The organism is Streptomyces mutomycini (assembly GCF_001700505.1).
Classification (GTDB): Bacteria; Actinomycetota; Actinomycetes; order Streptomycetales; family Streptomycetaceae; genus Streptomyces; species Streptomyces mutomycini.
On record NZ_MAPV01000031.1, the window covers coordinates 1 to 56,784 of the forward strand.

Sequence of the window (56,784 nt, forward strand, 5' to 3'; positions counted from 1 at the left end):
GCAGGGCGTCGACGCCCTGCCCGCCGCCTCCGCCCCGCTGCTCGACATCTCGGCCGAGGCCCACGCGGCCTGGCCGGTCCGCCTGTTCGCGTCCTGAACCCGCGCCCCTCACCCCGCCCGTCACCACCAGGAGCCGCACCCATGCATCTCGACCACGGAAACCACGGCCCCGCCGCCGTCAGCGCCGACGCCGCACGCCCCGACGGCACCCGGCGCGCGCTGCGCATCGGCCTCGGCGGCCCGGTCGGCTCCGGTAAGACGGCCACCGTCGCCGCCCTCTGCCGCGCCCTGCGCGACCGCGTCTCCATCGCCGTCGTCACCAACGACATCTACACCCGCGAGGACGCCGCCTTCCTGCTCCGCAACGCGGTCCTGCCGCCCGAGCGCATCCAGGCCGTCGAGACCGGCGCCTGCCCGCACACCGCCATCCGCGACGACATCTCCGCCAACCTCGAAGCGGTCGAGGACCTTGAGGACTCGGTCGGCCCCCTGGACCTGATCCTCGTCGAATCGGGGGGCGACAACCTGACCGCGACCTTCTCCAAGGGGCTCGTCGACGCCCAGGTCTTCGTGATCGACGTCGCGGGCGGCGACGACATCCCCCGCAAGGGCGGTCCGGGTGTCACCACTGCCGACCTGCTCGTCATCAACAAGACCGACCTCGCCCCGTACGTCGGCTCCGACCTGGACCGGATGGCCCGCGACGCCGCCGAACAGCGCGGCGGGCTCCCCGTGGTGTTCACCTCACTCACCGGTGCCGACGGTGTCGCACCCGTCGCCGACTGGGTGCGGGAGCGGCTCGCGGACTGGGCGGCATGAGCGTCTCGGCCACCGCCCGGATCACGGCGGTCGCCGACGGACGGGGCGGCACGGCACTGCCGGTGCTGGAGAGCGACGGGCCGCTCGCCGTGCGCCGGACCAGATCACCGGATCCCGCGTACGCGCGTGCCACCGTGGTCGGCGCGATGAGCGCGCCCCTCGGCGGCGACCGGCTAGCCATCGAGGTCCGGGCCGAGGACTGCGCGCGGGTGACGGTGGACTCCGTCGCCGCCACCGTGGCGCTGCCGGGGGCGGGCCCGGACGCCGGCCCCGCCTCGTACGACGTGCGGCTGCGCGTGGGGGAGGGGGCGGAGCTCCGCTGGCTCCCCGAACAGCTCGTCTCCGCCTGCGGCAGCGAGCTCGACATGACCACACGGGCCGAACTCGCGGGCACCGCACGCCTGGTGCTGCGCGAGGAACAGATCCTCGGCCGTCACGGAGAACGCACCGGGCGGCTCTCGACCCACCTCACGGTGCGAAGAGCCGGACGGCCACTGCTCGACCAGCAGTTGGCCTACGGGCCCGGGGCCCCCGGAGGCTGGGACGGCGCGGCCGTCCTGGGCGGTCACCGGGCCGTCGGGCAACTGCTCGTCGTCGACCCCGCGTACGACGACGGGCTTCCCGCGCCGCGGCTGATCGGCCCCACCGCCGTGCTCACCCCGCTCGCGGGCCCCGCTGTCCTGGTCACCGCGATCGCCGCCGACGCCCGCCTGCTGCGCACGGTGCTGGACGAAGCGCTGGAGACTCTGCAAAACGGGTCAAAGGGTGTGTGCTGAGACTGAGTTCGCTCAGCGGGACATGAAGCACCGGTTATTGGTTCGGTAAAGAAACATGTCTACGCCCTGTCTCAGCAACCTCACAGACGAAAGGATCCTCCCGCACACGTAGAACGAACGCGCCGCCACCCGCGGCGCATCACGCAGGGGGAGGTTCCACTTGAGACGCACAGCGATGCTCGGTCCGGCCGGCACTCTGATCGCGGGCACGCTCATAGCGGGGGCGATAGCCGCACCGGCCGCGGGTGCCGACAGCCGGCACCACGGCGACCGGGAGACCCGCGGTGTCCAGATCGCCGCGGCCCGGGCCGCGAAGGCCGGTATCGACTGGACGGACTGTCCGGCCGACTGGGCGATCGCCGCACCCATCCAGTGCGGCTGGGTGAGCGTTCCGCTCGACTATGCCAAGCCGAACGGCAAGCAGATCGAGCTCGCGGTCGACCGGCACGTCAGCACGGGTACGAAGGAAGAGCGCCAGGGCGCACTCGTCTACAACCCCGGAGGCCCCGGCGGCTCCGGTATGGCGTTCCCGAAGCGCATCGTCACGAAGAACCCGCTCTGGACGAAGACGGCGAAGGCTTACGACTTCGTCGGCTTCGACCCGCGCGGCGTCGGCCACTCGGCGCCGATCTCCTGCATCGATCCGCAGGAGTTCGTGAAGGCCCCGAAGGCGGATCCGGTCCCGGACAGCGAGGCCGACAAGTCGGCCCAGCGCAAGCTCGCGGCCGAGTACGCCGACGGATGCGCCGAGCGCAGCGGCGACATGCTGCCGCACATGACCACGCCCAACACCGCGCGCGACCTGGACGTCATCCGCGCCGCGCTCGGTGAGAAGAAGCTCAACTTCCTGGGCGTCTCCTACGGCACCTACCTGGGCGCGGTCTACGGAACGCTCTTCCCGGCGCACGTACGCCGCATGGTCGTCGACAGCGTGATCAGTCCGGCGAAGGACAACATCTGGTACGAGGCAAACCTCAACCAGGACATCGCCTTCCAGACGCGCTGGAACGACTGGAAGGCGTGGGTCGCCCAGAACGACGCGGCCTACCACATCGGTGACACGCCCGAGAAGGTCGAGCAGGCGTGGCTGACGCTGCGGGCCGCGGCCAAGAAGAGCCCGATCGGCGGCGTCGTGGGCCCCGCCGAGCTCATCGGGTTCTTCCAGAGCGCGCCGTACTACGACTCCGCCTGGGCTCCCACCGCCCGGGTCTGGAGCGACTATCTGGGCGGCGACACCCAGGCGCTGATCGACGCCGCGGCACCCGACCTGTCGGACACCGCGGGCAACATCCGTGCGGAGAACAGCAACGCCGTGTACTCGGCGGTCGAGTGCGCGGACGCCAAGTGGCCCACCAGCTGGAGTAAGTGGGACCGCGACAACACCCGGCTGCACCAGGACTACCCGTTCATGACCTGGGCCAACGCCTGGATGAACCTGCCCTGTGCGACCTGGTCGTCCAGGCAGCAGACGCCGCTGGAGGTCCGTACCGGCAAGGGTCTGCCCCCGGTGCTGATCGTGCAGTCCACGCGCGATGCCGCCACTCCGTACGAAGGCGCCGTCGAACTGCACAAGCGCTTCAAGGGCTCCCGTCTCATCACCGAGAAGGGCGCCGGCTCCCACGGTGTCACCGGCCTGGTCAACCCCTGCGTCAACGAGCGGGTGGACGCCTACCTGCTCACGGGAAAGACCGACCGGAGCGATGTGACGTGCACCCCGCACGCCACACCGAAGCCGTGACCACCTGACGTGAGCGGGCGGCCGATGACATCGGGCGGCCGCCCGCTCACCCCCCGGACCGGGGCGGCGCGCTCATGCGTCGCGGTCGTACCGGTTCAGCCAGGCATCCTCCGCCGCGTAGTCGAAGAGCGTCTCGCCGTAGCCGCGCACCATCTTCGGAAAGACCTCCTTCCAGTCACGTCCGTCGAGCTGTGCGACGAGCCACTCGACGGTCTGCGGCAGTGACCGCGCGTACTCCGTCACCGGGCGGTAGCCCAACTCCTGTTCGGCGGCCGACATGTCGTAGACGACAGGATGCGCACCGCTCCACGGAGTCTCACCCACGCCCCTGTCCGGCGGCGCGCCCGCGACCAAGACGGTCTCGGTCTCCAGCCCGAGTACGCCGTCGACCGCCGCGCCGATCTCCGCGACGGTCGGAGCCTGTGGGTCCCCCGCGTTGAGGACCCGGGAGGCCGGCCGCAGCGCGGCGAGCCGTATGAGCTCGGCGACATTGGACACATGGACCGGATGGAAGCGGCTCGCCCCGCCGTACGCGAGGACCCGTCGCCTGCGCCCGTCCAGCAGACGCTTCACGAAGTACAGCTCTCGCGGTGTGCGGCAGTGCGCTCCGTGTATCGCGCCCGCCCGCAGCAGAGTCACCGGCAACGCGTCGCCTGCCGCAAGCAGCTCCTGTTCCAGCGCGGCCTTCCTCGTTCCGTACGTCGAGTCCCCCGGCGTCACCGTGCGCTGCCTCTCCGGGATCGGCACCGGATACCGGGGGAAGCCGTCCGGCTCGCCCTGCGTGTCGAAACTGCGGCCCTGTTCGTCCTCGTACACCGCGCCGCTGGAGACCACGACCGCGGACCCGACCCGGTCCGCCGTCCCCGTCAGCTGTGCGGCATGACCCCGGCCGAAGGCGACCATGTCGACGAGGACGTCGCAGCCGTCCTCGAGCGCGCCCGCCAGGGCGCCCTCGACCTCGCGGTCGAGGGCGAGGGTGCGGACGTCATCGCCCCAGGTGTCGTCGCGGCCACCGCCACGGGAGGCCGCGGTCACCTCCCAGCCGTCCGCGGCCAGAGCCCTCACCGCGGCCCGGCCGATCTGTCCCGTCGCGCCCAGCACGAATGCCCGTCCTCTGCTCATACGGGAAACGCTACGGCCGCCCCGGCCGCCGGAACAGGGACATCTGCCCGCAGCAGATTCCCCGCTCAGCGTGAGCGGCGCGGGAACTTCCTGGACTCCTCGGCCTGCGTGGCCTTCGCCTTGACCGCGTACTCGTCGACGTACTCCTGGCCGGAGAGGTTGAGGATGGCGTACATGATCTCGTCCGTGACCGCCCGGATCGCCGCCTTCTGGTCCTCCAGGCCGGCGTAGCGGGAGAAATCGAGCGGTTCCCCGAACCGGATCGTGACCCGCTTGACCTTCGGCACCTTCTGTCCGGGCGGCTGGATCTCGAACGTTCCGACCATCGCGCAGGGGATGACGGGGACCCCCGCCCTGATGGCCATCACCGCGACCCCGACCTTGCCCTTGTACAGCCGTCCGTCGTGCGAGCGGGTGCCTTCCGGATAGATGCCCAGCAGCTCACCCTTGCTCAGCACCCCCAGCCCTTCACGGATCGCCGCCTGTCCCGCTTCCTTGCCGGACCGGTCCACGGGGATCTGCCCGATGCTGTGGAAGAACGCGGCGGTCAGCTTGCCCTTGATGCCGGGGCCGGTGAAGTACTCCGCCTTCGCGAGGAACGTGATGCGGCGCTTGAGGATCGCGGGCATCAGGAAGTGGTCGGAGAAGGAGAGATGGTTCCCGGCGACGATGGCCGCACCCTCGTCGGGAATGTGTTCCAGTCCCTCGATGCGGGGCCGGAACGTCAGCCGCAGCAAGGGGCCCAGCACGACATGCTTAAGGACGTAATAGAACACAGCTATCTCCTCGTCTTCCGGACCGGGCCGGTCGCCGCGTTCTGCCAGGTCACGCACGCTGTTGTTGCTCTGGTCGGCTCGGTCGCACCGCCTGCCCCGGCCCGGCCCCTCCGGAACGGGTACCCGCTCCTCGCCGCCTTACCTGATGGCTCATCAGTCGATGGTCCTCAGACCATGGTCCGTACGAACCCCGTGCTTCTCCTCGGTGATCGATCGTAGCCCTGTTTCGGGTGCTACCGGGAAGTTGCGCGGGACGGGCCGCCGGGCCTCGGTACCCGGGCCGCGGAAAGTGTGCGGGACGGTGCCGACCCCGGGCCGGGGGCAGAACTGGCGGGAGTGCGATCCGCGTCCAGCCCCGGCTCGCCGTCCATCAGCTGCCTGCCGCCGAGCGGGCGGGACCGAGTGCCACCGAGCGGGCGATCGCGCTGCGCATCCTGAAGTGCGTCGGCCGGACCGCAGCGTCGGACATCCGCCCCGGAGCACTACGGGGCGGACGCGGCTCCTGCCTGACGCGGCGGGACGCAGGGAGCGGTGCGAACGCACACGCGCGCCTGCGCAAGCGGCCCCTTACCCCCGCACCAGTCGCCCCAGCGCCCACCGTGCCGGGCCGGCATAGGCGGCGAGCGCGACGGCAGGCCCTTCGATCCGGAGTGTCGTGGCCGATCCGCCCGGCCGGCGCAGGACCTCGTGAAGCAGACGCAGACGCACCGGTCCGAGCAGAACACGCCACGTCCACAGCCGCCGCTCCTCGTCCACGGACTCGACTGCGAAGGCCGCTCTGACGCCGAACAGCGAGACGATCTCACCCCGGGTGCCCGGCACGATCCGTCTGTCGTCCACGCGCACCGCCCTGATCTGCGGCGACCACGACGGCCAGCACGCGGGTGTGACGTAACGCAGCCACACGTCCTCGGGCGACGCCGGCCCTTCGGCGCGGAGCGTCATGACCGCCACAGGCCCGGTACCCGCGTCATCCGGCCCGGTCGTGGACGAACTCGTTGAGGGCCTTGCCCGGCCGCAGGGCGGCCTCCCCGCCGACGATGTGGAAACTGCCGAAGCCGACCAGAGTGACCGTCCTGCCCGCCTTGAGCGCCTCGGCGACGGCACCGGCCTCCGCGACCGTGCCGAACACGGCGTCGACGACCCGGCCGATCTGCTCGGCCGGCAGCTCGCCGCCGGCCGCGGTCTTACGCCCGATCGCCTCCACCAACCCGGACCTGTCCATGCGCAGCACCCTTTCCGCCGAGGAAGACGTGCGACGGAAACGACCCGCCCACTCGCACCGGCCGGGTCTTCCGCCACACAGTGGCACAAGGGTGTCACCGCGGAGGCGTCCCCGCACGGCGGGCGGCACGGCTGACCGGCTGCGGGGGAACCGTCCGGAACGCCGTGCCCCGGCTCGTGCCTCAGGTGTCGCGGGTGGCGACCATCCCCAGCGTGGCCAGCCCGAGGACCACCCAGCCGAACCAGAGCCAGCCATTGCTCCCCAGTGCCACCGAGTACGCCGTCACCGCGACCAGCGCGCCGACGGTGAGCACTCCCATGGTCTTCGTGGATCCAGGCATGAGCACACGCTCCTCACCCGGCCGCACGGCCGTTGCAGCCATGGTCACCCCTCGGGCGGGCCCACCGCTACTGTCCGCGTGCCTGCAGTGAGGCGAGATAGGCGTTGTAGGCCTTCAGCTCCTGGTCGCCGTCACGGTCGGCGGCACGGTCGGAACGCTTGGCCGTCCGCTGCTCGGAGCGGTACCACTGGAAGACCAGCGCGATCAGCACCAGCACGGACGGGATCTCGCTGAACGCCCAGGCGATCCCGCCGGCCGCGGTCTGGTCGGCCAGGGCGTCGATGCCGAGCGAGGCCGGAGGATTCTCGTACGCCTTCACCATCGGCTGGCTCGCCATCATCAGCGCGATCCCGAAGAACGCGTGGAACGGCATGCCGGCGAAGAGCTCCAGCATCCGCATCACGTAGCCGGGCCGGTGCGGGCCGGGGTCGACGCCCATGATCGGCCAGAAGAACACCAGGCCGACCGCCAGGAAGTGCACCATCATCGCGATGTGGCCCGTCTTCGACCCCATCAGGAAATCGAACAGCGGGGTGAAGTAAAGCCCGTACAGGCTCGCGATGAAGAGCGGGATAGTGAAGACCGGATGCGTGACGATCTTCATGTAACGGCTGTGCAGCAGCTTGAGCAGCAGCTCGCGCGGACCTGTGCGGCCCCGCCCTGCCACCGGCAGCGCCCGCAGCGCCAGCGTCACCGGAGCGCCGAGCAGCAGCAGGATCGGCGACACCATGCTGATCACCATGTGCTGCACCATGTGCACGCTGAACATGACCATGCCGTAGTCGTTGAGTCCCGTGCACATCACCAGGGCGATGGACAGTACGCCGACGGCGAAGAGCACGGTCCGGTTCACCGGCCAGCCGTCGCCCCGGCGGCGCAGCCGCACGACCCCGTAGCCGTACAGGGCGAGTGCGACGAGGCAGCCGATCAGGAAGAACGGGTCCGCGGAGAACTCCAGCCCACGTCCCAGCGTGAACGGCGGCAGATCCATGTTCATGCCGTGCCCGCTGTGATCCATCTGTTCACTCCCGCTGGGGACGTCCCCGATTCGTGCCGGTTGTCCGGTCCAGACTAGAACCGCCCCCGGCCGGAGGTGCGGCCGGGGGCGGTTCACGGGGCGTCGGGACGGTCAGAGCACGACCTGGGCCTCTGCGTAGCGCTCGGCCGGGACCGTCTTCAGGGTCTCCACGGCCGCCGCCAGCGGAACCATCGTGATGTCCGTGCCGCGCAGCGCGGTCATCATGCCGAACTCACCGCGGTGGGCGGCCTCCACCGCGTGCCAGCCGAAGCGGGTGGCCAGGACACGGTCGTAGGCGGTGGGGGTGCCGCCGCGCTGCACATGGCCGAGGATCACCGGGCGGGCCTCCTTGCCGAGGCGCTGCTCCAGCTCACCGGAGAGCTGCGTCGCCACACCGGCGAAGCGCTCGTGGCCGTAGATGTCCTTCTTGCCCTGGCTGAACTCCATGGAGCCCTCCCGGGGCTTGGCGCCCTCCGCCACGACCACGATCGCGAACTTCTTGCCGTCCGAGAAGCGCCGGCCGACCAGTTCGGTCAGCTCGTCGATGTCGAAGGGCCGCTCGGGTACGACGATGGCGTGCGCGCCGGCCGCCATGCCGGAGTGCAGCGCGATCCAGCCGGTGTGCCGGCCCATGACCTCGACGATCAGCACGCGCTGGTGCGACTCGGCCGTCGTCTTCAGCCGGTCCAGCGCCTCGGTGGCGACCCCGACGGCCGTGTCGAAACCGAAGGTCACGTCGGTGGAGGCGATGTCGTTGTCGATGGTCTTGGGCACACCGACGATGGGCAGGCCCGCCTCGGAAAGGAGGTTGGCGGCCTTCAGCGTGCCCTCGCCGCCGATCGGTATGATCGCGTCCAGGCCGAGGTCCGCGACATGGCCCTTCGCACGCTCCACGCCGTCACGCAGATGCGCGGGCTGGACGCGGGAGGAGCCGAGGATCGTGCCGCCGCGGGCGAGGATGCCGCCGACCGCGTCGAGGTCGAGCTTGCGGTAGTCGCACTCGAGGAGGCCCTTCCAGCCGTCGTGGAAGCCGATGACCTCGTCGCCGTGGTCGACCACCGCGCGGTGCACGACGGAACGGATGACGGCGTTGAGGCCGGGGCAGTCGCCGCCGGAGGTGAGCACACCAATTCGCATTGCCCGGGAAACCTTTGCAACGTGGGCCGACGCCGGACCACGTCGTCCGGTTGGATCCCCGCCACCCTACCGGCGCGGGGTGGCCGGACCGAACCCACTGTCCGACTGCTGGACGTCCACCGGATGTACACAGGTCACACGCACGCGGACCGGCCCCCGGGAGGGCCGGTCCGCAACGGTACGTCAGGCGGGCTGGGTCGCGGCCGCGATCCGCTCGGCGCGCAGCGCCTCGTACCACCGGTCGTCGCTCGGCGGCAGCGCGTTCACGTCCAGCGCCAGCTTCAGCAGGTGGTCCGCGATCAGCGGGTTGCGTGCCAGGACCGGCCCGTGCATGTAGGTGCCGAACACGGTGTCGTTGTACGCGCCCTCCGTGCCGTCACCCGTGCCGTTGCCCCGGCCGAGCCGCACCCGGGCGAAGGGCCGCGCCGCCGGGCCGAGGTGGGTGATGCCCTGGTGGTTCTCGAAACCCGTCAGCGGCGGCAGACCCAGGTTCGGATCGATGTCCCCGAGTACGTCGCCGACGCACCGGGCACCCTCACCCCGGGTCGAGACGACGTCGAGCAGCCCGAGGCCGGGCTCGCGCTCGCCGAGGTCGTTGATGAACTCGTGGCCGAGGATCTGGTAGCCCGCACAGACGGAGAAGATGATCGCACCGTTCGAAGCGGCCCTGTTCAGCCCGCCGTCCCGGCGCAGCCGCTCCGAGGCGAGCCGCTGCGGCCGGTCCTCACCGCCGCCGATCAGATAGATGTCGCCCGACGTGGGGATGGGCTGGTCGCTGCGCACGTCCACGCGCGACACGTCGAGACCGCGCTGGCGTGCCCGGCGCTCCACCACCAGGGCGTTGCCCTGGTCGCCGTAGGTGCTGAGGAGGTCGGGGTAGACCCACACCAGCCGCAGGCTGTTGTTGCTCATGCTTCGTCCTCTCCGGGGGTTGCCCGCGCGGGGGTCAGTTGCCGACACGACGGCGCAGATCCTGGAAGGCGGTGTAGTTGGCGATGACCTCGATGCGGCCCGGCGGCGCCATCTGGACGGCCTCGTCCAGGGTCTCGCAGACACGGAAGTCAAGTCCGGCCACCTCGAGCCGGACCGCGAGGTCCAGCTTGCGGTCACCGAGCACGAAGATCGGGTGACCGTAGAGCTGGGTGTAGTCGACGTCCCACAGCCAGGAGGTGTCCGTGCCGTCGGCGCCCCGCGCGTTCACCGAGAGGATGACCGGGGTGGGCGGCGGGTCGATCAGGGAGAACGTCTCGAGCCAGCCCGCCGGGTTCTTCGCCAGCAGGAGCCGGAGCTCGCGGCCGAGGAAGGTGACGACGTCGTAACGGCCCGCCACGGCCTGAACCTGGTACATGCGCTCCAGGGCCACCTGCGGCGGTACGCCGAAGACGGCGGCCACCGCGGCCGAGCTCGTGGCGTTGGCCTTGTTGGCCCGGCCCGGCAGCTGGAGGTGGATCGGCCATGCGGAACCGTGCGGGTCCAGGACGTAGTCCCCGTTCAGCGCCCAGCTCGGGGCGGGGCGGCGGAAACCGCACTCGCCGCAGAACCAGTCGTCACCGGGGCGCTGCATCACTCCACCGCAGGACGGGCAGGACCAGGCGTCGTCCTTCCACGCCTGTCCCGCCGCGACCCACACCACATTGGGCGAGGAGGAAGCGGCCCAGACGATGAGCGGATCGTCGGCGTTGGCCACGATCACGGCCTTGGAGCCCGAGAGGCCCTCACGCCACTTCTCCGCCAGCATCCGGGTCTCCGCCGCGCGGTCCAGCTGGTCGCGGGAGAGGTTGAGCAGCGCGATCACCTTCGGGGTCGTGTCACGTGCCACACCGGCGAGGTACTTCTCGTCGACCTCGATCACGCCGTACCGTGCGTCCGAGCCCCCTGCCAGCGCGGAGGTGATCCCCGCGGGCATGTTGGCCCCGAGCGCGTTCGACACGACGGGCCCCGCGGCCGTCAGTGCCTCCGCGATCAGCCGGGTCGTCGTCGTCTTGCCGTTCGTCGCGGACACGAGGATCACATCCAGGTGCTGCGCCAGCCGCCCGAGCAGGTCGGGGTCGAGCTTGAGCGCCACCCGGCCGCCGATCACCGATCCGCTGCCGCGCCCCGCAGCGCGCGACACCGCCGCCGCGGCCTTGCCCGCCGTCACGGCGAGCTTGGCCCGCGGCGACAACGGCTCCGTGTTGCCTGCCATCGTCCTAGATCCTCCTTGCGTAAGTCCGCGCCCAGCCTATCGATGTCCGGCGCTACGACCGCACCTCGGCACCACGGGGAACGTGGAGGTCACGTGGAACGTACGCTTCTCCCCATGCGAAACCGCCCGATCCCCGGCAGTTCCGGACGCGTTCGTGCCATGAGCCTGTTCGGCGCCCCGTCGCTCCACAGCCCGTGCGACGACGTCACCGACTTCGGGCCGTCGCTCTCCCGGCTGGTGGAGGACATGTTCGCCACCATGTACGCCGCGAACGGTGTGGGGCTCGCCGCGAACCAGATCGGCGTGCCGCTCAAGGTGTTCGTCTACGACTGTCCCGACGACGACGAGGTGCGCCACCTGGGACACATCGTCAATCCCGTACTCGTCGAGGCGGACGGGATCACCGTACGCGGACCGGAGGGCTGTTTGTCACTTCCCGGGCTCGAAGCCGGCACCCCGCGTTTCGACCGCGCGGTGGTGGAGGGCCGGACGGTCACCGGGGAACCGGTGCGGATCACAGGCACCGGCTGGTTCGCCCGCTGCCTGCAGCACGAGTGCGACCATCTCGACGGCATGGTCTACACCGACCGGCTCACGGGGCTGCGCCGGGCCAGGGCACTGCGCGCGGTCCGGCGCTCGTCGTGGGGCCGTACGGAGAAGTCAGGCTGACTTCGGGCCCCGGGCCCCGGGCCCCGGAAAGCGGGTCCCTAGGCCCGGGCGGCCGCTCAGAACCCCTGGCCGCCGGGCAGGTCGCCGGCCTCGGCCAGCCTGCCCCACAGCAGGTCGGCGAGGCTGCGCACCAGCTGCTCGCGCGAGCACGGCCGGTCGCCCAGCCACCAGTCACCGGCCGCGTGCATCATGCCGACGATGCCGTGGCCCCAGATGCGGGCCATCTGCTCGCTCTCCGGTCCGAGATCGACCCTCTCCGCGATCACCTTGCCCAGTTCCTCGCCCAGGCGGCGCAGCAGCGGGGCCGAGTGCCGGCCGACGTCGAAACCCTGCTCGGGGGAGGGGGCCGAGTCGTCGGACGGGTGCATCAGGAAGCGGTAGACCTGGGGACTGGCCTCGATCGCCGCGAGATACGTGTCCAGGGTCGCCTCGACCCGCTCGCGCCGCTCGGACGGCGCGTCGAGCGCAGCCCGCAGGGCGCTCAGCAGTGCGTCGGTGTGGCGCTTGGCGAGTGCGCGGTAGAGGCCGCCCTTGTCGCCGAAGTGCCGGTAGAGGATGGGCTTGGTGATCCCGGCCTCAGCGGCGATGGCGTTCATCGACGCCTGGGGGCCGTCCCTGAGCACCACCCGGTCCGCGGCTTCGAGCAGCTCCCGTCGGCGGCGTTCGGCCGCCGTCCGCTGCCGTTCCGCCCCTCGTGTGGTCTCCATGTCGTTTCTCCCGCCCCGCCCAGCTGTCCAGCGATCTCGTCACGCCCGGGCAACGTAACACCATGCTCCGACACCCTGCGGATCCGAAGCTGACCGGTTGACAGAAGCTACTTGTTGGTAACAGACTGTTTGTTACCGCTAGTAACAGGTTTATCCGGAAGTGCATGGAGGGAACCATGGCCGAGTTCACGCTCGAGCTCAACGACGATCAGAAGCAGGTCCGTGACTGGCTGCACGGATTCGCCGCCGACGTGATCCGGCCGGCCGCTTCGGAGTGGGACGAGCGTGAGGAAACGCCCTGGCCCGTCATCCAGGAGGCGGCCAAGGTAGGCATCTACTCCCTCGACTTCTACGCCCAGCAGTTCTTCGACCCTACGGGGCTCGGTATACCCATGGCCATGGAGGAGCTCTTCTGGGGTGACGCGGGCATCGCCCTGTCGATCGTCGGCACGGGCCTGGCGGCCGTGGGCGTCCTCGCCAACGGCACCGAGGAGCAGATAGGTACCTGGATCCCCCAGATGTACGGCGACGCGGCCGACGTGAAGGTCGCCGCCTTCTGCTCGTCGGAGCCGGACGCCGGCTCGGACGTGGCCTCGATGCGTACCCGCGCGGTGTACGACGAGGCCAAGGACGAGTGGGTGCTCAACGGCACCAAGACCTGGGCGACGAACGGCGGGATCGCCAACGTCCACGTCGTCGTCGCCGTCGTCGACCCGGAGCTCGGCTCGAAGGGCCACGCCTCCTTCATCGTCCCCCCGGCCACCCCCGGCCTCTCGCAGGGGCAGAAGTTCAAGAAGCACGGCATCCGCGCCTCGCACACGGCCGAGGTCGTCCTCGAGGACGTCCGTATCCCCGGCCACTGCCTGCTCGGTGGCAAGGAGAAGCTCGACGAGCGCCTCGCCCGGGCCCGTGAGCGTGCGAGGTCCGGTGGCGAGCGCGTCAAGAACGCCGCCATGGCGACCTTCGAGGCCTCCCGGCCGGCTGTCGGCGCCATGGCGGTCGGCACCGCCCGCGCCGCCTACGAGGTCGCTCTCGACTACGCGAAGACGCGGACCCAGTTCGGCCGCCCGATCATCGACAACCAGGGCATCGCCTTCCAGCTGGCCGACATGCGTACGCAGATCGACGCGGCGCGGCTGCTCGTCTGGCGCGCCTCCTGGATGGCGAGCGCCGGCAAGCCGTTCACCGCGGCCGAGGGTTCGATGTCGAAGCTCTACGCGAGCGAGACCGCCAAGACGGTCACCGCGCAGGCCGTGCAGATCCTCGGCGGCAACGGCTTCACCCGTGAGTACCCCGTCGAGCGCATGCACCGGGACGCCGCGATCTACACCATCTTCGAGGGCACCAGCGAGATCCAGCGCCTGGTGATCGCCCGGACCCTGTCGGGAATGCCGATCCGCTAGACCGTGCCCGGCATGGTCGCGGCAACGCGGGGCGGGACCGTACGCCGGTCCCGCCCCGCGTGCTGTCCGCCCTACGCCCGCGGCAGGTTCGCCTCGATGGCCGCCAGGACCTCGGGCGCCTCCGGCTCGGTGCGGGGGCGGATCCGGGCGACGGGCTCACCGGCCGGGGAGATCAGGAACTTCTCGAAATTCCACTGGACGTCACCGGCCGCGCCCTCCGCGTCACCGAGCTTCGTCAGCTCCGCGTAGAGCGGGTGCCGGTCCTCGCCGTTGACGTCGATCTTCTCGAGCAGCGGGAAACTGACCCCGTACGTCGTCGAGCAGAACGTCCGGATCTCCTCCGCCGTACCCGGCTCCTGACCCGCGAACTGGTTGCAGGGCACCCCGAGAACGGTGAAACCGCGAGCTCCGTACTCCTTCTGCAGCCTCTCCAGGCCGGCGTACTGCGGGGTGAGCCCGCACTTGGAGGCGACGTTCACCAGCAGGACCGCAGAGCCCTCGTAGGCTCCCAGCGTGGTCGGTTCGCCGGTCAGAGTGCGGAGCGGGATGTCGTGCAGCGTCATGGGATGTCTCCTCGGTGGCGTGGCGTCGCCTTCATTGTGACGCCCCCTCGGCGGAGGCGTCCCGGCGGCCGAGTGTCTTGTAGTAGAACGTGGTCGCCCTGAGCGTGCCGTAGGGGTCCGCCGCGTAGTCCGGGACGGAGCCGCACGGGTTCCAGCCCGCCGAGCGGTAGAGGTGTTCGGCGTCGCACCCCGTCTCGGTGTCCAGGACGAGGAGGGTCAGCCCCTCGGCGGCAGCCGAACGCTCCAGTGCCGTCAGCAGTGCCCGTCCGATTCCCCGGCGTCGCGCCGAGGGCCTGACGACGAGCTTGGCGACCTCTGCGCGGTGGCGGGCGTTGGGCAGGGCCGCCTTCACCAGGCCGATCGTGCCGGCCACCCGTTCGTCGTCCCGGGCGATCCAGACCTGCTGGCTGCCCGCCTCCACGGCGGCGGCCCGCTCCCGCCACCAGGTGGCGGCCGAGGTCCGGTCCAGCGAGGCCAGGAATCCCACCGAGGCCCCGCCCTCCACGCTCTCGATCAGCAGGGCGGCGAGCTCATCGGCGTAGGTGACCAGTTCGGGGCCGGACACCGGGACGATCTCGGTCATGAAGGAGGTCCTTTCGCGGTCAGGTCGGGACAATCATCCGTTGCGGACCATATCTCCGAACCTCCCGGACCGGGACGGCCCGGCGGTGGCCCAAATGCCGACCGGGGGAGGGCGTGCCAGTCTGATAAAGAGTGCATAAGCCGTTTTGCCGGCATATCAGTGCCGAGATCGGCTGAAGAATCAAGGAGGCCGGCATGGCTGGAAGTGTGAGCGGGGCGCGGAAAGGCCAGGACGCCGCCGCGGGGCGCAGGACCGCTGCGTCGGGCTGGACAGTCTTCGCGGCGGTCATGATGATCTTCGGTGGCGCCATGGCCATCCTGGAGGGCATCGCCGCCATCGCCAAGGACGACCTGTTCGTCACCACGAGCGACTACGTCTTCAAGTTCAGCCTGACGGGCTGGGGCTGGGTGCACCTCATCCTGGGGATCGTCGTCGTCCTGGCGGGCTGCGCGCTCTTCACAGGGGCTCTCTGGGCGCGCGCGGTCGGTGTCCTGCTGGCGGGGCTGCTGGCCGTCGCCAACTTCCTGTGGCTCCCGTACTACCCGTTCTGGTCCATCGTCCTGATCGCGATCAACATCTTCGTCATCTGGGCGCTGTGCTCGCCGCAGAAGGACGCTCGAACCTGAGGACCAGGACGTACGAGACCACCACGGAGACGATCACGAGCGGCATGACCGTGACGCCCTCGGATCCCAGCAGCAGCGTGGCCAACAGCACCGAGGTCATCGGCAGCCTGAGCATCGCCACGCACATGGCTCCGATACCCATGGCGAAACCGGAGGTGGCGTTCAGGCCGGGCAGGTGTGACAGTGCCAGCCCGCCTGCGGCGCCCAGGAACATCGCGGGGAAGATGGGGCCGCCCCGCAAGGCGCTCAGCGACGCGGAGTAGGCGAGCGCCTTGCAGGTGATCAGCACCAGGAGCGTCCCGACCGCGTACGTGGCGTCCTCGGCGAGCAGGCCGCCGAGGGCGTCCTGGCCGGAGTACAGGACCTCGGACGCCTCCCTGCCCGTGCTCTCGGCGTAGAGGAGCGCGAGTACACCGACGGCCAGGCACATCAGTACGGTCGCCGTCACCCGCCGCTGCTCGACCTGCTCCTGCAGGGACAGCGCAAGCCACTTCACACCCGTGCCCGCGAGGGCCGCCGCGACTCCCAGGGCGATGGCCCAGCCGAACTCGGCGACGGTGGGCTGGGGTGCGTGCGGGACGTGGGGAAGGGCCAGGGAGTACGTTCCCAGGCCGGTCCATGATCCCAGACCGACGAAGATGAGTGAGCCGATGCCGGCGGCCAGCAGCCCCGGCACGAGCACCAGGCCCAACGTCATCCCGGCGAGTCCGGACGCCTCCATCAGGAGGAACGCACCGAGGAGCGGTGAGCCCAGCAGGGCGCTGACGGCCGCGAAGCTCCCCGCCGCCGCCACCATGGCGCTCACGCTCGCCGGGATGCCGGGCTTGAGCAGGCGTACCGCGTACACGGCCAGGCCGCCGCCGAGGGCGATGAGCGGGGCCTCGGGCCCGAGGACCGCGCCGAGCCCGAGGGACGCCAGGGCGGCGAGCGCGACCCCCGGCAGCTCGGCGGCCGTAGGAGCCCCCGTGTTCTTGAACCCCTCGGCCGGCCTGTGTCCGCCCGTACCCGGGAGGTGGCGCACCGCGAGCCCGGTCAGCAGTCCTGCCGCGGCGAGCAGCGGAACCGGCCACCACGAAGGTGTGCTCCCGAAGCCCAGCGCGCCGGGGAGGTCCTCGTAGGTCAGGGTCTGGATCTCGTGGACGAGCGCCAGGAAGCCGAACGCCGCCGCGGAGATGGGAACGCCGAGGATCGCCACCATGATCAGAAGTGCTGCGTACCCCCGGGTGCGGATCACCGCGAGCGGATCCGGGGACTCTGCGCCGGGTGCTCCGACCGGTTCGGCCGACATGGTCATGGTCTCCTCGGTGTCGGGTCCCGGCCGGGGCGTTCCGACCGGCCGGGGTCCACACGGTGATACCACGATGTCCGGTTATGTCTGCCAAGTACCCGCTGTCGGTCAGTGAGGAATCCGGGCGGGCCCGTTCTCGCGCTCCCCGGCCGCCGGCAGGCTGCCCGCGGCCACCGCGTCGACGAGTGCCCGGTGGTCCCTCTCGTTCTGGTCCGCGTACCGCTCGGCGAACGTCTCCAGCGCCCGGTCGAACACGTCGCCGTGGCCGAGATAGGCCGCGATGGCGATACGGTCTCCGGACCGCGCGTGCGCACGGGCCAGTGTCGTCCCGCACAGCTCCCCGAAGGCGGCCATGCCGCGCGGCGGCATCAGCTCCGGTTCGGCGACGCCCTTCCAGTCGCGCAGTTGGCGTACGTAGAAGTCGCGGCGCTTCCCGTCGAGCCCGTCCACCCGCTCCCAGCCCAGGAAGATGTCACCCGCGGTCTGCATCAGGCGCTGGCCGGCCACCACCCGCTCGCCCTGGTTGCGGTACGTACTCGCCCCCGCGTAGGGCGCCAGTACCGAGGAGTCCGCCTCCTTGGCCTGGAGGAGGAGCGGATCCCCGTGGTCCCTGCCCAGCAGGAGGATGATCCAGCAGCGGGTGCCGACGCTTCCCACCCCCACGACCTTGCGGGCCAGGTCCACCGGCTCGAAGTCGGCGAGGAGAGCGCGCCGGTCGGAGGGCAGGCTGCGGGCATAGCCCCGCAGCAGCTTGCGGAACTGACCCTCCGTCACACGGCGTTCCGCGTCGGGCAGCAGGTCCGCGACGGGCACGATCAGCGGCGGGTCCGCGGCGATGCGGAGCCGCCCGCCGCTCACCTCGGCGAGTTTGCCGAACGCCTGCAGACTGTCCCGGGTGCGGGCCTTCGCCGTCACACTGGCGACGCGCTTGCGGCCCCGGGCGGCCAGTCGCCCGGCGGCCATGGCCCCGAGGCGGTCCTCGTCTGTCTTCGTGTACCAGACATCGAGATTGCGCATGTCCGCGAACCGGATCATCGACTCCCGGTACGACCGCACGGTGACCCGTACGATGCGCGCCCGCTCCCTGTCCGTGAAGCCGTTGGCGCGACCCGCGATGACCAGGCTGGCCGCCAGCCTCTTGACATCCCACTCCCAGGGCCCTGGCAGTGTCTCGTCGAAGTCGTTGATGTCGAAGAGCAGATGGCGTTCGGGGGAGGCGAGCAGCCTGAAGTTCATGAGGTGGGCGTCGCCGCAGAGCTGGGCCCTGATGCCGGAGTCCGGCGTCCCTGACAGGTCGGATGCCATGATCGCTGCGGCGCCCCGGTAGAAGCGGAACGGTGACTCCGTCATCCGCCCGTACCGGATCGGGACGAGATCCGGCACCCTGGCCGCCGACTGGGCTTCCAGGACGGCCAGCGGATCCGTCCGGCCGGCCGGTGGCTCGTACGCCTGATGGCTGGACCTGGGGGCCTTCTTCCGGGCCGCCCTGCCGAGCGCCGCCCGTTCCTTCGGCGTCGCGCCCGGTACGGCACGGAGCGGTGAGGTGCGTTGCTGGGGCATGGCGGCCCTCCTGACTGCGCGCGAAGCCGTGCGGTGGCTTCGCTCCCATCATCCCGGGCCGGGCCGGTTCCGGCCGCTCGGAGCGGTCCGGTGACGGGACGACTGCCGCAGGTCGTCAGGCCAGGCCGCCGCTCCGTGCATGTCCCAGGCCCACTCGCCGCCAGATCGCCCGCTGGCACCGGAGCGCCGCCGCGCCCACCGCGATCAGCACCGTGATGTTGACCAGGAGCTGGACGAGGGAGCCCCATGCCTCGGACCAGCTGGCGAAGGCCGTGGAGACGCTGACCGCCGCGGCGGCGGGGATGGTGGTGACCGAGATGAAGACCCCGAGCAGGGCACTCGCACGGGCCTCCGTGAGCGACACGATGCCGACGACGCCCGCCAGCGCCGCGACGGCGAAGGAGAAGAAGTTGGGGGTGTTGATCAGGTCGGAGACGGGCCGCAGTCCCCGGTCGAACGCCGCCGACTGGAGACCGAATCCGCGGATGAGCAGACTGAAGAGGAAGGTGACCGCCATCGTCAGCAGGAGGCCCGCGCACAGGGCGGAGAGACCTGTGCGGACCATGGTCCGGTTCCTCCGGTCGATGCCCAGAGCGACGGCGACGATCGCCCCGTACTCGGGGCCGACGACCATCGCCCCGACGATGAGGATCTGGGAGTTGGTGACGATGCCGACCGAGCCGATGAGTCCGGCGATGACCAGGTAGAGGTAGAAGCTCGGCGCGTACCTGCCCTCGGACCGGATGCGGGCTTCCACCTGGTCCCAGACCGGCGCGTTGGCCAGCGCGCCCAGTCTGCGCGTCGCGCCCTCCGCGGCGCGCCCCGGGAACGCCATGTCGACCGGTTCGATGACGAGGGACCCACGAAGGTCGAGCCGCAGCTCCCGCAGGCCGTGCAGGACCTCGTTGGCCGCCCCCGTCAGCACATCGCACGCGACGGAGTCGCCGACGGGGTTCCGCGCGGCGCCCCGCTGCACGATCAGGTTCAGGACGTACGGGTCACCGGCGAGAAGCTCCTCGACCCGGTCGGTGAGGTCCGGCGGGCTGACGGCGCGGACATGGATCATGTCCATGCGGCGCCCCCGCGGGGCTGGGGGAGCGGGCCCGTAGCGCTTGTCGGACAGTGGCTTTCGCGGGGGTATGTCTGAGATCGTACGGTCATGGACCGATACCCTCCCACAGCGGTACACGGTCCGGTGGACGACCTGCAGCCGGGCGCGCTCGTTTCGGCGCAGGTGGCTCGGGGCCGGTCCGTGCATGTTCGGGAAGACGCTCGCCCACGCCGGCCACGCCGGCCTCTCCGCCGAGGAGATCGGCCCGGGCTGTGAGCAACCGGGCCACTTCGCAAAGCCGTTCACGCACCTGTCCCTCATCATCGCGGCGCGCACCCTCGACGAGGCACTCGGCCGGCAGCGGGACCGGACATCACTTCTTGCTGTCGTCCCACTCCGTGCCGAGCAGCCAGCTGTCGAAGGTCCCCAGGAGGGCCACCAGAGCCACGCCCAGCCGCCAGTCGTACCCCGGCTCGCACACACGCACCGTGTTGTCCTTCGACCTGAACTCCAGCGGAACCCGCCCGCCGGCACGCCACACGATGCGACGGGGCCCGCGCGCCGCGTCACCGTCGCCGCTGAGCAGGCTCAACACGATGATCAGCGTCTGCAGCGGGGAGAGCAGCCACCACACGTACCACCAGAAGATCCGGCCCTTGAAGCCCACCGCCTCCGGTCCGCCCGCCGGAGCCACTGTCCAGCGGGTCCGCAGGCCCCGGCCGCGCAGCGCCTTCTCGCGTACGAACGTGCCGATCGGCTCACCGTGCGCGCCGAGCACCTGGTAGGTCGCGACGCCGCCCCCGGCCGACAGCGTCACAAGGGTGGCGAGCCGCTCCCGTCGGTGCTCGTCCGCCCACAGCACGAAGGAACGCGCACCGCCGGCGCGTGCCGCCCGGTAGGCGGGTATCCCGCCCGGCGGCAGTTCGCGCTCCACGTACGCCACCACGCGCTCGGGCGCCGAGCCGTCCGCGCACAGCACCAGGTGCCCCACCGGAGCGGGAGCGCCGCCCCCGGCCGCCGGGCCCGTGTCCCGTGGTGCGGGCCCCATCCTCAGTACGCTGCTCACCGCTGTGCCCCTCCGTGCTGTGTCGTACCGGCTTGAGAGGATCCTCACGTGGAATCCCCCGAGCCCTTTCCCGAACTCTTTTCCGGACCGCAGCCGGAAGCCGGCCGTCGCGAGGCCCGTCGCCCGGTGCGGTGCGCCCTGTGCGGACGGCCCCTCACCGGCACGGAATCGCGCCGCACCGGGCTCGGTCCCGCCTGCGACGCCAAGCTGCACCCGGCGGGCCCGGACATCCGGACCCGCCGTCACGAGGTGGACCAGGACCCGCTGCCCGGCACCTGATCCGCCGGGGCGGGCCGGCGCCCTACGCGCCGTCGAGGCGCCGGAAGAGCCCCTCCTGGACCACGGACACCAGCAACTGCCCCTGGCGGTCGTAGATCCGCCCCCTGGCCAGCCCACGGCCACCCGTGGCGATCGGCGACTCCTGGTCGTACAGGAACCACTCGTCGGCCCGGAACGGCCGGTGGAACCACATGGCGTGGTCCAGCGAAGCCATGTCGAAGCCCCTCGGCCCCCACAGCGGCTCCACCGGGATCCGTACCGCGTCCAGCAGCGTCATGTCGCTCGCGTACGTCAGCGCGCAGGTGTGCACGAGCGGGTCGTCGCCCAGCGGGCCGACCGCGCGCATCCACACCGCGCTGCGCGGGTCCGCGTCCTTGATCTCCTCCTGCGTCCAGCGCAGCCGGTCGACGTAGCGGATGTCGAAGGGCTGGCGCCGCGCCATCCGCTCCAGCGCCTCCGGCAGGCCGCCCAGATGCTCGCGCACCTCGTCGGCGACCGTCGGCAGCTCGTCCGGATCGGGCACGACGCGGGCGGGCGGCAGCTGGTGCTCGAAGCCGGCCTCCTCAGGGCGGTGGAAGGACGCCGTCAGGTTGAAGATCGTCCGGCCCTGCTGCACGGCCGTGACCCGGCGCGTGGTGAACGACCTGCCGTCCCGCACCCGCTCCACGTCGTACACGATCGGCACGCCCGGGCGGCCCGGACGCAGGAAATAGGCGTGCAGCGAGTGCACCGGACGGTCCCCGTCCGTGGTGCGGCCGGCCGCGACCAGCGCCTGGCCCGCGACCTGACCGCCGAAGACCCGCTGCAGGGACTCCTCGGGGCTCCGGCCGCGGAAGATGTTGACCTCGATCCGCTCCAGGTCGAGCAGGTCGACCAGGCTGTCGGCGGGGTTCGTCATGCGGTTCTTCTCCACTCTCCCGGCCGGCGCGCCGTCACAGCTGGCCCACGGCCGTGACCCGGACGATCGCCCGGCCCTCCTCGTCGGAGGCCGCGAGATCGACCTCCGCACGAATTCCCCAATCGTGGTCCCCGGCAGGGTCGGCGAAGGCCTGCCACACCCGCCAGAGACCGTGCTCGGGGTCCTCGTCGATCTTCAGCAGCTTCGGGCCGCGCGCGTCCGGGCCGGTGCCCAGCTCCTCGTGCGCGTCCCAGTAGTCGTCCATCGCCTCACCCCACGCGTCCTCGTCCCAGCCCGCGTCGGCGTCCAGCTCACCCAGGTCACGGACCCGGTCCAGAGCCGCCAGCTCCACCCGGCGGAACATCGCGTTGCGTACCAGCACCCGGAAGGCGCGGGCGTTGGCCGTGACCGGCTTGACCTCGTCGGCCCGCTCCTGCGCCTGCTCGGCGGTCTCCACATCCGGGTTGGCCAGCTGCTCCCACTCGTCCAGCAGACTGGAGTCCACCTGACGCACCATCTCGCCGAGCCAGGCGATCAGATCCTCGAGGTCCTCGGACTTCAGGTCGTCGGGGATGGTGTGCTCGAGGGCCTTGTAGGCGCTCGCCAGATACCGAAGGACGATGCCCTCGGTGCGGGCCAGCTCGTAGTTCGAGGTGAACTCCGTGAAGGTCATGGCGCGCTCGTACATGTCCCGGATCACCGACTTGGGCGACACCGGGTGGTCGCTGACCCACGGGTGGCTCGTGCGGTACACGTCGTAGGCGTGCCAGAGCAGTTCGCTCAGCGGCTTCGGATACGTGACCTCCTGGAGCCGCTCCATCCGCTCCTCGTACTCGACGCCGTCCGCCTTCATCTGCCCGACGGCCTCGCCCCGCGCCTTGTTCTGCTGGGCGGCCAGGATCTGCCGCGGGTCGTCGAGCGTCGACTCGACGACGGAGACCATGTCCAGCGCGTACGACGGGGATTCGGCGTCCAGCAGGTCGAAGGCGGCCAGCGCGAACGTGGACAGTGGCTGGTTGAGCGCGAAGTTCTGCTGGAGATCGACGGTGAGCCGTACGATCCGGCCCTCGGCGTCCGGCGTGTCGAGCTGCTCCACCACACCCCCGTCGAGCAGCGAGCGGTAGATCGCGATGGCCCGCCGGATGTGCCGCAGCTGGGCACGGCGCGGCTCGTGGTTGTCCTCGAGCAGATGGCGCATGGCCTCGAAGGCGTTGCCGGGCCGGGCGATGACCGAGAGCAGCATCGTGTGCGTCACCCGGAAGCGCGAGGTCAGCGGTTCCGGGTCCGAGGTGATCAGCTTGTCGAAGGTGGTCTCCGACCAGGCGACGAAACCCTCCGGGGCCTTCTTGCGGACCACCTTGCGCTTCTTCTTGGGGTCGTCGCCCGCCTTCTTGACGGCCTTCTCGTTCTCGATGACGTGCTCGGGCGCCTGCGCGACGACGAAGCCCGCCGTGTCGAACCCGGCCCGGCCGGCGCGGCCCGCGATCTGGTGGAACTCGCGGGCGCGCAGCGTGCGCACACGGGTGCCGTCGTACTTGGTGAGGGCGGTGAACAGCACCGTACGGATGGGCACGTTGACCCCGACGCCCAGCGTGTCCGTGCCGCAGATGACCTTCAGCAGGCCCGCCTGCGCGAGCTTCTCCACGAGCCGGCGGTACTTGGGCAGCATGCCCGCGTGGTGCACCCCGATCCCGTGCCGTACGTAGCGGGAGAGGTTCTGCCCGAACTTGGTGGTGAAGCGGAAGCTGCCGATCAGGTCGGCGATCTTCTCCTTCTCCTCCTTGGTGCACATGTTGATGCTCATCAGCGACTGCGCCCGCTCCACCGCCGCGGCCTGCGTGAAGTGCACGATGTACACAGGCGACTGCCTGGTGTCGAGCAGTTCGGTGAGCGTCTCGGTGATCGGCGTCAGCCGGTACTCGTAGCCGAGCGGGACCGGCCGCGTCGCCGAGCGCACCACGGACGTGGGGCGGCCGGTGCGGCGGGTCAGGTCCTCCTCGAACATCTTGACGTCACCGAGGGTCGCCGACATCAGGACGAACTGGGCTTGGGGCAGCTCCAGGATCGGGATCTGCCAGGCCCAGCCGCGGTCCTGCTCCGCGTAGAAGTGGAACTCGTCCATCACGACCTGGCCGATGTCGGCGTACTTGCCGTCACGCAGCGCGATCGAGGCGAGCACCTCGGCGGTGCAGCAGATGACCGGGGCGTCGGCGTTGACCGAGGCGTCGCCGGTCAGCATGCCGACGTTCTCCGTGCCGAAGAGCTTGCACAGGTCGAAGAACTTCTCGGAGACCAGCGCCTTGATCGGCGCGGTGTAGAACGTGACCTTGTCCTGCGCCAGCGCGGTGAAGTGCGCGCCCGCCGCCACCAGGCTCTTCCCGGAGCCCGTGGGGGTGGAAAGGATCAGGTTCGCCCCGGAGACCACCTCGATCAGTGCCTCCTCCTGAGCCGGGTAGAGGGTGATGCCCTGCGATTCGGTCCATGACGAGAAGGACTCGAAGAGGGCGTCCGGGTCGGAGGTCGGGGGGAGCTGATCGATAAGGGTCACGCCCCCATCTTGCCTCTCTCCTGCCCGGATGAGGGAACCGGAGGACCCCGTGAAGATCACGGACGATACGCTTCCCACTCAACTCGGCCGCCGCGCAAAGGCCATGGCGGCCCGGCCCGGACGCACGGCCGAATCACGATGGGGGCGGAAACAGCCATGATGGGACCGGCACACTCACTGTCAGGAGCAGCGGCCTGGCTGGGGGTGGGTGCCGCGGCCGCGGCTGCGGGCCACACGATGCCCTGGCCCGTCCTGGTGGTGGGGGCCCTGATCACCGCGGGCGCCGCGCTCGCCCCGGACCTCGACCACAAGTCGGCCACGATCTCGCGTGCCTTCGGCCCGGTCTCCAAGGGTGTCTGCGAAATCGTCGACAAGCTCTCCTACGCCGTCTACAAGGCGACCAAGGGAGCCGGGGACCCGCGCAGGACCGGGGGCCACCGCACCCTCACCCACACCTGGCTGTGGGCGGTGCTGATCGGTGCGGGCTGCTCCGTGGCGGCGGTCACCGGGGGCCGGTGGGCGGTCCTGGCCATCCTCTTCGTCCACCTCGTCCTCGCCGTCGAGGGGCTGCTGTGGCGGGCGGCCCGCGTCTCCAGCGACGTCCTGGTCTGGCTCCTCGGCGCGACCAGCGCATGGATCCTGGCGGGCGTACTGGACCAGCCGGGGAACGGATCCGACTGGCTGTTCACCTCGCCCGGTCAGGAGTACATGTGGCTCGGACTGCCCATCGTCCTCGGAGCCCTCGTCCACGACATCGGCGACGCGCTCACCGTCTCGGGCTGCCCGATCCTGTGGCCCATACCCCTGGGCCGCAAGCGCTGGTACCCGCTCGGCCCGCCGAAGTTCATGCGTTTCCGGGCGGGCAGCTGGGTCGAGATGAAGGTGCTGATGCCCGCCTTCATGGTCCTGGGGGGAGTCGGTGCCGCTGCTGCCCTCAACGTCATCTGACGGCCCCAGGGCCCTGCCAGGGGGCGGCGGGCCCGTGACCGTAGCACCATGACTGCATGTTGCTCGCCCGGCTCGCCCACGTGTCCCTGGAGGTCGCCGCGACGTCGGCCCGGACCCGGAAGACCGCCCTGCTGGCCGGGCTCTTCCGGGATGCCGGGCCAGACGACGTGCCGGTCGTCATCCCCTATCTCGCCGGCCGCCTCCCTCAGGGACGGCTCGGGATCGGATGGAGCATCCTGCGCGTTCCGGTGACGCCTGCCGACGAACCCACGCTGACCGTGGTGGGGACGAACGCGGAGCTGACGGAGATCGGCGCCCTCGCCGGCCCGGGTTCGCAGTCCGCCCGCAAGGAGCGTCTGGTGCGGCTGCTGGGTGCCGCCACCGCTGACGAACAGTACTTTCTGCGCGGACTGCTCACCGGAGAGGTACGCCAGGGAGCGCTGGACGCCGTCGCCGTCGACGCCCTGGCCGACGCCGCCGGAGCACCGCGCGCGGAGGTGCGGCGCGCCGTCATGCTCGCCGGTTCGCTGGGGCCCGTCGCCCGTACGCTGCTCGCGGAGGGCCCCGGTGCCCTCGCGTCCTTCCGGCTCACCGTCGGCCGCCCGGTCCAGCCCATGCTCGCCCACACCGCCCGCTCGGTCACCGAGGCGATCGACCGGCTGGGGCCCTGTGTCGTCGAGGAGAAGCTGGACGGCATCCGCGTCCAGGTGCACCGGGACGGGCCGCAGGTGCGCGTCTACACCCGCGCGCTCGACGACATCACCGACCGGCTCCCCGAACTCGCCGAGGCGGTGGCCGGCTTTCACACCGACCGGTTCATTCTCGACGGCGAGGTGATCGCGCTCGGGGCCGACGGGAGGCCCAGGCCGTTCCAGGAGACCGCCGGCCGGGTGGGATCCCGGCGTGACGTCGCCACCGCGGCGGGTGCCGTCCCCGTGGTCCCCGTCTTCTTCGACGTGCTGTCCGTGGACGGACGTGACCTCCTCGACCTCTCCCTCGCCGAGCGCCACCGGGACCTGGCCGCGCTGGTCCCCGAGGAGATGCGCGTACGGCGCTTCGCCGTCGAGTACCCCGCCGACGAGTCGCGGCGCGCGGCCGCGGTGGCGTTCTCCGAGGACACACTGGCCCGCGGGCACGAGGGCGTGGTCGTCAAGGGCACGGCGGCGCCCTACATCGCGGGCCGGCGCGGCGCCACCTGGCTGAAGGTGAAGCCCGTCCACACCCTGGACCTGGTCGTGCTGGCCGCCGAATGGGGCCATGGCAGACGCACCGGGAAGCTCTCGAACCTGCATCTGGGGGCGCGACGGGAGGACGGCACGTTCGCGATGCTGGGCAAGACCTTCAAAGGGCTCACCGACACCATGCTCCTGTGGCAGACCGGACGCCTCCGGGAGCTGGCCACAGCCGACGACGGACACGTGGTGACGGTGCGTCCGGAACTCGTCGTCGAGATCGCCTACGACGGGCTCCAGAAGTCGACCCGCTATCCGGCGGGCGTGACGCTGCGGTTCGCCCGTGTCCTGCGCTACCGGGAGGACAAGCGGGCCCAGGACGCGGACACCGTCGACACGGTCCTCTCGCGCCGGACATGACCCCGGCCCGCCTCGCGTGCGGGGGCCGGGGCGGGCGGCTCAGCCGTGGGCGGAGGCACCGGCGGTGTGCGCGCGGATCTCCTCGGGCGTGAGGTAGGCGTCGGTGTACTCGAAGTCGCGGAGGGTGGCCGGCTTACGGGCCTGGAAGCCCGTGCGCACGAAGTCGTCACCGGCGATCGCGTTGAGCAGCCAGTTGGTCATCACCCGGGTCTTGGCGACGTTCGTCCGCAGCGCCGACCAGTGGTAGCCGCGCGCCGCGGCCTGGGCGGGCATGCCCCGCAGCTCGATCCCGAGCGGCTTGGACACGGCGTCCCGGCCTCCGAGGTCCACGACCAGGCCGAGGTCCTTGTGGACGTACGGCTGCAGCGGACGGCCGCGCAGTGAAGCGATGATGTTGTCCGCCAGCTTGCGGCCCTGACGCATGGCGTGCTGAGCGGTGGGCGGGCAGATCGCCCCGTCGCCCTTGGCCAGGTCCGGCACCGCCGCCGCGTCACCCAGCGCGAACACACCGTCGACGCCCGGAAGGCTCATCTCCGGTGTCACGGCGAGCCGGCCGCGCACCGTCTCCGCTTCGAGGGTCGCGACGAGAGGACTCGCGGCGACACCCGCGGTCCAGATCAGCGTGCGGCAGGGCAGTACCCGGCCGTCGGTGAAGGTCACCTTGTCCGGGGCCGCCTCGGCCACGGAGACACCGAGCGAGACCTCGATGCCGCGCTTGCGCAGGATCTCGAGGGCGCTGAGACCGAGCTTGTCACCGAGCTCGGGCATGAGCTTGGGCGCGATGTCGATCAGGTGCCACTTGATCAGCTTGGGGTCCAGCCTGGGGTAGTGCTTGACGGCGTTGCTGGTGAGCAGCTGCAGACACGCGGCCGTCTCCGTACCGGCGTACCCGCCGCCCACCACCACGAACTGCAGCCGCGACGCCCGCTCCTGCTCGTCGTGACTGGCGTCGGCCAGATCGAGCTGGGAGATGACGTGGTCCCGGATGTAGGCGGCTTCGGCCAGGGTCTTCATGCCCCGGGCGTTGTCGACGAGCCCCGGGATGTCGAAGGTCCTGGTGACACTGCCGGCGGCCAGCACGATGTAGTCGTACGGCTCGTTCACGATCTCGTCCGTGATCTTGCGGACCACACAGACCTTCGCCTTGGTGTCCACTCCGATCGCCCCGCCGGGCACGATCCGGGTCCGGTGGCGCCTGCTGCGCCGCAGGGAGACGGCGACCGACTGGGGGGTGAGCACCCCGGAGGCGACCTGCGGAAGCAACGGCAGGTAGAGCTGGTACGAGAACGGGGTGACGAGCGCGATGTCCGCCTCGCCGGGCGCGAGGCTGCGCTCCAGCCGGCGCACGCACTCGACCCCGGCAAAGCCGGCGCCGACAACGAGAATCCTGGGTCGTGCCACGGTGTGCGTCCCTTCTCGGGTTTACGCGGTCATCGCTCGCCTGCCCCGTATCCGGAGCCAGTCACTCCCTCATCCTTACCGGAGGGGACGGAGTTCGCCTCTTGTGCGGCGGGGCGGTGACATGCCTCGGGGCTTCGCGCATGCCGACGCCAGCGACCCGCGGGGTGCACCCGCGGGACGGCGGGTGCACCCCGCGTCCGGGAGCTCGGCGGCGGACGGTCCGCGCCTGGCGGGAGCGAACCGGCCGCCCGGGGCTCAGCCGTGCCAGGAGCGCCACAGCGCCGCGTACGCGCCGTCCGCCGCCACCAACTCGTCGTGGCTGCCCAGTTCGCTGATCCGGCCGTCCTCGACGACCGCGATCACATCAGCGTCGTGCGCGGTGTGCAGCCGGTGCGCGATCGCCACGACCGTGCGGCCGTCCAGCACCCGTGCCAGCGAGCGCTCCAGATGACGGGCGGCCCGAGGGTCGAGCAGCGAGGTCGCCTCGTCCAGCACCAGCGTGTGCGGGTCCGCCAGGACGAGACGCGCCAGGGCGATCTGCTGCGCCTGCGCCGGGGTGAGGGCCAGGCCGCCCGAGCCGACCTCCGCGTCCAGCCCCTTTTCCAGGGCCTTCGCCCAGCCGTCCGCGTCCACCGCGGCGAGCGAGGCCCACAGCTCCGCGTCCTCGGCGTCCGTGCGGGCGAGCAGGAGGTTGTCCCGGAGAGAGCCGACGAACACGTGGTGCTCCTGGTTGACGAGAGCCACATGGCTCCGCACCCGCTCCGCCGTCATCCGGGACAGTTCGGCGCCCCCCAGCGACACCGAACCGGCCCGGGGAGCGTAGATCCCCGCCAGCAGCCTTCCCAGCGTGGACTTGCCCGCGCCGGACGGGCCGACCAGTGCCAGCCGTGTGCCGGGAGCGACGTCCAGCGACACCTTGTGCAGGACGTCGACGCCCGCGCGGTAGCCGAAGCGCACCTCCTCGGCCCTCACCTCCCGGCCGTCGGGCCCGACGAGGTCGTCCCCGGCGTCGGGCTCGATCTCCCGTACGCCGACGAGCCTGGCCAACGACACCTGGGCGACCTGCAGCTCGTCGTACCAGCGCAGGATCAGGCCGATCGGGTCCACCATCATCTGCGCCAGCAGCGCCCCGGTCGTCAGCTGCCCGACGGTGATCCAGTCCTCCATCACGAACCAGCCGCCGAGCATCAGCACCGCGCCGAGAATCGTCACGTAGGTGGTGTTGATGACCGGGAACAGCACCGAGCGCAGGAACAGGGTGTACCGCTCCCAGGCCGTCCACTCCGCCACCCGCCGGTCCGACAGCGCGACCCTGCGGGCCCCCAGCCGGTGCGACTCGACGGTCCGTCCGGCGTCCACGGTCTCGGCGAGCACAGCCGCGACCGCCGCGTACCCGGCGGCCTCCGAACGGTACGCGGAGGGCGCCCGCCGGAAGTACCAGCGGCAGCCGGTGACCAGCACCGGAAGCGCGATCAGCACGGCCAGGGCAAGCGGCGGGGCGGTGACGGTCAGAGCACCGAGCAGCAGCCCGGCCCAGACCACACCGATCGCCAGCTGCGGCACGGCCTCACGCATCGCGTTGGCCAGCCGGTCGATGTCCGTCGTGATCCTGGACAGCAGATCCCCGGTACCGGCCCGCTCCAGGACACCGGGCGGCAGCCCCACCGACCGTACGAGGAAGTCCTCGCGCAGGTCGGCGAGCATCTCCTCGCCGAGCATGGCCCCGCGCAGCCGCATCGTCCGCGTGAAGACGGTCTGCACGATCAGCGCCACGGCGAACACGGCGGCTGTGCGCTCCAGATGGAGGTCGGTCACCCCGTTGGAGAGGTCCTCGACGAGCCCGCCCAGCAGATAGGGCCCGGTGATCGACGCGATCACCGCGACCGCGTTGACCGCGATGAGCACCGCGAAGGCCTTGCGATGACGCCTCAGCAGAGCGCTCACGTACGTGCGTACGGTCGTCGGCGTCCCGACCGGCAGGGTCGTCGCCGACTCCGGTGCGGCCGGGTCGTACTCCGGTGGTGCCAGGCCGATCATGCTGTCTCCTCGATTTCCTCGACCGCCCGGGCCGGCTGAAGGCCGTCGACCGCGGTGAGCCCGTCCCCTGCTGCCGCTGCCGCTGCGGCTGTCTCGTCCTCGGTCTCGCGGGTCACGACCATCCGGTAACGCGGTTCGTCCCGCAGCAGTTCGCGGTGCGTGCCCGCCGCCACGACCGTGCCCCCGTGCAGGAGCACCACACGGTCGGCTACGTCCAGCAGCAGCGGGGACGAGGCGAACGCAACCGTCGTACGGCCCCGGCGCAGCTGTTCGATGCCGGCGGCGACCCTGGCCTCCGTGTGCGAGTCCACGGCGGACGTCGGCTCGTCGAGGACGAGCGCCTCCGGGTCGGTGACCAGCGAACGGGCCAGTGCGAGCCGCTGCCGCTGACCGCCGGACAGGGACCTGCCGCGCTCGGTGATCCGGGTGTTCATCGGATCGCCGTCGGTCTCGGCCGACGCCTGGGCCAGCGCGTCCAGCACATCACCGCACCGCGCGGCGGCGAGCGCGTCACCGGCCGTCACGACCCCCGAGGACGGGACGTCCAGCAGCTCCCGCAGCGTCCCCGAGAGCAGTACCGGGTCCTTGTCCTGCACCAGCACCGCGGCCCGTGCCGAATCGAGCGGCAGCTCGTCCAGCGGCACACCGCCGAGCAGCACCGAGGGCAGGGGGCCGGACGCGTCGTCCGGCAGGGACTCCTCATCGGGCTCGGCGTGACCGCCGAGCCGTTCCGCGAGCCTCCCCGCTTCGTCGGGATCGCCGCAGACCACGGCGGTGAACAGGCCCTGCGGCGCCATCAGTCCGGTCACCGGGTCGTACAGGTCCCCGCGGGGCGTCACAGCATCCTCCGTCGGAGGGCGGGTGGTGCGACGCAGGGACAGAACCCGGACGGCGCGCTGCGCCGACGGGCGTGAGAAGGAGTACGCCATGGCGATCTCCTCCACGTTGCGCAGCGGGAACAGCATCAGGGTCGCCGCGCTGTACACGGTGACCAGCTGGCCGACTTCGATGCGGCCGTCCCGGGCCAGCGTCGCGCCGTACCAGACCAGTGAGATCAGCAGAACTCCCGGCAGGAACACCTGGATCGCCGAGATGACCGCCCACATCCGGGCGCTGCGCACTGCGGCCTCGCGGACCTCCTGGGACGCACGCCGGTAGCGTCCGAGGAACAGCTCCTCGCCGCCGATGCCGCGCAGCACCCGCAGCCCCGCGACCGTGTCCGAGGCCAGCTCCGTCGCCCGGCCCGCCTTCTCGCGCTGCAGATCCGCCCGGCGGGTGGCCCGGGGGAGGAGCGGCAGGACGGCCAGCGCCAGGACCGGGGTGGCGACGGCGACCAGCACTCCGAGCGACGGCAGATAGAGGACCAGCCCGACGCAGATCAGTACGAGCGCGGTCGCGGCTGCGGCGAAACGCGACAGCGCCTCGACGAACCAGCCGATCTTCTCGACGTCTCCCGTACTCACCGCGACCACTTCTCCGGCCGCCACCCTCCGCGTCAGCGCCGAGCCCAGCTCGGCCGTCCTGCGCGCCAGCAGCTGCTGCACCCGGGCGGCGGCGGTGATCCAGTTCGTGACCGCCGTCCGGTGGAGCATGGTGTCGCCCAGGGCGACGAAGACGCCGAGGACGAACAGGAGGACTCCGGCCACCGCGAGATCCCGGCCGGAGCGGTCGATGACGGCCTGTACGGCCAGACCCACGGCGAGCGGGATGCCCGCGATCGCACAGTGATGGAGCAGTCCCCAGCAGAGGGACTTGAGCTGGCCGGCGAGCTGGCTTCGCCCGAGCCAGAACAGGAAACGGGGGCCCGACCGTACATCGGGACCGCCGGGATCCGAGTACGGAAGATCGCGAATCTGCATGACGTCCCAAGGAATCGGAAGCGGAGATCCGTGGTGGATCCGGTGGAACAGTGGGGGGACCAAACCGTGCAAGGTTCGCTTCCTGACCCCCTCGGGGGCAACCGATTATTCTCGCGGCCTCTCAGGGCCACAGGACTGGACGGGTCGCCCGTTCGAGCTCGATGAGCGCCGAGTGGTAGCGGTGGCCGGTCGCCCGGTCCATCCCGATCTCGCACATCCGGTTGGCCGACAGGTAGGCGTCGTAGTGCCGGGTGTTGACCTCCGCCGCCTCCTTGGCGGTCGCCGAGTCGGTGAGTTCCTTGTGCAGCATGCCGCGGTCGCCCGCGAATCCGCAGCAGCCGGCGTCGTCAGGCACGACCACCTCCTCGGCGCATGCCTCGGCCAGTGTGCGCAGATGTGCCACATCACCCAGATGCTCCATCGAGCAGGTGGGATGCAGGACGGCCGACCCCGTCCGGCGGAACACCGTCAGATGGGGGAGCAGTTCGTCGGCGGCCCAGACGAGCGAGTCGACGAAGGTCAGTTCCCTGTGCAGCGCCCTGTTGTCCTCGGTGAGGTACGGCACCACCTCGTGCGCCAGGCCCAGCGTGCACGACGACGCGTCGACGACCAGCGGCAGCGAGCCGCCACCGGTCCAGCCCCAGGCGGCCTCCACGATGCGGTTGGCCATGACCGCGTTGGCGACGTCGTACCCCTTGGAGTGCCAGATCGTCGCGCAGCAGGTCCCGCCGACGTCCTCGGGAATCCATACCGGCCTGGCGGCCCGCGCGGACAAGGAGACGACGGCCTCTGCCAGCGACAGCGCACCCTCGTCCTCGGGGCCCGCGAAGATGCGGTTCACGCAGGCCGGGTAGTACACGGCTCTCGCCCCCGCCCGTGAGGTGGGCGGCAGGGCACGGGGGGCGGCGCCGGGGATCTCGGGCAGCCATTCCGGAAACAGATCCGGCCGAACGGCCTTGCGGGCGAGTCGGGTCACGGCCCCGAGCAGCCGGTCGCCGGCGTGGCGGGTGATGACGTCGGCCACACCGAGGGCGACCCGCGCCGAGGCCTCGACGACCTTGAAGTGCTGCGCGGTGAGAGCCGCGATCCGCTCCTCACGCGGGGAGTGCCGGTGATGGCGGAAGTCCCTCATCATCGCGCCGGTGTCGATGCCGACCGGACAGGCGAGCTTGCACGTGGAGTCGCCCGCACAGGTGTCCACCGCGTCGTAGCCGTAGGCGTCCAGCAGTCCGGCCTCCACCGGTGAGCCGCCCGGCTGCCGCATCATTTCCCGGCGCAGCACGATCCGTTGACGTGGTGTGGTGGTGAGGTCCTCACTGGGGCAGGTGGGCTCGCAGAAGCCGCACTCGATGCACGGGTCGGCGACCGGCTCGACCTTGGGGATCGTCTTGAGGCCACGCAGATGTGCCGTCGGATCCCGGTCCAGGACGATGCGGGGGGCCAGGACCCCGTCGGGGTCGATGGCCTGCTTCGTACGCCACATGAGCTCGGTCGCGACGGCGCCCCACTCCCGCTCCAGGAAGGGGGCGATGTTGCGGCCGGTCGCGTGCTCCGCCTTCAGCGATCCGTCGAAGCGGTCGACGACGAGCGTGCAGAACGCGTCCATGAAAGCGGCGTACCGGTCGACGTCGGCCGGTTTCGCGGCGTCGAAGGCGAGGAGGAAGTGCAGATTGCCGTGTGCCGCGTGACCCGCCACCGCGGCGTCGAAGCCATGGGCGGCCTGGAGGGTCAGCAACGCCTCACAGGCCTCCGAGAGCCGTGACGGCGGGACGGCGAAGTCCTCGGTGATCAGCGTCGTGCCCGCGGGGCGGGATCCGCCGACGGCGGTGACGAACGCCTTGCGTGCCTTCCAGTACCCGGAGACGGTGGCGGCGTCCCTGGTGAACTCATTGGTCACCGATGTGGTGGGCGCCACCAGCTCGAGATCCGCGACGACCGAGGCCGCCTCCCGCTCGCAGGCGGCCAGCGCGCTCTCGTCCGGGGCACGGAATTCCACCAGGAGAGCCGTCGTCCCCCGGGGGAGACCCGCCCAGTCGGAGGGGACGCCCTCGACCCTTACCGAGGCGCGCAGGGTGTTGCCGTCCATCAGCTCCACGGCGATCGCCCCCGCCCCGTTGAACCGCGGCACGGCCGCCGCTGCCGCCGTGAGCGAGGGGAAGAACAGCAGCGCGGAGGAGACGTGACGCTCCAGGGGCAGGGTGTCGAAGACGACCTCGGAGATGAAACCGAAGGTGCCCTCGGAGCCGACCATCAGGCCCCGCAGGATCTCCACGGGCGTCGATCCGTCGAGGAACGCGTCGAGGCGGTAGCCGTTGGTGTTCTTGATCTCGTACTTGGCCCGGATCCGGGCGGTGAGCCGCTCGTCGGCCTCGATCTCCGCCTTGAGCGCCAGCAGCTCGTCGCACAGACGCGGTTCCGCCCGGCGCAGGGCCCCGTCGGCGTCCGCCCCGCCCGTGTCGACCACCGTGCCGCTGGGCAGGACGAAGGTCAGTGAGGAGACCGTGCGGTACGAATTCCTCGTGGTCCCCGCGGTCATGCCGGAGGCGTTGTTCGCCACGACACCGCCGATGGTGCACGCGATGGCGCTGGCGGGATCGGGGCCCAGGATCCGGCCGTGCCGGGCGAGGGCGGCATTGGCCCGCATGACGGTGGTCCCGGGCCGGATCCTGGCCCGGGCACCGTCGTCCAGGACCTCGATGCCCGTCCAGTGCCGGCGTACGTCGACGAGGATGTCCTCGCCCTGTGCCTGGCCGTTCAGACTGGTGCCGGCTGCCCGGAAGACGACCCCGCGGCCGTTGCCGTGGGCGTAGGAGAGGATCGCCGAGATGTCGTCGAGGTCCTCGGGGACCAGCACGACCTGCGGCAGGAAGCGGTAGGGGCTGGCGTCGGAGGCGTACCGCACGAGGTCGGAGACCTTCCACAGGACCTTCTCCGGACCGAGCAGTGCGGTCAGGCCGGCCCGCAGTTCCGCCGGCGTCCCCGACGCTTTCCAGTCGGGCACCCGATCGGGGGACGGCGCACGCGCCGTACGAGGGCGCAGGGCATCCGGCTTCGGCTCCAGCAGCGGCATGTCAGGATCCCCTCGACGGCGCGCGGTGCGGTGGCCGCACCGCATGCCTCAGCAGCGGCGGCGCTCCGGCATCCCGTCGACCAGAGCGGTGAGCAGACCGCCGAGCACCTCACGCTGTTCCGCGGTCAATGGAGCCAGGATCTCCTCCGCGGCGGCCTTCCGCGCGTCGCGCATCGAACGGAGCACCGCCCGGCCCTCCTCGGTGATCTCGATACGGATCACCCGGCGGTTGGCCGGATCCGGGGCACGCCGCACCCTGCCGCTCGCCTCCAGGCCGTCGACCAGGGTGGTCACCGCCCGCGGGACGACGTCCAGGCGCTCGGCGAGATCGGCCATCCGGGGTGGACCGTCGTAGTGCGCGGTCGTGCGGAGCAGGCGGAACTGTGCCGGGGTGATGCCGATCGGCTCCAGCTGCCGGCTCTGGATGCGCTGGAGGCGGCGGGTGAGCCGCAGCAGCTGCTCGGCGAGCATGCCGTCGGAGTCGGGGGAGTCCATGAGGGAACAATATCAGGACCTGGTTCATTGTGAATAGAGGTAACAATGAGCTAGGCTCTCAAAGGTCGGCCCACCCGTCAGCTCTCGGGAGCTGCGCGCCGCCTGTGCCGACCCGGCCCGCTGTGCCGACCGTGCCCGCCGTCGCGAGCCCGGGCACCACACCTCTCCCGTCGCACGCTCTCGAAGGAGCCCATGAAACCCGACGAACCCACCTGGACACCTCCGGCCGCAGACGCCGGGCAGCCGCCCGCCGAGCTGCGCCGTATCTTCCGGCTCTTCCGTCCCTACCGCGGCCGACTCGCCGTCGTGGGGCTGCTGGTCGGCGCTTCCTCGCTGGTGTCCGTCGCCTCCCCGTTCCTGCTCCGCGAGATCCTGGACACCGCGATCCCCCAGGGGCGTACGGGACTGCTCACCCTGCTCGCGCTCGGCATGATTTTCACCGCCGTGATGACCAGTGTCTTCGGTGTCCTGCAGACCTTGATCTCCACCACGGTCGGCCAGCGCGTCATGCACGACCTGCGCACCGCCGTCTACACCCAGCTGCAGCGGATGCCGCTCGCCTTCTTCACCCGGACCCGTACGGGCGAGGTCCAGTCCCGCATCGCCAACGACATCGGCGGAATGCAGGCGACGGTCACCTCCACGGCGACCTCGCTGGTCTCCAACCTCACCGCCGTCATCGCCACGGTGGTCGCCATGCTCGCGCTGGACTGGCGGCTCACCGTCGTCTCGTTGCTCCTGCTGCCCGTCTTCGTCTGGATCAGCCGTCGCGTCGGCCGGGAGCGCAAGAAGATCACCACCCAGCGCCAGAAGCAGATGGCCGCGATGGCGGCCACGGTGACCGAGTCGCTCTCGGTCAGCGGCATCCTGCTCGGCCGGACCATGGGCCGCTCGGACTCCCTGACCAAGGCCTTCTCCGAGGAGTCGGAGCGCCTGGTCGACCTCGAAGTGCGCTCCAACATGGCAGGCCGCTGGAGGATGTCGACCATCGGGATCGTGATGGCCGCCATGCCCGCCGTCATCTACTGGGCAGCGGGCCTCACCCTCCAGTCCGGTGGCACAGCCGTCTCCATCGGCACGCTGGTCGCCTTCGTCTCGCTCCAGCAGGGACTGTTCCGCCCGGCGGTGAGCCTGCTCTCCACCGGTGTGCAGATGCAGACGTCCCTCGCCCTGTTCGCCCGCATCTTCGAGTACCTCGATCTCGAGGTGGACATCACCGAGCCCGAGAAGCCTGTCCGGCTGGACAAGATCCGGGGCGAGATCACCTTCGAGGACGTCACCTTCAGCTACGACGAGACGAGCGGGCCGACCTTGAGGGGCATCGACGTGGCCGTGCCCGCCGGGAACAGCCTGGCCGTGGTAGGCCCCACCGGATCGGGCAAGTCCACGCTCAGTTACCTGGTGCCGCGGCTGTACGACGTCACGGCGGGCCGGGTCACGATCGACGGGGTCGATGTGCGCGACCTCGACTTCGGCACTCTCGCCAGGGCGGTCGGCGTGGTCTCCCAGGAGACCTATCTCTTCCACGCCTCGGTCGCGGAGAACCTCCGCTTCGCCAAACCGGACGCCACCGACGAGGAGATCGAGGCCGCTGCCCGCACCGCGCAGATCCACGACCACATCGCCGGACTGCCCGACGGATACGACACCCTCGTCGGGGAACGCGGTTACCGGTTCTCGGGCGGCGAGAAGCAACGCCTGGCGATCGCCCGCACGATCCTCCGGGATCCGCCCGTGCTGATCCTCGACGAGGCGACCAGTGCTCTCGATACCCGTACGGAGCACGCCGTGCAGCAAGCCATCGACGCCCTGTCGAAGGGCCGCACAACTCTCACCATCGCGCACCGGCTCTCCACCGTCCGGGACGCGGACCAGATCGTCGTCCTGGACGACGGCCGTGCGGCTGAGCGCGGCACGCACGAGGAACTGCTCGCCCAGGACGGACGCTATGCCGCCCTGATCCGTCGTGATTCCCATCCGGCCCCGGCTGCCACCTGAGTCACAGGCCCGGCTGCGGAGCCGACCGGGTGCGGGCCGGCGGCCGCCCGTGCGACGTGGGAGCACTGCTCGGGGCATGCCTACGCCCCGGATGCGCAGAGCGGCCTCCCCTTCCACGTGCTTCCACGTGCTTCCGCGTGGCGGACAACGCCGATGGGACGCGAAGTTCCCCGACCACGGTCCGGAGGTCAAGAGGTCCTGAGGTCCTGAGGTCCTGAGGTCAAGAGGTCCTGAGGTGCAGCTGTCAGACCGGAACACCGACCCCGTCCAGCAACCGGTTGACCGAGCGGACCGCCGCCCGCCCTGCCCGGTTGGCGCCGATCGTGCTGGCGGACGGGCCGTACCCGACGAGATGGACGCGCGCGTCCCGCACCGCCCGGGTGTTCTCGACGCGGATGCCGCCGCCCGGCTCGCGGAGTTTCAGTGGTGCGAGGTGATCGACGGCTGCCCGGAAGCCGGTCGCCCAGAGGATCGTGTCCGCCTCGACCGTGCGGCCGTCCGACCAGGCCACACCCTCGGGGGTGATCCGCTCGAACATGGGGAGCCGGTCCAGGACCCCCTGCTCGCGTGCGTGCCGGACGGCGTCATTGAGTGGCAGCCCCGTCACGCTCACCACACTCTGCGGCGGGAGCCCGAGGCGTACGCGCTCCTCCACCATGGCCACAGCGGCCCGCCCCTGCTCCTCGCCGAACGGCCCCTCCCGGAACACCGGGGGGCGGCGCGTCACCCAGTACGTCTCCGCCGCCACCTCGGCGAGCTCCATCAGATGCTGTGTGCCCGACGCGCCCCCACCGACCACGACCACCCTCAGGCCCGCGAACTCCGCAGGCCCCGGGTAGTCCGCGGTGTGCAACTGCCGCCCCCTGAAGGTCTCCTGGCCCGGATAGCGAGGCCGGAACGGCCGGTCCCAGGTGCCGGTGGCGCTGATCAGTGCGCGCGTGGCGTACGTACCCTCGGAAGTCTCGACGAGCAGCCGGTTCCCCTCACCCTCGCGTACGGCGTTCACGTCGACCGGACGGTGCACCTGGAGACCGAACCGGCTCTCGTACGCGTCGAAATACGCGCCGATCACCTCGGACGAGGGGCTGCTGTCATCGGCGCCCGTCAGCTCCATGCCGGGCAGGGAGTGCATGCCGTGCACCTTGCCGTACGTGAGCGAGGGCCAGCGGAACTGCCAGGCGCCGCCGGGCCGGGGCGCGTGGTCCAGCACGACGAAGTCGCGGTCCGGCCGGAGACCGGCGCGCCGAAGGTGGTAGGCGGCGGACAGCCCCGCCTGGCCGGCGCCGATGACGACCACGTCCAGCTCACGCGTCCCGAAGTTGTTCACGGTTCTACCAACCTCGGCAGCGCCCCGGATCTTCCCGGCGCGCGATCCTCCCGGGCGACGAGAGAATGGAACGATGTCCGACAACTTCGCCACCCACCTGCTGAGCCTCACCACGGGACGGACCGAGACGGTCCTGGACCTGACCGAGCACTGCGAGCAGTTCCTCACCCGCGCCGCTCACGGCAAAGACGGCCTGCTCAACGTCTTCGTACCCCACGCCACCGCCGGAATCGCCATCCTGGAGACCGGTGCGGGCAGCGACGACGACCTCCTCGCCGCCCTGCAGACACTCCTCCCCGCCGATGACCGCTGGCGCCACCGGCACGGGAGCCCCGGCCACGGCCGCGACCATGTACTCCCGGCACTCGTACCACCACACGCCACCCTGCCGGTCATCGGCGGGAAGCTGGAGCTGGGGACTTGGCAGTCTGTCTGTCTGGTCGAGTCGAGGGTCAGCAACTTAGACAACTCTGGGGCAGCAGAGTCCCTGGCTGAGCTGAAGCCGTCGAACTGCACGCCAGCCGCTGCCGAGTGGGACCGCGGCACCGCCTGGAGCGTCGGCCGCCGCCCGGGAGGGATAGGTATCACGCTGTACGGAGACAATGCCTGCTGCCTGGTGTCTTTGTGTGAGTGCACCTTATGTGAGGGCAAGCGTGCCAAAGCGAGCACGCGTGAGTGCCACGTAGAGGGCGCGATGGTCGGCCTGCGCGGGGTCTAGGCCGAGCGCGAGGGCCGAGGCGTCTGCCTCGCTCAGCTTTATGGCTACCTTGTTCCACTCTCGCCCTTTGGACTGGTGGCAGGTCAGGCCAGGTACCAATTCGGCATCGCCAAGGCGGAGTTGCAGAAGAGCCAGTGCGCGGAGCGGCTTGCGCCCGTGCTGTTGCGCAGCGACCGCCGGAACGCAGTGGGCCAGACCGTCTATAAGGGTCTGCCACACCAGTGACGGCGGGATGGCGCTTTTGAGGTGAGTGATGGCCGTTTGCAGGTAGGGGTGGAGCGTTGTCGCTAGTGCCTCTTTCTCGATGTTGAGTGTGACCAGAGCATCGTGCAGGAATACCGCCTGTTGGCCGAGCGCGTTCTGAGTGATCTCATTGAGAAGCAGGGTGCATATTGCTTCCTGGACCTGACCCACGCCGGGCTTGATGGCGAGGGGCAGGACGCGAGGATCGGAGCCCCACAGAGTCTTCCATCTGTGTGCTAGGACTACATCGGCGTCGTGGGCAGAGCCAGGCGGCAGTGTCATGGGCATCCGCCGGCGCAGCCGCCGCATGAGCCATGCCTGCCTGTCGTTGCCCCACCGGAATGACTCGTCCAGGTGGTGTGGGGTGAAGCCGCTCTCGCTGATGTACTCCTTCATGGCGGCGGGACGTGCACCTCTGAACTGGTAGAGAGCTTGCCAGGGATCACCGACCAGTGTGAGGAAGCTACACCCCGACAAGGCAAGCGAGAACACGTCTCGGTCCAGGTCGTTAGCGTCGAATACTTCGTCCACCGTCAGTGAACGCACGTTGCACTCAAAGTAGGAGATCAGCGCCTGCCTCGCGGAGTTTCCCGTCAGTGCTCCTTGCAGAGCCTCCCTTACGTTGTCGTGAGTGCATCTGCCGTCAGAGACAGCTCGCTTGAAGTCCGTAGCTGAAGGATGGCTCGTGGACTGAGATTCGTTGACGGTTCTGACGACGACCTGACCTTTGTCGACCTGCAGTACGGGCCTTATACGGCCAGACTTCGTAGGGAGCGTGGTCCGCCAGGTGTCCAAGACCTCAAGTTCTGTGTGCCCCCCCGGCCAGTGCAGAACGCCGTAGTGGAGCAGATGGAAGAGAAGATCGCACAGTAGGGTGTCCAGGGTCACAATGCGATGCGGCCAGGTCACTGATGACGGGCCCCATTGCCGGATGACACGCGTTCGCAGTTCCTCGGTGGCTGACCTGGTGAAGCTGACTGCTACGACTGCCCGACGGTCGGTTGGAGCGGTAAAGCGGTGCAGGCCGAACCGCAGAGCTGACACGGTGGTCTTTCCGGAGCCGGGCGCTGCTTCGACGTAGACGCGGGGTTGCGGACTGTCACAAGCCGTGAGCTGCTGTGGTGTCAGGGTGCGAATTCCGTTGCTGCCGCTAGGCATTGCTTTGCCCTTGTGGCCACTGAACGGATGTCTGTGCCTCTTTTGGCCAGCTTCCCGGTCGGCGGCTTGCTGTGTAATCGTGCTGCATCGGGCGTGCGCGTGGAAGATCGTCCCAGGATGTGGCGTCGTCCGCATCGACTGATGCTGACACGGGCTCTCGCTCCTCGTCGCTGGGTTCCTGTTCCTGCCAGAACGCGGGATCGTCAAGCTCGTCGTCCCAACCAGGGTCGTCTGGCGAGTCGTCCCAGATGTTGTCCGGCGCGAGCCACGCGGGCGGTTCCATGGCGTACTCATCGGGCGTGAGGTCGGCAGTGGCAGTGTGTGGGGCAGCAGGGTAGAGAAAGTCGAAGAGCTTCTGGAGGTGGTCGGGTACGGAGACACGGGATGTGCTGTCGGCCGCTTCGCGATCGCTGTCGTTCGTTTCGCGGAGCAGGGCGGCAAGTGTCAGAGCGAACTCTGCCTTTCGCCGTGCGCCACGTCCTTCCTTGACAGCTTCCTCTCCGTCCTTGCCAGTCCTTCGGCTACCGAAGTAGGCGCGGACGCTGTCGGTGGTGACTTCGGCCAACGGGTGCTTAGGGTCCATCATTTGCTGGGCTTCTTCGATGAGGTCCTCGTTGCCGGGAGTGATCGCGGGCTCGAGGGTGGGGTGGCTGATGAAGGCTTGGACGACTGATGCGTCGTGCTCGATTACCCACTTGGGCGTATCGCGCGCTCTGTCGAAGGGGAGGTCGCTGTCGCTGTCACGGAGGATGGCAAGCTTCGTGCACAACTCTGCCCCTGGTGTCGCCAGGAGATGGGCGGCCCATTGACCTACTTTGGTGCCCATGGGGACGATGCTCAGGGCGTCTATGAAGGCTTGCTTCGCTTCGTCCTCTGCTGCCCAGGCTCGGCCGAATTCCCGCACGACAGCGCCTTCAGTCACCCCTTCGACCAGGAGTAGGCGTTCGGCGAAAAGTGCCGATGAACGGCTCGCGTCGAGATGCAGTCTGGCCATGCGCAGCGTGGCATCGCGATGCTGGGGTGGGAGGACGTCTTTGACGCAGCGGCTAACGCTTCCGTAGCTGGTGCGGCGCACGACGACGAGTTCCGCAGGGTCGCATGCGGTGATGATGTCGGTCGCGTGACTGGTAAGGATCACCTGCAGCTCGGGTCGCGATTTGACGGTCCTGCGCAGGTAACGCACCAGCGAGTGCTGTAGCTGGGGGTGGAGGTGTGCTTCGGGCTCCTCGATGATGACCGTCGCGTGAAAAGGGGCCGAGGAGAAAAAGGAGTCTTCCTCGGAAGCCGCTTCGGCTTGTGCCTGCGCCAGGTTCTCGAAGGCTTGCCTCACCTGCTCATCCGCTGAGGGGACCTCATCATCGCCGGTTCCTTCCGGCGGGTTCGGCGAAGAGAGGGGGACTTCGGTGGAGTCCGGTATTGCAGCCAACGTCACCGCAATATGTAGGAGGTTGACATACCCCAGCCCGGAGACCTCCAGGGGCCGGGCTGCGGAGCGGCCTTCGATGACAGCGAGCATGATTTCCAGGACGCGCGCGAGGTAGGTGTCGTCGATGACCTGGCCACGGACGTAGGGCCATTGTGGACTTACCCCCGCAGACAACCTGCCCAGGTGTTCTCCGATTCGAGCCTCTACGGCATCGATCAAGCTGTCCTTTGCAAGGTCCTCCAAGAGCCGAGAGGCGCGAGCCCGTAGAGCCACTAGGTTCCGGCTGCCGTGGAGTTCCTGCTGGCGCGCCCGTAGCAGCTCGACCAGGATGCGTACCTCGCGTCGGGCCAGTTCGTCCAGCGGATGACGCCAGGCGGGAAGGTAGATCAATTTGAAGCGGTCGTTCCGCTCAACTCCGCGGCTGTTGGCCAGGCGAGAGGTCACCGTCCCTAGTTGACGGTGAAGGGAAACACTCCAAGATTCGGCTTCTCCACCGAGGCGCCGGTGCCCCGTGGTGTGAATCTCGCGGCCAAGCCGACCCTCCGCAGCGAGGTCGTCCCCCAGCGCATAGGTGATGTCCACGCTGCGCTCCACGCCGGCATCAGGTGATGCCAGAACGGCCGAAGTCGGCCTCGGCAGCACGGGAAACCGGCTCCCTGGATGTGCGAGGTAGAGAGCGTCCGTGAGCGTCGTCTTGCCCGCACCGTTCGCACCGATCAGCACGCTGAATCTGCCGGGTAGGTCGCAGCTCATTGGAGTCTCTGCGCTCGCGCGCAGACCGCTCACCTTCACGCGGCTCAGATGCATGGCAGATCCCCCGATCGTCTTGATCACTCTGCGAACATCATTGCTCAATGATGGGCTGCGTGGGCACCTCTTTTGATCGCTGCGCTACCGGAGTCTCGTGGCGTCTTGCTCAGCCCATCGGCTATTGAGGTATGTGTGCCCCTTGCTCTTTCCTCCTGACGTCTCCCCGGCTGCTTGGCTGGCGTGGCGTTGGTGCGAGCTGCGCGCGGATGTCGGCACGGCTCCGGGTACGCAGCGTCGAGATAGGCAGTCGATACGGAGGCGGCAGCATGCGGCGAGGGGAGCGCCACGTGGGACGCCGGACCGTGGGCGTTTCTCCAACGAACCCCCGCTTGAGATAAAGGCCACTTGAGCCGATGGCCCGTAAGTGAGGCCGGTTCGTGCACATCTCAGTCTTGCACCGGGACACTGGTATCACGGACATGAAAGGTGAGCCCCGTGATCCGGCCTGACTGGATCACAGGGCCGTGCTGAACTCCACCGTTGACGTTGTTGTATACAAGTACCGGGCGGGCCACGGATGTGTTGACCAGCTGCCGGAGAGAGGTCAGCGCCTCATGCAGCTCGGCGCTGGTGACGGAGGCCGTCTGCAGAAGTCTGTACAGGTCGGTGTGCCATCGGTCCGTGATCTCACGGGTGGCTTGCGCGTCGCCGGCGTCGGCGGCAAGCAGCCTGGTCCGTGTGGCGTCAAGGTCGGCGATCATGGTGCCGCCTGCATCAGCACGCGAGAAGAGCCGTCCGACGACCGCACGCGCCTGTGTCCAGGAGTCGGTGACCATCAGTGAGACCAACGTGGTTGCTCCCGAGGCGGCAAGCGCGGCGAACTCGGTTTCCATTGCTTCTTCTCCTAGTGTCAGAGCCCGGACGTTGGTCGGTTTGCGCCGCCCGGGCTGTCCGGAGGCTCCCCGCCGTCTGGGGTGAAGGTCGCTGGCGGGTCGAACCTGCGCACCAGATCGTCAGCCGTCTCATGCTGGTCCTGGTCCCTGATGGCGTCGGCGAACTGCTTGGCCAGCAACCTCCTTTGGGTGTCCGCGTCCTCGAGGTTGAGAGCGGTCAGCGCGTCCGCGAGGTGGTCCGCGGCCGTCGGCGCTCGGCCGAAGGGGGCTGCCTGCCGATCCGCAAGCACCTGGCCGTCCTCCACCTCACGCGGCTGCGGGATGAGGTCCCGCAGCCGTTCGGGAACGTCGGTGTCGTTGGCCGCGGAAGTAAGCCGGGCGAGCAGGCCGAGGTCTTCCACAGTCCTCTCGACCTTTTCGTCGTTCTTGGCTAGCCACCAGACCACGGCGCTGCCGGTGTCCTTCAGTACGTCTTCGCCCAGGTACTTGCGCTTGCTCTGCTCGTACTTCCGCTGGTGCTCCCAGACTGCCTGGTCCTTGCGTACCCCGGCGAGGCTGTCCAGGCGTTCCTGGTCGTGCTCGTGCAGGGTGAGCCGCACATCCTCCGCCATGGCGTGGAGCTGCCCCGTGCTGTCAGGAAGCAGCGAGCTGAGCGCACCGCTCAGCTCGTGCTGGACGAGTGAGACCCGACCGGGCTCCCGCTGCTCGGTGACCACTCGGGCACGGTCCAGTACGGATTCGACGGCGAGTCCCGCCGGGTTCAGTACCCGGCCGGGACGGGAAGCGTCGAGGGCGTACCAGCGAACAGTTGCGGAGATCAAGAAGTCGTAGTCGGGCCATTGACTGGGAAGTGCCACTCGGCTGACGTGGTGCTCCGTGCGCTCGATGGGAGCCGCCGTGTGGTGTTCCTCGAAGGCGACTGGCACGGAGCCGCGGCGACGCCCGGCGATTTTGAAAGCCACGCCGGGGGTCGCGACGAGGATCACCGCAAGGGGCGGCCAAGCCCATGTGGGCCACTGTTCCGTCAGGCCGAAAATGGTCAGCACCAGACCGCACAGGATGGTGAGGAAGACGGTTGTCGTCTTGTGTCCGGTGGTCACGGTTCGGTCCCCCTGGTTGATTCCGCGCGAGGCGGTGTGGTCGGGCGGCTCAGGCGCTGAGCTGAGCAGATTTTCTGAAGTAGCAGGTCGGTAGTGAGCGCGGCGCGCGAGGATCCGACGGGCGCGGTGCGTTCGGCGTCGCGGGCGCTCGCGTAGAGCGCGGCGAAGGCTGCACCTCGTCGGCCCTCGCACCGGTCGGCGGCACTGACGAGGAGTTCGAGCAAGAGGTCACCCTCGTGCCCGTCATCAGCCGCTGCGTGCATCCAGCGTTCCGCGTATGGTTGCCAGGTCGGCCGAGGCAACCCGTTCAGTACGGCGCGCCAGCAGGTGGTCACGGAAGACTGCACGCTCTCTTCCTCCACCAGCGTGCGTCCGTTGTCGTACGGGTCGGTCAGAGCTTCGGCGACTCCGACTCGCAGGAAAATGCCGAGGTCAGCCCGCGAGAGTTCGGAGCGTGCCAGCCGGTGAAACAACCTACGGCGCAGTCGGTGGCTCGTCTCCACCAGGTCGCTCAGCGCATGCAGCGCGCTGCCGGTGCTGTGCTCGCGGCGAGCCAGGTAGTACAGCCGGAGCATGGCTTGGTCGGGGTGGCCGGCTGCGACGACGTCGGCACAGACCTGGACCAGGACCTGGGCGAATTGCTCCTTGAGTTGCTTGCCGGTGCACCACTGGTAGATCCAGCCTCGGAAGCTCCGTGCTTGTACCCGATCACCGAGACCACAGGTGAGTGCTTGGACGGCTGCCTCCAGCCCAGCCTTGCTCGCGGCCGTCGAGCCCCAGGCTTCGGCCAGCGACGCCAGTCCTTCCGGGCGACGCGTCCGTAGATACTCTCCGGCCAGCTTCGCCACGAGGCCGTCGCGGAGTTCCTGGGTGATGTGCGGGCCGTTCAGCGCCATGCTGCGCGCGGTCCACATGCCCAGATACTGGCGAAGGTCGGGCATGTGGTCCCAGAAGTGGGCGCGGACGGTGGAGTCGTGGTCCAACTCCCCGAACCGCACGTGACCGTCCGGTCCGACACCGGCGGAGATTTCCACCAAGCGCTCTGCGAGATCCTTACGCTGCAGCAGCGGAACATCGTCGGGCGGCAGGCCCACAGTATCCAGCAGGAGTTGAGCGGCGCGATGGATCACGTCGGCGTGAGCGCCGTGGAGCATGGCGACGGTGATCAGCAGTGCCCTCTGAGGACTGTCGCCCAACGTGGCGACGAGGGTGGCGACCTCTTCTCGCCGGTCGGCCCGCGCCTTGTGCGCAGTCGTGCACCACTGCGCGAACCCTTCGTCCCGCGCGGCGGCCTCGCGCGCACGCCGCACCAGGTCGGCGAAGTCCGCTATCTCCCGCAGTGGCCTCTGCTCGTTGACGAATTCCGTGACTGTGGCATCCGGGCGGAGGTAATGCTCGCTCGGCACCCCATGCACACGAAGGTGCCGCCGCAGGACCCGCGCGCGGCATGGCTGCTGAATCTCGATCCTGTACTGCTGCAGGTCGGAGTCGAGGATTCCCCCATAAGGCATGACGACCACGAGATGTGCGTGCTGCTCGTGTACCGCCTTGCGGAGGGCGGAGAGATCGGCCCGAGCGGCGGCCCACCGTTCGACCTCAGCGGCCGACATATCCAGCAGAAGGCGGTCGCCGGCTCCGACCAGCTCCGGGTCGGTGAGGGGCAGTTCGCCTTCCTCGCCTGGCAAGAGCTCCCGGAAGGCGCCGACGTCCGTGTGGTGTTCGCGTAGGAGTACACGGGCCGCGGAAGTCCGGCCGCTGCCAGGTGCGCCGTCCAGAATCACGGTGCCAGCGCGGGCCAGTTGGAGGCGGGCGTTCCCCATGCCGGGCGGAGCGACCAGCACGCGCCGAAGCCACGCGAGCTGGTCATCGGCGACGCGCCGGAAGGAAGGTCTGCCCGAGCTCCGCTGGTCGGCGCCGAAGGTGACGTACATGTCCCCGGTGCCGTTGTGCAGGGCCCCGCTCGTGCTGGTGACCCACGTACTGCCGCTGCGCTCGCTCACCGATCGTCGCCCTCATGTTCTTGGGCTGCACCGAACCGGTGCCTGATGTCACCGTGGTGATCGCCCTCGAAGTACGTCATCCCGTTGCCCGAGAAGTGCCGGCCACCCGACTCATTGCGGGAATTCTGATAGATGTCGCCCTGGCCCGTGTGCACGGGCCCGGTGGAGGCTTTGATGACGGTGCCACCGACGTCGCCGGTGAAGTCACGGCTCTGTACGGCCGTGCCGCTCACTTCTTCGATCGAGTTGGTCACCGAGTCCGGTGTGAGTGGGGAGACGGCGTCCCGGTCCAGGTCGCGCAGACCCGGGACGATGTCGGCCACCACGTCACCAAGGCGTTTCAGGCCTGCCTCGGTGTCATGTGTGCTGAACGGGACGGACTGGATCTCTGTAAGCCAGGCCAGTTCGTCAGGCAGGTCGGCTTTGTTCAGCCGGTCGGTCTTCCGGCCGTCGAGTACGGGGACGACGGCAAGCTCACAGTCGAACGCCTCCATGATCTCTTTGCGTACCCAGTCCTCGGGGTCGTGCAGCCGGCTCTGAAAATTCGTCCAGTCCGGGCCGATGACAGCCAGAACCACCGCGCTGCGACGCAGGCCCGTCAGCAGTTCATCGGGATATGCCTGACCGGGAGCGATGGACTTCGAGGCTCGGAAAATCCGGCCACTGCCGAAGCGACGCGAGAGCTCCTGGTCGATCAGGGCGGCCGTCTTGTCGCCGTCCCCTGTGCGGTAGTTGATGAATACATCGGTCATTTCAAAGCCTCTCTTCAGGATGCGGGAGGGCGCGTTAAGGTGCCGAGGCGCGGAGCAAGCCGGCGTACTGCAGCGTGCGTGGGATGCCGAGCCAGGAGACGGGCGAGACGCCGAAGATCGATCGTGACGGTCGCGGACCGGACCGTGGCTACCCCGACAAGAAGCGGTTCCGTCACAGCGCACGCGTGGTCGATCTCGCCGTCCGACGCATAGGCCAGAGCCCGTCGTATCCCGTACCGCACCTGGGTGCGGACCGCGTCCCGAGAGACCAGGGCGAGCTGCCGGTCCAGTTCCGCAGCTGCCTCCCGTGGACGGCCGAGGTCGACCAGGCACCAGCCGGTGACCATGCCGACCGAGTCTGGCAGGTGCATGCTGCCGATCACCGGAGTATCGGCGCCGCCTTCCTTGCGGACAAGAAGCGTGCGGGCCCGGTCCAGGGCGCGCAGACAGGCGTCACGATCGCCTGCCAGTGCATGGCCTTGCGCCTCGCGTTGCGCCGCCAGCCCGCGGATCCGCGGTGGCAGCGCGTCGCTCTGGGCCCGCTGCGCCAGTGCGATCGTCTGCGCCGCGTCATCCTGGTACAACGTGATCAGCGCTCTGCGGACCAATGCGTAGCCGCCCAGTGCGTGGTCGCCGCCGGCGGCTGCGAGATCCACCGCGCGTTGGGTCCACCAGAGTGCCGCGTGCTCGTCGCCTGTCTCCTGCATCAGCCAGCCCACGTACTCGGCGTAGCGGGAGCCGAGCGCCAACAAATCCCGGCGGGTGCCGTCATCGACATGCAGGGACAGTTCCCGCAGTGTGTGTGTCTGGGCGATCAGGCCGGGAAGCAGATACCCGGGCTCGACGCTCTGCCCCAGACGCCGGTAGTGCGTGAACAGAGAGCGGGACGCCTCCAGCATGCCCGCACCTGCAGCAGGGGCGACCGGTCCCGGGCCGCCCATGCCCAATCTCATCAGCGATGCGGCGCCTGCCCCCACGACCTGTCGCCGTCCTAAGGGCTGAAACCAGCTCGGGCCATCCGGTGACAATTGCATGGTCCACTCCTCCTCATCGATGGCGTCGGGAGTCTGCACAAGCGGTGTGTCGGCAACAGGTTTGGTGGCCAGGGCGACGAGTGCTCCGTCGGCCTGGAGGACGGCGTCGCACAGACGGACGAGATCCCGGCTGGGAGCCTTGATGCCTCGTTCGACCTTGCTCAGCTGCGCCTTGCTGTAGTGCACGGCGCCGGACAGTGTGGTGAGGCTGAGTCCTGCGTCCAGACGACGCTTTCTCAGCTCCTCGCCGAACCCGGTGGACGGCTGTGGCACGGAACTCTCCTGACCGACCGTCCAGGCGAAGGCGTTCGCAGGTAAGAGTGCGGCAGTGCCAGCCGGACGGACAAGGCGATTGATGCTGTTTCCCGTTTCCTTCTCCGCAGGTGAGGGGCGCTACTCCCTGAATCGGGTGCTGTTTGGGGCGTGGTGACCACCGGGATGTTGCGCGTGCGCCCCCGCATCCGACCGAGGTCCACCGCCCCTATGCCGACGGCAGTTGGTTGGCGGTGACGGGATCCGGGCTGAAGCGCAAGCCGGTGTGCAACTGGCGGCACTCGTCGAGCGCAACCAGCAGGTACTCAGACTTGACCACCGGATGGGCGTGGCTGGCTGCCTCGAAGGGCATCGCGACTGGCGCCCAGGTGCGACTGCCAGTCGCTCGGGGCATCCGCACCATCCGGCCGTCCCGATAGAAGACCGTGCGGCCTGAGAGGTGTTCGGCGGCTATCCTGCAGGTTGCCTTAACGGAGTTTGGTGGACACCAACATCTCTAATAACAACCGTCAGGTGCGGTTGAGTTTCCTCGGCTAAGGGGGTCCGGCCGCGCCAAAATGAGCACCGCGTTTTCCCAGCCTGGTGGGCGAGCGGCCAACTGCTCCCCTGTCTGCTGGTGATCTTGCCTGAGCGTCCAACCAGCTGTATTCAGTGGTCGGGCCCGGCTGCAAACGCTCGCACCCTCGGCCAGACAGTGGCGCCAATGTCGCCCCACATCTATCGCCCTGCATCAGCAAGGATCCACCCTGGCCCAGCGGCCAGAAGCACAGCGCACACCATGCGGCTCATCGTGCGGACTCCTCGGCGTGCGCGGCGGCGACCATTCCTGGGGTGACGAGGGGCAACGGCACTCCCAGCGGGCGAAGGAACAGGCCGACGCAGAAGGGGAAGCGATCAAGGCCGGGCCGACCGAGCAGGAGCCACCTCAAGGGCCCCCACGATGGCTCAGCCATGGCGCCTACGGGACCCAGTCCGTCCAGGCCCACGCCCGCGAGGTGCCCAGCGGCTGCGGCGCCCCGCCTTCGGGAACGTCCGGCAGACCATCGAGGAGTCTTCGCCGTTGCCAACCTCCTCGCTCGCGGTGAGAACCGCGACACGGTTCAACGGACGCCAGTTCGCCGAGCTCCCGGCGCGGCAGGGCGTCCCTGGGCCCCCTGGTGGGGGCCCGGGCGCCCAAACGGCCGGGGTGGGTCACGCGATGCCGGGTTCTTCCAGCGCCACAACGACCGTCACCGGAAGATCGGTGTCCTGCTGGATCACACCGGCGGTCAGGGTCCGGCCGTCGAGGGTCCACTTCTTCACCGTGATGAACTCGTCCTTGTCCGCCGCTGTCTGTTCGGCGTCGACGAGGTGGCCGGCGAGAGAGGACTCCTCGATCTCGGGCAGGAAGTCGGCCAGCGCCTGCTCTCCCTGCTCGTAGACGGTCTCCAGGTCGTCGAAGTAGCCCGACTCGTCGATGTCGCGGATCCAGACGGCGAACGAGACGCTGACCGTCCCACTGGTGAACGTCTGGATCCAGGCCCCAACGCGGCCCTTGTCCCACGACGTCTCCACACCGTGACGGAGTTTGCCCCCCGGGCGTCCACTCCTGAGCCAGGAACCGGGACGCCGCGCCCGCGGCCGTCAGCGGGGCGAGGCCCCGGAGCTCTTCCAGCATTGCGATCGCTGCAGCCATGACTCATTCCACTCATGCTGTTGCCGGGCACGTGATACGCCTTCAGCTACCGCTGGCATAAGCCTCGGAGAAGGCGCTGGACAGCACTTCGTCACATGCGGCCCCCCATTGATTGGACACCATAGAGAGGACCCCCTTGCCCCAAGGAGTACCCGGGGCTGGTCCGGGACGGCCGCCTGTACCTCAAGGTCCCGTACGAGCAGAAGGACGATGCGAAGCGCTTGCTCAGGGCCCGGTGGGACAAGGCCGCCGGACACTGGTGGGTAGACGCGGCCCGGGTCACCCGGGAACAGGCGGCGCGCTGGCTGCCGTAATCGCCGCGCAGCAGCCTGCTGGACCTGCAGCGGAGGTGGGAGGGGGGAGCTGATGCCGGATGAACAACAGCAACCGCTCGGGCCAGGCAGCCCGGCTGGCCCCGGAAGAGCACGGCATGGTCGACCCCGCCGAAGCCGAGACCTGGGCCCGGGAAAGTGGTGAACAGGGATCCTCCAACGCCCAGGCAAGCGTCGACGGCTACTTGGCGTCGCGCTGCTGGCGCGCGCGCTCGAACTCAGCGGTATCCGACATCCAGGAGCCGTGCTGTTCAAGTGCGGCGCAGCCGCCGCGGACGAAGGCGCTCACCAGGTTCCGGTACCCGCTGATCCCGTCGACCAGGCTGTACTCGACCCGGTATTCCGGATCCGACTCGCCGTCGCCCTCGTGCACTGTCGTGATCCGGGCGATGGAGTCCGCGTAGAAGTGGAGTTGGATCCCTTCGCCCATCTCCTCGTCCTCGATGGTGAACACTTCGTTGTCCGCGGCAGAGCGATCGCGGACGAACTCCCAGAACTCCGTGGTGGCAGTGCGGGGATTGTCCTGGATCCACTTCTTTTCGACGCCCTTGTCGTCGGTGAACGACAGGGTCGTCTTCCTCGCGCTGTCGCCGAAGTCGGCGCGGTCGCCGGCTGCCTCCTCGTCATCCTCCATGGGCGTGCTCCTGGAGCGGTCCGCGGCCTCCGAGCACATCAGGAAGCTCACGGTACGCACCGCGTCATCGACGAGCTCAGGGTGTGCGCGGCGCACGGCCGCGTCGACCGTCGTCGCCATCCGGTCCCAGTCGCGCTTGTCCGTGGCGCGCTTTCCCCGTCGCGGATCGCGGCCGATCCGCATCCCGGCGCATGCCTGCTCCGCGGTGGCGATCACACGCATGACCTCGGGCAGCAGCGCGGGGTCGACGGTATCGGGCATCCGCTTCGGAACCGTCGCGCCGTGCAGGTACTGGCCCGTGTACCTCAGTATCGCGGCGTCGAGTGGACCGAGCACTGTTCCGCGCTCGGCGCGACGACGGTTCGCGTGGTACTCCTGAGCCCGTTTCCCGTCGGACGTCTCTGTCGCCGCGCCCATCGCCGCGCAGACCTGACCGCGCTCGAGCAGACCGATGTCAGCTCCATGGGCGATGAGTCGACCCCTGTCCCACCGGATGCGCTGGAAGAGCGCGTCGACGTCCGCGGGCACGGAGAGGAGGATCGGGTCCAGGAGCGCGACGGCAGCGTTCTCGTCGAGCCGGTCCCGGGTTCCGGCTGCGTCGCACAGCGGAAGGACCGCACTCCACAGCAGTAGATGTCTGGCCAGGTCCTCCCGGATCACCGCAAGATGGGCCTCCCCGATCGAGAACGTGAACGTGCGAGGCTCATGGTTGGCGTCGGCCCCGGCACCGAGCATCAGCTTCAGCTCACCGGCCTCGCGGATCACGTTCGGGATCCAGCCGCTCCCGCGCGTGAAAACTATGTCTCTCATGGACTCAGTCTTCCCCATCGGAAGAGACCCGCGACTCCCCCCTGCACCTATCTGACCGGCCGCTTTCGTGTACACCCACGCCGCCCGGAGCGAGCAGGCCCGTCCTTGGGCGGGTCAGACGTTGAACCTGACCTCCACCGAGTTCCGGTACAGGGCAACTTCGATCCGGCACCGACCTCGACAGGATGCGACCAGATGGGAACCGCAGACCACGCACCACCAGAGGGATACAGCAATCACTGGTCGACGCGTAGGCGAGTCATTTCCGGAACGGCACCGGCTGGACACGGTTGGCCTTGGGCCCGCGGCGGGCATCACGGCGACGTTGTGGCCCCATCCTGAGCCGTCTGTTCATGACCACCGTTCAAATTCGACGTCGAGGCGCGTGTCGGTGCGCACCCAGACTTCGCCATCGGCAGCCTCGGCCGGGGCGTCGACTCGTTCGATACCGAGGAATTCGATCAACTTGAGGAGTTCGGCTCGTTCAGCTCGGTCATCGCCGGCATCATGTGAGTCGAAGAAGACGTAGTACTGGTTGCCCGGGTCCACGGTGCCCGAATCCGCCCAGATCCGAGCTATTTCTTCGATTGCCGCGGATTCGGTCGTGATCGTGGCGGCGCGAGTAGCACCGCGAGTCTCCGGTGACGCGTCGAGGTCCGCGAGGTCCGAGAACCACTGGCCGAAGTAGTCGAGGCCGGAATATCCGTTCTCGAAAAACAGCATCGCGCTCGGCAAGTAGCGATTAGCCCTATCGACCTGGAGGTATTCCGACCGAGGCTGATCCGCCACCTCGATCCGGGCGATCACACCTTGACCGGGCATGAGCACCAAGCTTTGGCTCGCCGCTTCATCTTCGATGGTGTACGTATCAGAATCTCGAGTTCGGAAGAACGCGGAGAATTCTACGTACGCTTCCTGAGGGTCGCCTACGGAGACCTGCTGGTCGTTGCCATCACCGACAGTGAAGACGAACTGTTTCGGTCCGGGGTTGTAAGGGCGAGCCATGTGTGTCCTTCCTTCAAGTGTGATGCCTCCACCAGCGCCGGAAGTCCCAGGTCGTCCCAGAAGCGGGCGCTGTGTGTCCGGCCTCGGTCATGGCTGCGGCGATCGGTGACATCGACCCGTAGCTGGGCACGGGCGAGCAATGCTGGGTCGCCTTGTGCCAGCACAGCGAGCTATGGGCCGGCGGTTCAGCTGGACGCGAGTGTGTGCTGGTTTTGGTCAGCGGCGGCCGGTGGCCAGGGTGACTAGGAACTGGCCGCCGCCCGGCTCGATGGCAGCGGTCACCGGCAGCCCCGGTACCAGTCGGGAGAACCGGTCCACCAGCCAATCCGCTGCCTCTTGGGCGTCCCGCTTGGTCGGACAACGGCCCACCATCTCGCGGCCCCCTTTGCGCTCCAGCCTCCCGGCAACGGTGATCAGCGGCGCGGGTTCGACCACGTACAGGTGGTCCGGCCAGGCGATGACCACCTTGACCGCGCCCTTGCGGGTGTTGCATCCGCGGTGCGCCAGCCGCTCGGCGACCTTGGCCTTCCGGTCAGCAGTACGGCTGTCGACGCTGGGCCCCCGCGGGTCGTTCACCGATTCGTCGGGGTCGACCGCTTCGTCACACACCCAGCACCGCCAGCCGTCGCGCTCGGCCACATCATCAAGGAGACTCATCCGAGCAAACTAGCCTGCCCGGCCGCCACCCCGCGCACGAGGGCCCCGGCAGGTTTCAACACCGGCCAACAATGCCGCAACGCGTGGCAACCAGAGTCACCGATGCTTTGCCTTGTGTGAATGCCGATACGTTGATGGCCCACCAGGGTATCGAGGCGGTGGGCCCGAGGGGCATCAAGGTACGACGGGAAACTCTGGTGGACCGCGGCCGCCACCGTGATGACCAGGGGCCCCGGAGGGTACTGACGGCCCGGTGCGGCGTGGAGCGCGCGGCGGATCTGCTGGATGTTGGATGTCGCGGTCGCCGATGAGTGGGTGTCGCGGGCCGGGGCCGCGGGTGAGGCAGAGCCGTTGGCCGCGCTGGTGGCGTCGGAGTACGGCAGCCGGTCGAAGTTGTCGACGTTCAGGCCGATGTGGCGTCCGGTGGTGGTGGCCTGGTTGCCCGGGCTGGTCGCGCAGTCCAGGCGTTCGGCGGGCCCGCGACCAGTCACATCGGCAGCCGGGGAGGCTGGGCCCACTGCGGTCGGTTACCCGCCCTGACCGCCCACCCTCACGCCAGGCTTCCCCGGACAGGGCCAGGGCCTCGGGGAACGGCTTCGGCGTCCGGGTCGCCATGCCTGGGGAATGGGCTCGGTCACCGCTTTCGCAGTGGGAGACCTCTCTGCACGGGCGGATCCAGCGGTCGAGACAGACCTCCTGCCCGATGGGGGAGCCGTGTCGGCCGACCACTGCGGCCAGAGTCTCTCGCACACGGGTCGCCGCCTGAAGCGCCGCAGCCCCAGCAGCTCGACCGTTCGCCGGCTGTTCAAAACCGTCACATGGACCGGCCACACGCCCCCTGCGGAGCAATGGACCAGGTCAAGTGCCGGCTGCGTGGTGGGGAACGTGACGCGCACAGCGGCTGATCCGGTCTTGGGTGGTCCAAAAGATTGACAGGGTCATGACTCTTGTCTACTTTCCTCAGCGGCTGCGGTGTCACACCGGACCCCGCCCCCGGGAGGATGCACATGGCCGCATCATTCGTCACTCATCGCGCACTCGATGGCGGGACGTACCACCTGGGGGGCGACATCGACCTCCAGGCGCCGTGCACTTCGGCTGTCGAGGTGGTGGCCGGTGGCCGGCTGGTCGAACTCACTGCCGGGCCGGCCTCTTTGGGGGACGACGTCGCCGCCTCGCTGGGTATCAGGGCACCCGAATCCGAGCTCACCTTCCAGAAGGGCACGCTGCGCATTTTCCAGTCGGTCGAGCGTGAGCCACGGACGGGGCTCGTGGAGCGGCCGTCGCTCGTCGTGTGGCGTGGCGAGCGGCACTCGCTCGTGACCCGGCTGTACGGCCTGGACGTGGCCGCGGTGCTCGGGCTGCTCCGGTCGGTGCGCATCACGGAGAGCGAACACGGCCTCACCCTCCAGCCGGACCCCTCGGCCGGAAGCGCCTTCGCGCGGCCCGCGACGGTGATCAAGGAGGTGCCCGGCCTCGGGCTGCTGGAGCTGTCACGGCGCACCAAGGAACACACCGCCCAGCTCCCGCCCTGGAAGGGGGTGGCGGTCGCGTCCGGCGAGCTGTTCCGCGACACGCTGTCCGACGGCAGCCCGTTCTTCGTGCTCTCCTCCACCGCGATCTGGGCCACGGTGGTGCCGCTGGCGTCGACTCCCGTCGAGCGGGTGCCCGAACTCATCGGGCGACTCACGCTGCGGCACACCGGGTGATCCGCCGGTGACCGGCTTCTACGGCGGACTGACCGCCTCCGTCGTCATCCTGACGCTGCTCCTGGGTGCGGGCTCCCATGTCGCCGCCCCGGCCGCACTGGGTGACGCGCTGTGGGCGCACGGCGTGCTGAGCCCGCGGAACCGCCGACTGGCGGCCGTCACCCTGCCGATCGCGGAGGGCGTCCTGGGGGCGGCCGGCGCAGCCGCACTCCTGACGGTGCATCAGCTCGTGCTGCAGTGCGTACTCGGTCTGGGTGCCGTTCTGTTCGGGCTCTACGCCGCCTACACGCGGCACGTCCTCGCCCTCGGCCGCGGGGGGCCGTGCGGCTGCTCCGGCCAGGACGTGCCCCTGAGCCGTTGGGTGACCCGGCGGGCCGCGGCCCTCGCCGTGCTCGCGACGACCGGCGCCCTCGTCGTCGGGGCGGGCCCCGTACGGCTCTCCACGGCGGAGCTGATCACGCTGGTGCTCGCAGCTCCCGCCTGCACCGCGCTCCTGTGGTCCCTGCCCGCT

General features: G+C 69.5%; 50 protein-coding genes and 2 pseudogenes (1 of these 52 only partly in view). 15 read left to right on the plus strand and 37 right to left on the minus strand.

Going from position 1 to position 56,784, the window contains the following annotated elements; translation table 11 throughout:
• From BFF76_RS32090 to BFF76_RS04455, 4 genes and pseudogenes are all read left to right on the plus strand, one after another.
• Window positions 1-97 (plus strand): annotated as a pseudogene (locus BFF76_RS32090) (urease accessory protein UreF); the annotation flags it as partial.
• Window positions 98-141: 44 nt separating this feature from the next.
• Window positions 142-819 carry an urease accessory protein UreG gene (ureG, locus tag BFF76_RS04445; RefSeq protein WP_053931232.1) on the plus strand — a complete coding sequence of 226 codons (678 nt, stop codon included), beginning with the start codon at window positions 142-144 and terminating at the stop codon, window positions 817-819.
• Window positions 816-1,595 (plus strand): urease accessory protein UreD, encoded by a 780-nt coding sequence (locus BFF76_RS04450; RefSeq protein ID WP_065847273.1) that lies wholly within the window; start codon window positions 816-818, stop codon window positions 1,593-1,595. Before ureG ends, BFF76_RS04450 begins: the two co-directional genes overlap by 4 nt.
• Window positions 1,596-1,770: 175 nt before the next feature.
• Complete coding sequence (locus BFF76_RS04455; protein WP_065847275.1) at window positions 1,771-3,333, plus strand: alpha/beta hydrolase; 1,563 nt, start codon at window positions 1,771-1,773, stop codon at window positions 3,331-3,333.
• A 72-nt stretch (window positions 3,334-3,405) separates the two neighbouring features.
• On the opposite strand, the gene BFF76_RS04460 is transcribed toward BFF76_RS04455, so the two are convergent.
• The 9 genes from BFF76_RS04460 to BFF76_RS04495 form a co-directional block, all read right to left on the minus strand.
• Complete coding sequence (locus BFF76_RS04460; RefSeq protein WP_053931235.1) at window positions 3,406-4,434, minus strand: NAD-dependent epimerase/dehydratase family protein; 1,029 nt, start codon at window positions 4,432-4,434, stop codon at window positions 3,406-3,408.
• Window positions 4,435-4,520: 86 nt separating this feature from the next.
• Window positions 4,521-5,231 (minus strand): lysophospholipid acyltransferase family protein, encoded by a 711-nt coding sequence (locus BFF76_RS04465; protein ID WP_031094073.1) that lies wholly within the window; start codon window positions 5,229-5,231, stop codon window positions 4,521-4,523.
• 567 nt (window positions 5,232-5,798) lie between these two features.
• Window positions 5,799-6,176: an SRPBCC family protein gene (locus BFF76_RS04470; RefSeq protein ID WP_065847366.1), complete on the minus strand. Its 378-nt coding sequence runs from the start codon at window positions 6,174-6,176 to the stop codon at window positions 5,799-5,801.
• A gap of 25 nt (window positions 6,177-6,201) precedes the next feature.
• On the minus strand, window positions 6,202-6,456 hold the full coding sequence (locus tag BFF76_RS04475) for an HU family DNA-binding protein (RefSeq protein ID WP_031094068.1): 255 nt from the start codon (window positions 6,454-6,456) through the stop codon (window positions 6,202-6,204).
• Between the two features lie 181 nt (window positions 6,457-6,637).
• Complete coding sequence (locus BFF76_RS32095) at window positions 6,638-6,796, minus strand: hypothetical protein (protein ID WP_042836557.1); 159 nt, start codon at window positions 6,794-6,796, stop codon at window positions 6,638-6,640.
• A gap of 67 nt (window positions 6,797-6,863) precedes the next feature.
• Window positions 6,864-7,814 carry a cytochrome c oxidase assembly protein gene (locus BFF76_RS04480; protein ID WP_031094066.1) on the minus strand — a complete coding sequence of 317 codons (951 nt, stop codon included), beginning with the start codon at window positions 7,812-7,814 and terminating at the stop codon, window positions 6,864-6,866.
• A 111-nt stretch (window positions 7,815-7,925) separates the two neighbouring features.
• Window positions 7,926-8,951 carry a 6-phosphofructokinase gene (locus tag BFF76_RS04485; protein ID WP_031094065.1) on the minus strand — a complete coding sequence of 342 codons (1,026 nt, stop codon included), beginning with the start codon at window positions 8,949-8,951 and terminating at the stop codon, window positions 7,926-7,928.
• Window positions 8,952-9,134: 183 nt separating this feature from the next.
• Entirely contained in the window at window positions 9,135-9,863 is a 729-nt protein-coding gene (locus BFF76_RS04490; RefSeq protein ID WP_031094063.1) for a type 1 glutamine amidotransferase, read from the minus strand.
• 34 nt (window positions 9,864-9,897) lie between these two features.
• Window positions 9,898-11,136: a Mur ligase family protein gene (locus BFF76_RS04495; RefSeq protein WP_031094061.1), complete on the minus strand. Its 1,239-nt coding sequence runs from the start codon at window positions 11,134-11,136 to the stop codon at window positions 9,898-9,900.
• 114 nt (window positions 11,137-11,250) lie between these two features.
• On the opposite strand from BFF76_RS04495, the gene def reads away from it, so the two are divergent.
• Window positions 11,251-11,805: a peptide deformylase gene (gene def / locus BFF76_RS04500; protein WP_079122316.1), complete on the plus strand. Its 555-nt coding sequence runs from the start codon at window positions 11,251-11,253 to the stop codon at window positions 11,803-11,805.
• Between the two features lie 56 nt (window positions 11,806-11,861).
• Here def and BFF76_RS04505 read toward each other — a convergent pair whose 3' ends face one another.
• Window positions 11,862-12,512, minus strand: coding sequence for a TetR/AcrR family transcriptional regulator (locus BFF76_RS04505; protein WP_031094057.1), 651 nt, complete (start codon window positions 12,510-12,512; stop codon window positions 11,862-11,864).
• A 176-nt stretch (window positions 12,513-12,688) separates the two neighbouring features.
• Here BFF76_RS04505 and BFF76_RS04510 point away from each other — a divergent pair, with 176 nt between their 5' ends.
• Window positions 12,689-13,915, plus strand: a complete 1,227-nt coding sequence (locus BFF76_RS04510; protein ID WP_031094055.1) for an acyl-CoA dehydrogenase family protein — start codon at window positions 12,689-12,691, stop codon at window positions 13,913-13,915.
• 71 nt (window positions 13,916-13,986) lie between these two features.
• Here the strand turns inward: BFF76_RS04510 and BFF76_RS04515 are convergent, their stop codons facing one another.
• Both BFF76_RS04515 and BFF76_RS04520 read right to left on the minus strand, forming a co-directional pair.
• The gene (locus BFF76_RS04515) at window positions 13,987-14,478 is read right to left on the minus strand and encodes a glutathione peroxidase (protein WP_065847279.1); all 492 of its coding nucleotides are present in this window, start codon (window positions 14,476-14,478) and stop codon (window positions 13,987-13,989) included.
• A 31-nt stretch (window positions 14,479-14,509) separates the two neighbouring features.
• Window positions 14,510-15,061 carry a GNAT family N-acetyltransferase gene (locus BFF76_RS04520; protein ID WP_065847281.1) on the minus strand — a complete coding sequence of 184 codons (552 nt, stop codon included), beginning with the start codon at window positions 15,059-15,061 and terminating at the stop codon, window positions 14,510-14,512.
• A gap of 194 nt (window positions 15,062-15,255) precedes the next feature.
• On the opposite strand from BFF76_RS04520, the gene BFF76_RS04525 reads away from it, so the two are divergent.
• A complete protein-coding gene (locus tag BFF76_RS04525; RefSeq protein WP_031094051.1) occupies window positions 15,256-15,687 on the plus strand; it encodes a DUF7144 family membrane protein in 432 nt (143 codons plus the stop codon).
• Here BFF76_RS04525 and BFF76_RS04530 read toward each other — a convergent pair.
• From BFF76_RS04530 to BFF76_RS04545, 4 genes are all read right to left on the minus strand, one after another.
• Window positions 15,644-16,975, minus strand: coding sequence for a chloride channel protein (locus tag BFF76_RS04530; protein WP_065847368.1), 1,332 nt, complete (start codon window positions 16,973-16,975; stop codon window positions 15,644-15,646). The two genes, BFF76_RS04525 and BFF76_RS04530, sit on opposite strands and share 44 nt — an antisense overlap.
• A 108-nt stretch (window positions 16,976-17,083) precedes the next feature.
• Window positions 17,084-18,535, minus strand: a complete 1,452-nt coding sequence (locus BFF76_RS04535; protein WP_053931238.1) for a DUF2252 domain-containing protein — start codon at window positions 18,533-18,535, stop codon at window positions 17,084-17,086.
• A gap of 115 nt (window positions 18,536-18,650) precedes the next feature.
• Window positions 18,651-19,607: a DUF389 domain-containing protein gene (locus BFF76_RS04540; RefSeq protein ID WP_031094044.1), complete on the minus strand. Its 957-nt coding sequence runs from the start codon at window positions 19,605-19,607 to the stop codon at window positions 18,651-18,653.
• A 352-nt stretch (window positions 19,608-19,959) separates the two neighbouring features.
• A complete protein-coding gene (locus BFF76_RS04545) occupies window positions 19,960-20,652 on the minus strand; it encodes a hypothetical protein (RefSeq protein ID WP_234351931.1) in 693 nt (230 codons plus the stop codon).
• A 48-nt stretch (window positions 20,653-20,700) separates the two neighbouring features.
• On the opposite strand from BFF76_RS04545, the gene BFF76_RS04550 reads away from it, so the two are divergent.
• Entirely contained in the window at window positions 20,701-20,931 is a 231-nt protein-coding gene (locus tag BFF76_RS04550) for a DUF6011 domain-containing protein (protein ID WP_031094040.1), read from the plus strand.
• A gap of 22 nt (window positions 20,932-20,953) precedes the next feature.
• Here the strand turns inward: BFF76_RS04550 and BFF76_RS04555 are convergent, their stop codons facing one another.
• Together BFF76_RS04555 and BFF76_RS04560 are read right to left on the minus strand one after the other, a co-directional pair.
• Entirely contained in the window at window positions 20,954-21,829 is an 876-nt protein-coding gene (locus BFF76_RS04555) for an acyl-CoA thioesterase (RefSeq protein WP_053931274.1), read from the minus strand.
• Window positions 21,830-21,863: 34 nt separating this feature from the next.
• Window positions 21,864-24,377, minus strand: coding sequence for a DEAD/DEAH box helicase (locus BFF76_RS04560; protein ID WP_031094033.1), 2,514 nt, complete (start codon window positions 24,375-24,377; stop codon window positions 21,864-21,866).
• Between the two features lie 156 nt (window positions 24,378-24,533).
• On the opposite strand from BFF76_RS04560, the gene BFF76_RS04565 reads away from it, so the two are divergent.
• Together BFF76_RS04565 and BFF76_RS04570 are read left to right on the plus strand one after the other, a co-directional pair.
• Window positions 24,534-25,325, plus strand: a complete 792-nt coding sequence (locus BFF76_RS04565) for a metal-dependent hydrolase (protein ID WP_078850609.1) — start codon at window positions 24,534-24,536, stop codon at window positions 25,323-25,325.
• Between the two features lie 56 nt (window positions 25,326-25,381).
• The gene (locus BFF76_RS04570) at window positions 25,382-26,917 is read left to right on the plus strand and encodes an ATP-dependent DNA ligase (RefSeq protein WP_031094029.1); all 1,536 of its coding nucleotides are present in this window, start codon (window positions 25,382-25,384) and stop codon (window positions 26,915-26,917) included.
• Window positions 26,918-26,956: 39 nt separating this feature from the next.
• On the opposite strand, the gene BFF76_RS04575 is transcribed toward BFF76_RS04570, so the two are convergent.
• The 5 genes from BFF76_RS04575 to BFF76_RS04595 form a co-directional block, all read right to left on the minus strand.
• Complete coding sequence (locus BFF76_RS04575; protein WP_031094027.1) at window positions 26,957-28,318, minus strand: NAD(P)/FAD-dependent oxidoreductase; 1,362 nt, start codon at window positions 28,316-28,318, stop codon at window positions 26,957-26,959.
• A gap of 255 nt (window positions 28,319-28,573) precedes the next feature.
• Entirely contained in the window at window positions 28,574-30,355 is a 1,782-nt protein-coding gene (locus BFF76_RS04580) for an ABC transporter ATP-binding protein (RefSeq protein ID WP_053931240.1), read from the minus strand.
• Window positions 30,352-32,214 carry an ABC transporter transmembrane domain-containing protein gene (locus BFF76_RS04585; RefSeq protein WP_065847283.1) on the minus strand — a complete coding sequence of 621 codons (1,863 nt, stop codon included), beginning with the start codon at window positions 32,212-32,214 and terminating at the stop codon, window positions 30,352-30,354. The genes BFF76_RS04580 and BFF76_RS04585 overlap by 4 nt, the downstream gene beginning before the upstream one ends.
• Before the next feature lie 121 nt (window positions 32,215-32,335).
• Window positions 32,336-35,284, minus strand: coding sequence for an FAD-binding and (Fe-S)-binding domain-containing protein (locus BFF76_RS04590; protein WP_065847284.1), 2,949 nt, complete (start codon window positions 35,282-35,284; stop codon window positions 32,336-32,338).
• A 48-nt stretch (window positions 35,285-35,332) separates the two neighbouring features.
• Window positions 35,333-35,779, minus strand: coding sequence for a MarR family winged helix-turn-helix transcriptional regulator (locus tag BFF76_RS04595; protein WP_031094017.1), 447 nt, complete (start codon window positions 35,777-35,779; stop codon window positions 35,333-35,335).
• A gap of 192 nt (window positions 35,780-35,971) precedes the next feature.
• On the opposite strand from BFF76_RS04595, the gene BFF76_RS04600 reads away from it, so the two are divergent.
• Window positions 35,972-37,777 carry an ABC transporter ATP-binding protein gene (locus BFF76_RS04600; RefSeq protein ID WP_031094015.1) on the plus strand — a complete coding sequence of 602 codons (1,806 nt, stop codon included), beginning with the start codon at window positions 35,972-35,974 and terminating at the stop codon, window positions 37,775-37,777.
• 244 nt (window positions 37,778-38,021) lie between these two features.
• On the opposite strand, the gene BFF76_RS04605 is transcribed toward BFF76_RS04600, so the two are convergent.
• Window positions 38,022-39,104: an FAD-dependent oxidoreductase gene (locus tag BFF76_RS04605; protein ID WP_065847286.1), complete on the minus strand. Its 1,083-nt coding sequence runs from the start codon at window positions 39,102-39,104 to the stop codon at window positions 38,022-38,024.
• 73 nt (window positions 39,105-39,177) lie between these two features.
• Between BFF76_RS04605 and BFF76_RS30930 the strand changes: the two are divergent.
• Window positions 39,178-39,570: pseudogene (locus tag BFF76_RS30930) on the plus strand (secondary thiamine-phosphate synthase enzyme YjbQ); the annotation flags it as partial.
• Between the two features lie 171 nt (window positions 39,571-39,741).
• On the opposite strand, the gene BFF76_RS30935 reads toward BFF76_RS30930, so the two are convergent.
• The 9 genes from BFF76_RS30935 to BFF76_RS04655 form a co-directional block, all read right to left on the minus strand.
• A complete protein-coding gene (locus BFF76_RS30935) occupies window positions 39,742-41,223 on the minus strand; it encodes a UvrD-helicase domain-containing protein (RefSeq protein WP_167359468.1) in 1,482 nt (493 codons plus the stop codon).
• Complete coding sequence (locus BFF76_RS04620; RefSeq protein WP_079122307.1) at window positions 41,216-43,483, minus strand: ATP-dependent nuclease; 2,268 nt, start codon at window positions 43,481-43,483, stop codon at window positions 41,216-41,218. The genes BFF76_RS30935 and BFF76_RS04620 overlap by 8 nt, the downstream gene beginning before the upstream one ends.
• A 362-nt stretch (window positions 43,484-43,845) precedes the next feature.
• Window positions 43,846-44,292 carry a hypothetical protein gene (locus BFF76_RS04625; RefSeq protein WP_065847294.1) on the minus strand — a complete coding sequence of 149 codons (447 nt, stop codon included), beginning with the start codon at window positions 44,290-44,292 and terminating at the stop codon, window positions 43,846-43,848.
• Between the two features lie 17 nt (window positions 44,293-44,309).
• Window positions 44,310-45,392, minus strand: a complete 1,083-nt coding sequence (locus tag BFF76_RS33280; RefSeq protein WP_208604811.1) for a hypothetical protein — start codon at window positions 45,390-45,392, stop codon at window positions 44,310-44,312.
• Window positions 45,389-47,392 carry a hypothetical protein gene (locus tag BFF76_RS04635; protein ID WP_065847296.1) on the minus strand — a complete coding sequence of 668 codons (2,004 nt, stop codon included), beginning with the start codon at window positions 47,390-47,392 and terminating at the stop codon, window positions 45,389-45,391. Before BFF76_RS04635 ends, BFF76_RS33280 begins: the two co-directional genes overlap by 4 nt.
• Entirely contained in the window at window positions 47,389-48,144 is a 756-nt protein-coding gene (locus tag BFF76_RS04640; protein ID WP_065847298.1) for a toll/interleukin-1 receptor domain-containing protein, read from the minus strand. The genes BFF76_RS04635 and BFF76_RS04640 overlap by 4 nt, the downstream gene beginning before the upstream one ends.
• Before the next feature lie 14 nt (window positions 48,145-48,158).
• On the minus strand, window positions 48,159-49,451 hold the full coding sequence (locus BFF76_RS04645) for a helix-turn-helix domain-containing protein (protein WP_065847300.1): 1,293 nt from the start codon (window positions 49,449-49,451) through the stop codon (window positions 48,159-48,161).
• Window positions 49,452-49,659: 208 nt separating this feature from the next.
• On the minus strand, window positions 49,660-49,803 hold the full coding sequence (locus BFF76_RS32850; protein ID WP_167359469.1) for a hypothetical protein: 144 nt from the start codon (window positions 49,801-49,803) through the stop codon (window positions 49,660-49,662).
• A gap of 839 nt (window positions 49,804-50,642) precedes the next feature.
• Window positions 50,643-51,005 (minus strand): hypothetical protein, encoded by a 363-nt coding sequence (locus tag BFF76_RS04655; protein ID WP_244167219.1) that lies wholly within the window; start codon window positions 51,003-51,005, stop codon window positions 50,643-50,645.
• Window positions 51,006-51,302: 297 nt separating this feature from the next.
• On the opposite strand from BFF76_RS04655, the gene BFF76_RS33515 reads away from it, so the two are divergent.
• Entirely contained in the window at window positions 51,303-51,440 is a 138-nt protein-coding gene (locus tag BFF76_RS33515; RefSeq protein ID WP_267888255.1) for a DUF5710 domain-containing protein, read from the plus strand.
• Window positions 51,441-51,639: 199 nt separating this feature from the next.
• Here the strand turns inward: BFF76_RS33515 and BFF76_RS04660 are convergent, their stop codons facing one another.
• The 4 genes from BFF76_RS04660 to BFF76_RS32640 form a co-directional block, all read right to left on the minus strand.
• The gene (locus tag BFF76_RS04660) at window positions 51,640-52,902 is read right to left on the minus strand and encodes a DUF6357 family protein (protein WP_065847304.1); all 1,263 of its coding nucleotides are present in this window, start codon (window positions 52,900-52,902) and stop codon (window positions 51,640-51,642) included.
• A gap of 351 nt (window positions 52,903-53,253) precedes the next feature.
• A complete protein-coding gene (locus BFF76_RS04665; protein ID WP_065847306.1) occupies window positions 53,254-53,907 on the minus strand; it encodes a DUF6357 family protein in 654 nt (217 codons plus the stop codon).
• A gap of 216 nt (window positions 53,908-54,123) precedes the next feature.
• Window positions 54,124-54,564, minus strand: coding sequence for a hypothetical protein (locus BFF76_RS04670; RefSeq protein WP_031093986.1), 441 nt, complete (start codon window positions 54,562-54,564; stop codon window positions 54,124-54,126).
• Window positions 54,561-55,055, minus strand: coding sequence for a hypothetical protein (locus BFF76_RS32640; protein ID WP_141695568.1), 495 nt, complete (start codon window positions 55,053-55,055; stop codon window positions 54,561-54,563). Before BFF76_RS32640 ends, BFF76_RS04670 begins: the two co-directional genes overlap by 4 nt.
• Before the next feature lie 516 nt (window positions 55,056-55,571).
• Here BFF76_RS32640 and BFF76_RS04680 point away from each other — a divergent pair.
• Together BFF76_RS04680 and BFF76_RS04685 are read left to right on the plus strand one after the other, a co-directional pair.
• The gene (locus tag BFF76_RS04680) at window positions 55,572-56,273 is read left to right on the plus strand and encodes a hypothetical protein (protein ID WP_065847308.1); all 702 of its coding nucleotides are present in this window, start codon (window positions 55,572-55,574) and stop codon (window positions 56,271-56,273) included.
• A 7-nt stretch (window positions 56,274-56,280) separates the two neighbouring features.
• Window positions 56,281-56,784: the 5' portion of a MauE/DoxX family redox-associated membrane protein gene (locus tag BFF76_RS04685; protein WP_065847310.1), read on the plus strand. The gene runs 132 nt beyond the window's last position; the window shows 504 of its 636 coding nt (coding positions 1-504); its start codon is at window positions 56,281-56,283; the stop codon falls past the right edge of the window.

What these genes read in the sequence shown, in the direction of transcription:
- BFF76_RS04485 (WP_031094065.1), bottom strand. Translation starts at nt 8,951, where the DNA reads ATGCGAATTGGTGTGCTCACCTCCGGCGGCGACTGCCCCGGCCTCAAC.
- BFF76_RS04540 (WP_031094044.1), bottom strand. Translation starts at nt 19,607, where the DNA reads ATGGACATGATCCATGTCCGCGCCGTCAGCCCGCCGGACCTCACCGAC.
- BFF76_RS04450 (WP_065847273.1), top strand. Translation starts at nt 816, where the DNA reads ATGAGCGTCTCGGCCACCGCCCGGATCACGGCGGTCGCCGACGGACGG.
- BFF76_RS04505 (WP_031094057.1), bottom strand. Translation starts at nt 12,512, where the DNA reads ATGGAGACCACACGAGGGGCGGAACGGCAGCGGACGGCGGCCGAACGC.
- BFF76_RS04570 (WP_031094029.1), top strand. Translation starts at nt 25,382, where the DNA reads ATGTTGCTCGCCCGGCTCGCCCACGTGTCCCTGGAGGTCGCCGCGACG.
- BFF76_RS04580 (WP_053931240.1), bottom strand. Translation starts at nt 30,355, where the DNA reads ATGATCGGCCTGGCACCACCGGAGTACGACCCGGCCGCACCGGAGTCG.
- BFF76_RS04520 (WP_065847281.1), bottom strand. Translation starts at nt 15,061, where the DNA reads ATGACCGAGATCGTCCCGGTGTCCGGCCCCGAACTGGTCACCTACGCC.
- BFF76_RS04600 (WP_031094015.1), top strand. Translation starts at nt 35,972, where the DNA reads ATGAAACCCGACGAACCCACCTGGACACCTCCGGCCGCAGACGCCGGG.
- BFF76_RS04625 (WP_065847294.1), bottom strand. Translation starts at nt 44,292, where the DNA reads ATGGAAACCGAGTTCGCCGCGCTTGCCGCCTCGGGAGCAACCACGTTG.
- BFF76_RS04595 (WP_031094017.1), bottom strand. Translation starts at nt 35,779, where the DNA reads ATGGACTCCCCCGACTCCGACGGCATGCTCGCCGAGCAGCTGCTGCGG.
- BFF76_RS04530 (WP_065847368.1), bottom strand. Translation starts at nt 16,975, where the DNA reads ATGTCGGCCGAACCGGTCGGAGCACCCGGCGCAGAGTCCCCGGATCCG.
- BFF76_RS30935 (WP_167359468.1), bottom strand. Translation starts at nt 41,223, where the DNA reads ATGCCTAGCGGCAGCAACGGAATTCGCACCCTGACACCACAGCAGCTC.
- BFF76_RS04490 (WP_031094063.1), bottom strand. Translation starts at nt 9,863, where the DNA reads ATGAGCAACAACAGCCTGCGGCTGGTGTGGGTCTACCCCGACCTCCTC.
- BFF76_RS04535 (WP_053931238.1), bottom strand. Translation starts at nt 18,535, where the DNA reads ATGCCCCAGCAACGCACCTCACCGCTCCGTGCCGTACCGGGCGCGACG.
- BFF76_RS04670 (WP_031093986.1), bottom strand. Translation starts at nt 54,564, where the DNA reads ATGAGTCTCCTTGATGATGTGGCCGAGCGCGACGGCTGGCGGTGCTGG.
- BFF76_RS04640 (WP_065847298.1), bottom strand. Translation starts at nt 48,144, where the DNA reads ATGACCGATGTATTCATCAACTACCGCACAGGGGACGGCGACAAGACG.
- BFF76_RS04515 (WP_065847279.1), bottom strand. Translation starts at nt 14,478, where the DNA reads ATGACGCTGCACGACATCCCGCTCCGCACTCTGACCGGCGAACCGACC.
- BFF76_RS04455 (WP_065847275.1), top strand. Translation starts at nt 1,771, where the DNA reads ATGCTCGGTCCGGCCGGCACTCTGATCGCGGGCACGCTCATAGCGGGG.
- BFF76_RS04590 (WP_065847284.1), bottom strand. Translation starts at nt 35,284, where the DNA reads ATGCCGCTGCTGGAGCCGAAGCCGGATGCCCTGCGCCCTCGTACGGCG.
- BFF76_RS04555 (WP_053931274.1), bottom strand. Translation starts at nt 21,829, where the DNA reads ATGACGAACCCCGCCGACAGCCTGGTCGACCTGCTCGACCTGGAGCGG.
- ureG (WP_053931232.1), top strand. Translation starts at nt 142, where the DNA reads ATGCATCTCGACCACGGAAACCACGGCCCCGCCGCCGTCAGCGCCGAC.
- BFF76_RS04525 (WP_031094051.1), top strand. Translation starts at nt 15,256, where the DNA reads ATGGCTGGAAGTGTGAGCGGGGCGCGGAAAGGCCAGGACGCCGCCGCG.
- BFF76_RS04565 (WP_078850609.1), top strand. Translation starts at nt 24,534, where the DNA reads ATGATGGGACCGGCACACTCACTGTCAGGAGCAGCGGCCTGGCTGGGG.
- def (WP_079122316.1), top strand. Translation starts at nt 11,251, where the DNA reads ATGCGAAACCGCCCGATCCCCGGCAGTTCCGGACGCGTTCGTGCCATG.
- BFF76_RS04510 (WP_031094055.1), top strand. Translation starts at nt 12,689, where the DNA reads ATGGCCGAGTTCACGCTCGAGCTCAACGACGATCAGAAGCAGGTCCGT.
- BFF76_RS04660 (WP_065847304.1), bottom strand. Translation starts at nt 52,902, where the DNA reads ATGAGAGACATAGTTTTCACGCGCGGGAGCGGCTGGATCCCGAACGTG.
- BFF76_RS04665 (WP_065847306.1), bottom strand. Translation starts at nt 53,907, where the DNA reads ATGGCTCGCCCTTACAACCCCGGACCGAAACAGTTCGTCTTCACTGTC.
- BFF76_RS04495 (WP_031094061.1), bottom strand. Translation starts at nt 11,136, where the DNA reads ATGGCAGGCAACACGGAGCCGTTGTCGCCGCGGGCCAAGCTCGCCGTG.
- BFF76_RS04470 (WP_065847366.1), bottom strand. Translation starts at nt 6,176, where the DNA reads ATGACGCTCCGCGCCGAAGGGCCGGCGTCGCCCGAGGACGTGTGGCTG.
- BFF76_RS04680 (WP_065847308.1), top strand. Translation starts at nt 55,572, where the DNA reads ATGGCCGCATCATTCGTCACTCATCGCGCACTCGATGGCGGGACGTAC.
- BFF76_RS04585 (WP_065847283.1), bottom strand. Translation starts at nt 32,214, where the DNA reads ATGCAGATTCGCGATCTTCCGTACTCGGATCCCGGCGGTCCCGATGTA.
- BFF76_RS04475 (WP_031094068.1), bottom strand. Translation starts at nt 6,456, where the DNA reads ATGGACAGGTCCGGGTTGGTGGAGGCGATCGGGCGTAAGACCGCGGCC.
- BFF76_RS32095 (WP_042836557.1), bottom strand. Translation starts at nt 6,796, where the DNA reads ATGCCTGGATCCACGAAGACCATGGGAGTGCTCACCGTCGGCGCGCTG.
- BFF76_RS32850 (WP_167359469.1), bottom strand. Translation starts at nt 49,803, where the DNA reads ATGCCCTTCGAGGCAGCCAGCCACGCCCATCCGGTGGTCAAGTCTGAG.
- BFF76_RS04480 (WP_031094066.1), bottom strand. Translation starts at nt 7,814, where the DNA reads ATGGATCACAGCGGGCACGGCATGAACATGGATCTGCCGCCGTTCACG.